Source organism: Pseudomonas sp. 18175, from assembly GCF_050432925.1.
Lineage (GTDB): Bacteria > Pseudomonadota > Gammaproteobacteria > Pseudomonadales > Pseudomonadaceae > Aquipseudomonas.
Genome location: NZ_JBKFTO010000021.1, coordinates 57,672 through 113,795 on the forward strand (window position 1 = coordinate 57,672; position 56,124 = coordinate 113,795).

Annotated in this window: 52 protein-coding genes and 1 pseudogene (1 of these 53 cut by a window edge); 26 read left to right on the forward strand and 27 right to left on the reverse strand. The window is 61.2% G+C overall.

Annotated elements, in window-relative coordinates:
* The first annotated feature begins 182 nt into the window (after positions 1–182).
* The 4 genes from ACLD1Y_RS24090 to ACLD1Y_RS24105 all read left to right on the forward strand — a co-directional run bounded on the left by ACLD1Y_RS24090 (position 183) and on the right by ACLD1Y_RS24105 (position 4,246).
* On the forward strand, positions 183–665 hold the full coding sequence (locus ACLD1Y_RS24090; protein ID WP_429480285.1) for a sigma-70 family RNA polymerase sigma factor: 483 nt from the start codon (positions 183–185) through the stop codon (positions 663–665).
* Positions 666–791: 126 nt separating this feature from the next.
* Entirely contained in the window at positions 792–2,129 is a 1,338-nt protein-coding gene (locus ACLD1Y_RS24095; RefSeq protein ID WP_429480286.1) for a lysine N(6)-hydroxylase/L-ornithine N(5)-oxygenase family protein, read from the forward strand.
* A 66-nt stretch (positions 2,130–2,195) separates the two neighbouring features.
* Entirely contained in the window at positions 2,196–3,416 is a 1,221-nt protein-coding gene (locus ACLD1Y_RS24100; RefSeq protein ID WP_429480287.1) for a putative DNA modification/repair radical SAM protein, read from the forward strand.
* Positions 3,413–4,246, forward strand: coding sequence for a TIGR03915 family putative DNA repair protein (locus tag ACLD1Y_RS24105; RefSeq protein ID WP_429480288.1), 834 nt, complete (start codon positions 3,413–3,415; stop codon positions 4,244–4,246). The genes ACLD1Y_RS24100 and ACLD1Y_RS24105 overlap by 4 nt, the downstream gene beginning before the upstream one ends.
* 138 nt (positions 4,247–4,384) lie before the next feature.
* Here the strand turns inward: ACLD1Y_RS24105 and ACLD1Y_RS24110 are convergent, their stop codons facing one another.
* The 8 genes and pseudogenes from ACLD1Y_RS24110 to ACLD1Y_RS24145 all read right to left on the reverse strand — a co-directional run.
* On the reverse strand, positions 4,385–4,882 hold the full coding sequence (locus tag ACLD1Y_RS24110; RefSeq protein ID WP_016974875.1) for an Lrp/AsnC family transcriptional regulator: 498 nt from the start codon (positions 4,880–4,882) through the stop codon (positions 4,385–4,387).
* Between the two features lie 4 nt (positions 4,883–4,886).
* On the reverse strand, positions 4,887–5,717 hold the full coding sequence (locus tag ACLD1Y_RS24115) for an ABC transporter ATP-binding protein (protein ID WP_429480289.1): 831 nt from the start codon (positions 5,715–5,717) through the stop codon (positions 4,887–4,889).
* A 3-nt stretch (positions 5,718–5,720) separates the two neighbouring features.
* The gene (locus ACLD1Y_RS24120) at positions 5,721–6,434 is read right to left on the reverse strand and encodes an ABC transporter permease (RefSeq protein WP_429480290.1); all 714 of its coding nucleotides are present in this window, start codon (positions 6,432–6,434) and stop codon (positions 5,721–5,723) included.
* Positions 6,431–7,132, reverse strand: a complete 702-nt coding sequence (locus ACLD1Y_RS24125; protein WP_429480291.1) for an ABC transporter permease — start codon at positions 7,130–7,132, stop codon at positions 6,431–6,433. The genes ACLD1Y_RS24120 and ACLD1Y_RS24125 overlap by 4 nt, the downstream gene beginning before the upstream one ends.
* A gap of 175 nt (positions 7,133–7,307) precedes the next feature.
* The gene (locus ACLD1Y_RS24130) at positions 7,308–8,087 is read right to left on the reverse strand and encodes an ABC transporter substrate-binding protein (RefSeq protein WP_026136619.1); all 780 of its coding nucleotides are present in this window, start codon (positions 8,085–8,087) and stop codon (positions 7,308–7,310) included.
* A gap of 246 nt (positions 8,088–8,333) precedes the next feature.
* Entirely contained in the window at positions 8,334–9,380 is a 1,047-nt protein-coding gene (locus tag ACLD1Y_RS24135) for an ornithine cyclodeaminase (RefSeq protein WP_429480292.1), read from the reverse strand.
* An 11-nt stretch (positions 9,381–9,391) separates the two neighbouring features.
* The gene (gene ctlX, locus ACLD1Y_RS24140; RefSeq protein WP_429480293.1) at positions 9,392–10,318 is read right to left on the reverse strand and encodes a citrulline utilization hydrolase CtlX; all 927 of its coding nucleotides are present in this window, start codon (positions 10,316–10,318) and stop codon (positions 9,392–9,394) included.
* Positions 10,319–10,578: 260 nt separating this feature from the next.
* A pseudogene (locus tag ACLD1Y_RS24145) lies at positions 10,579–10,740 on the reverse strand (DUF3299 domain-containing protein); the annotation flags it as partial.
* 2 nt (positions 10,741–10,742) lie between these two features.
* Here ACLD1Y_RS24145 and ACLD1Y_RS24150 point away from each other — a divergent pair.
* Positions 10,743–11,633 (forward strand): GNAT family acetyltransferase, encoded by an 891-nt coding sequence (locus ACLD1Y_RS24150; protein ID WP_429480337.1) that lies wholly within the window; start codon positions 10,743–10,745, stop codon positions 11,631–11,633.
* Positions 11,634–11,790: 157 nt separating this feature from the next.
* Here the strand turns inward: ACLD1Y_RS24150 and ACLD1Y_RS24155 are convergent, their stop codons facing one another.
* The 5 genes from ACLD1Y_RS24155 to ACLD1Y_RS24175 all read right to left on the reverse strand — a co-directional run bounded on the left by ACLD1Y_RS24155 (position 11,791) and on the right by ACLD1Y_RS24175 (position 17,899).
* Entirely contained in the window at positions 11,791–12,810 is a 1,020-nt protein-coding gene (locus ACLD1Y_RS24155) for a branched-chain amino acid aminotransferase (RefSeq protein WP_429480294.1), read from the reverse strand.
* Positions 12,811–12,981: 171 nt separating this feature from the next.
* Positions 12,982–14,361, reverse strand: coding sequence for a dihydrolipoyl dehydrogenase (lpdA, locus tag ACLD1Y_RS24160; RefSeq protein ID WP_429480295.1), 1,380 nt, complete (start codon positions 14,359–14,361; stop codon positions 12,982–12,984).
* A gap of 3 nt (positions 14,362–14,364) precedes the next feature.
* Complete coding sequence (locus tag ACLD1Y_RS24165) at positions 14,365–15,603, reverse strand: dihydrolipoamide acetyltransferase family protein (RefSeq protein WP_429480296.1); 1,239 nt, start codon at positions 15,601–15,603, stop codon at positions 14,365–14,367.
* The gene (locus ACLD1Y_RS24170; RefSeq protein ID WP_192296706.1) at positions 15,604–16,662 is read right to left on the reverse strand and encodes an alpha-ketoacid dehydrogenase subunit beta; all 1,059 of its coding nucleotides are present in this window, start codon (positions 16,660–16,662) and stop codon (positions 15,604–15,606) included. It lies immediately after the preceding gene.
* Between the two features lies 1 nt (position 16,663).
* The gene (locus ACLD1Y_RS24175; RefSeq protein WP_429480297.1) at positions 16,664–17,899 is read right to left on the reverse strand and encodes a 3-methyl-2-oxobutanoate dehydrogenase (2-methylpropanoyl-transferring) subunit alpha; all 1,236 of its coding nucleotides are present in this window, start codon (positions 17,897–17,899) and stop codon (positions 16,664–16,666) included.
* Between the two features lie 195 nt (positions 17,900–18,094).
* Here ACLD1Y_RS24175 and bkdR point away from each other — a divergent pair, with 195 nt between their 5' ends.
* Positions 18,095–18,583 carry a Bkd operon transcriptional regulator BkdR gene (gene bkdR / locus ACLD1Y_RS24180; protein ID WP_122489983.1) on the forward strand — a complete coding sequence of 163 codons (489 nt, stop codon included), beginning with the start codon at positions 18,095–18,097 and terminating at the stop codon, positions 18,581–18,583.
* 22 nt (positions 18,584–18,605) lie between these two features.
* Here the strand turns inward: bkdR and ACLD1Y_RS24185 are convergent, their stop codons facing one another.
* Positions 18,606–19,469 carry an MBL fold metallo-hydrolase gene (locus ACLD1Y_RS24185; RefSeq protein WP_429480298.1) on the reverse strand — a complete coding sequence of 288 codons (864 nt, stop codon included), beginning with the start codon at positions 19,467–19,469 and terminating at the stop codon, positions 18,606–18,608.
* Positions 19,470–19,601: 132 nt separating this feature from the next.
* Here ACLD1Y_RS24185 and ACLD1Y_RS24190 point away from each other — a divergent pair, with 132 nt between their 5' ends.
* The 4 genes from ACLD1Y_RS24190 to ACLD1Y_RS24205 all read left to right on the forward strand — a co-directional run bounded on the left by ACLD1Y_RS24190 (position 19,602) and on the right by ACLD1Y_RS24205 (position 25,002).
* Entirely contained in the window at positions 19,602–20,414 is an 813-nt protein-coding gene (locus ACLD1Y_RS24190) for a sulfite exporter TauE/SafE family protein (protein ID WP_429480299.1), read from the forward strand.
* A gap of 145 nt (positions 20,415–20,559) precedes the next feature.
* Positions 20,560–21,735, forward strand: coding sequence for a porin (locus tag ACLD1Y_RS24195; RefSeq protein WP_429480300.1), 1,176 nt, complete (start codon positions 20,560–20,562; stop codon positions 21,733–21,735).
* A gap of 236 nt (positions 21,736–21,971) precedes the next feature.
* Complete coding sequence (gene nosP, locus ACLD1Y_RS24200; protein ID WP_429480301.1) at positions 21,972–23,117, forward strand: nitric oxide-sensing protein NosP; 1,146 nt, start codon at positions 21,972–21,974, stop codon at positions 23,115–23,117.
* On the forward strand, positions 23,059–25,002 hold the full coding sequence (locus ACLD1Y_RS24205) for a PAS domain-containing hybrid sensor histidine kinase/response regulator (RefSeq protein ID WP_429480302.1): 1,944 nt from the start codon (positions 23,059–23,061) through the stop codon (positions 25,000–25,002). The genes nosP and ACLD1Y_RS24205 overlap by 59 nt, the downstream gene beginning before the upstream one ends.
* A gap of 131 nt (positions 25,003–25,133) precedes the next feature.
* Here ACLD1Y_RS24205 and ACLD1Y_RS24210 read toward each other — a convergent pair whose 3' ends face one another.
* The 6 genes from ACLD1Y_RS24210 to ACLD1Y_RS24235 form a co-directional block, all read right to left on the reverse strand.
* Complete coding sequence (locus ACLD1Y_RS24210; RefSeq protein WP_429480303.1) at positions 25,134–25,799, reverse strand: response regulator; 666 nt, start codon at positions 25,797–25,799, stop codon at positions 25,134–25,136.
* A gap of 27 nt (positions 25,800–25,826) precedes the next feature.
* The gene (locus ACLD1Y_RS24215) at positions 25,827–26,366 is read right to left on the reverse strand and encodes a PQQ-dependent catabolism-associated CXXCW motif protein (protein ID WP_429480304.1); all 540 of its coding nucleotides are present in this window, start codon (positions 26,364–26,366) and stop codon (positions 25,827–25,829) included.
* A 98-nt stretch (positions 26,367–26,464) separates the two neighbouring features.
* Positions 26,465–27,256, reverse strand: coding sequence for an ABC transporter permease (locus ACLD1Y_RS24220; protein WP_429480305.1), 792 nt, complete (start codon positions 27,254–27,256; stop codon positions 26,465–26,467).
* Positions 27,253–27,984 (reverse strand): ABC transporter ATP-binding protein, encoded by a 732-nt coding sequence (locus ACLD1Y_RS24225; RefSeq protein WP_429480306.1) that lies wholly within the window; start codon positions 27,982–27,984, stop codon positions 27,253–27,255. Before ACLD1Y_RS24225 ends, ACLD1Y_RS24220 begins: the two co-directional genes overlap by 4 nt.
* Positions 27,981–28,940 (reverse strand): YVTN family beta-propeller repeat protein, encoded by a 960-nt coding sequence (locus ACLD1Y_RS24230; protein WP_429480307.1) that lies wholly within the window; start codon positions 28,938–28,940, stop codon positions 27,981–27,983. The genes ACLD1Y_RS24225 and ACLD1Y_RS24230 overlap by 4 nt, the downstream gene beginning before the upstream one ends.
* Before the next feature lie 29 nt (positions 28,941–28,969).
* The gene (locus tag ACLD1Y_RS24235; protein ID WP_429480308.1) at positions 28,970–30,142 is read right to left on the reverse strand and encodes an ABC transporter substrate-binding protein; all 1,173 of its coding nucleotides are present in this window, start codon (positions 30,140–30,142) and stop codon (positions 28,970–28,972) included.
* Between the two features lie 152 nt (positions 30,143–30,294).
* Here ACLD1Y_RS24235 and ACLD1Y_RS24240 point away from each other — a divergent pair, with 152 nt between their 5' ends.
* On the forward strand, positions 30,295–31,557 hold the full coding sequence (locus tag ACLD1Y_RS24240) for a histidine kinase (protein WP_429480309.1): 1,263 nt from the start codon (positions 30,295–30,297) through the stop codon (positions 31,555–31,557).
* Positions 31,554–32,180: a response regulator gene (locus ACLD1Y_RS24245; protein WP_429480310.1), complete on the forward strand. Its 627-nt coding sequence runs from the start codon at positions 31,554–31,556 to the stop codon at positions 32,178–32,180. The genes ACLD1Y_RS24240 and ACLD1Y_RS24245 overlap by 4 nt, the downstream gene beginning before the upstream one ends.
* A gap of 441 nt (positions 32,181–32,621) precedes the next feature.
* On the opposite strand, the gene ACLD1Y_RS24250 is transcribed toward ACLD1Y_RS24245, so the two are convergent.
* Positions 32,622–33,269: a pentapeptide repeat-containing protein gene (locus tag ACLD1Y_RS24250; protein ID WP_429480311.1), complete on the reverse strand. Its 648-nt coding sequence runs from the start codon at positions 33,267–33,269 to the stop codon at positions 32,622–32,624.
* A 160-nt stretch (positions 33,270–33,429) separates the two neighbouring features.
* Positions 33,430–35,325, reverse strand: a complete 1,896-nt coding sequence (gene exaA / locus ACLD1Y_RS24255; protein ID WP_429480312.1) for a quinoprotein ethanol dehydrogenase — start codon at positions 35,323–35,325, stop codon at positions 33,430–33,432.
* 257 nt (positions 35,326–35,582) lie between these two features.
* Here exaA and pedF point away from each other — a divergent pair, with 257 nt between their 5' ends.
* The 14 genes from pedF (at position 35,583) to ACLD1Y_RS24325 (ending at position 51,974) form a co-directional block, all read left to right on the forward strand.
* Positions 35,583–36,044, forward strand: a complete 462-nt coding sequence (gene pedF / locus ACLD1Y_RS24260; RefSeq protein WP_159962197.1) for a cytochrome c-550 PedF — start codon at positions 35,583–35,585, stop codon at positions 36,042–36,044.
* A 3-nt stretch (positions 36,045–36,047) separates the two neighbouring features.
* On the forward strand, positions 36,048–36,923 hold the full coding sequence (locus ACLD1Y_RS24265; protein WP_429480313.1) for a substrate-binding periplasmic protein: 876 nt from the start codon (positions 36,048–36,050) through the stop codon (positions 36,921–36,923).
* Entirely contained in the window at positions 36,920–37,669 is a 750-nt protein-coding gene (locus ACLD1Y_RS24270; protein WP_429480314.1) for a quinoprotein dehydrogenase-associated SoxYZ-like carrier, read from the forward strand. The genes ACLD1Y_RS24265 and ACLD1Y_RS24270 overlap by 4 nt, the downstream gene beginning before the upstream one ends.
* A 16-nt stretch (positions 37,670–37,685) precedes the next feature.
* Entirely contained in the window at positions 37,686–38,615 is a 930-nt protein-coding gene (locus tag ACLD1Y_RS24275) for a quinoprotein relay system zinc metallohydrolase 1 (RefSeq protein ID WP_429480315.1), read from the forward strand.
* A 107-nt stretch (positions 38,616–38,722) separates the two neighbouring features.
* The gene (locus tag ACLD1Y_RS24280; protein ID WP_429480316.1) at positions 38,723–40,498 is read left to right on the forward strand and encodes a PQQ-dependent methanol/ethanol family dehydrogenase; all 1,776 of its coding nucleotides are present in this window, start codon (positions 38,723–38,725) and stop codon (positions 40,496–40,498) included.
* A 121-nt stretch (positions 40,499–40,619) separates the two neighbouring features.
* Positions 40,620–42,140: an acetaldehyde dehydrogenase ExaC gene (exaC, locus tag ACLD1Y_RS24285; RefSeq protein ID WP_429480317.1), complete on the forward strand. Its 1,521-nt coding sequence runs from the start codon at positions 40,620–40,622 to the stop codon at positions 42,138–42,140.
* A 241-nt stretch (positions 42,141–42,381) separates the two neighbouring features.
* Positions 42,382–42,453, forward strand: coding sequence for a pyrroloquinoline quinone precursor peptide PqqA (gene pqqA / locus ACLD1Y_RS24290; protein ID WP_010209364.1), 72 nt, complete (start codon positions 42,382–42,384; stop codon positions 42,451–42,453).
* Between the two features lie 128 nt (positions 42,454–42,581).
* On the forward strand, positions 42,582–43,745 hold the full coding sequence (gene ercA / locus ACLD1Y_RS24295; protein WP_429480318.1) for an alcohol dehydrogenase-like regulatory protein ErcA: 1,164 nt from the start codon (positions 42,582–42,584) through the stop codon (positions 43,743–43,745).
* On the forward strand, positions 43,729–45,057 hold the full coding sequence (locus ACLD1Y_RS24300) for an ATP-binding response regulator (RefSeq protein WP_429480319.1): 1,329 nt from the start codon (positions 43,729–43,731) through the stop codon (positions 45,055–45,057). Before ercA ends, ACLD1Y_RS24300 begins: the two co-directional genes overlap by 17 nt.
* A gap of 236 nt (positions 45,058–45,293) precedes the next feature.
* Entirely contained in the window at positions 45,294–46,760 is a 1,467-nt protein-coding gene (locus tag ACLD1Y_RS24305; protein ID WP_429480320.1) for a DASS family sodium-coupled anion symporter, read from the forward strand.
* Between the two features lie 206 nt (positions 46,761–46,966).
* Entirely contained in the window at positions 46,967–47,500 is a 534-nt protein-coding gene (locus ACLD1Y_RS24310; RefSeq protein WP_429480321.1) for a hypothetical protein, read from the forward strand.
* A gap of 15 nt (positions 47,501–47,515) precedes the next feature.
* Positions 47,516–49,024 carry a hypothetical protein gene (locus ACLD1Y_RS24315; RefSeq protein WP_429480322.1) on the forward strand — a complete coding sequence of 503 codons (1,509 nt, stop codon included), beginning with the start codon at positions 47,516–47,518 and terminating at the stop codon, positions 49,022–49,024.
* Between the two features lie 140 nt (positions 49,025–49,164).
* Positions 49,165–50,811, forward strand: coding sequence for an MFS transporter (locus ACLD1Y_RS24320; RefSeq protein ID WP_429480323.1), 1,647 nt, complete (start codon positions 49,165–49,167; stop codon positions 50,809–50,811).
* Positions 50,808–51,974, forward strand: coding sequence for an HlyD family secretion protein (locus tag ACLD1Y_RS24325; RefSeq protein ID WP_429480324.1), 1,167 nt, complete (start codon positions 50,808–50,810; stop codon positions 51,972–51,974). Before ACLD1Y_RS24320 ends, ACLD1Y_RS24325 begins: the two co-directional genes overlap by 4 nt.
* Positions 51,975–52,046: 72 nt before the next feature.
* Here the strand turns inward: ACLD1Y_RS24325 and ACLD1Y_RS24330 are convergent, their stop codons facing one another.
* The 5 genes from ACLD1Y_RS24330 to ACLD1Y_RS24350 form a co-directional block, all read right to left on the reverse strand.
* The gene (locus tag ACLD1Y_RS24330) at positions 52,047–52,943 is read right to left on the reverse strand and encodes an aldose 1-epimerase (RefSeq protein WP_429480325.1); all 897 of its coding nucleotides are present in this window, start codon (positions 52,941–52,943) and stop codon (positions 52,047–52,049) included.
* Positions 52,944–53,104: 161 nt separating this feature from the next.
* Entirely contained in the window at positions 53,105–54,385 is a 1,281-nt protein-coding gene (locus tag ACLD1Y_RS24335) for a TRAP transporter large permease (RefSeq protein WP_429480326.1), read from the reverse strand.
* A gap of 1 nt (position 54,386) precedes the next feature.
* Entirely contained in the window at positions 54,387–54,914 is a 528-nt protein-coding gene (locus ACLD1Y_RS24340; protein ID WP_429480327.1) for a TRAP transporter small permease, read from the reverse strand.
* 63 nt (positions 54,915–54,977) lie between these two features.
* On the reverse strand, positions 54,978–55,940 hold the full coding sequence (locus ACLD1Y_RS24345; RefSeq protein ID WP_429480328.1) for a TRAP transporter substrate-binding protein: 963 nt from the start codon (positions 55,938–55,940) through the stop codon (positions 54,978–54,980).
* Between the two features lie 51 nt (positions 55,941–55,991).
* Positions 55,992–56,124, reverse strand: the final stretch of a protein-coding gene (locus ACLD1Y_RS24350) for an SMP-30/gluconolactonase/LRE family protein (RefSeq protein WP_429480329.1). 743 nt of this gene lie beyond the right edge of the window; 133 of the gene's 876 nt are visible here — the last part of the coding sequence; its start codon lies beyond the right edge, outside the window; its stop codon occupies positions 55,992–55,994.

Consider the following 56,124-nt stretch of genomic DNA (forward strand, 5'->3'; position numbering starts at 1 on the left):
TACTATAAATTGCACGAGCTCAAACTGCCATCACGCAACGGAATGAAATGTAGGAGCGAGCTTGCTCACGAAAAAACGCCAACGAAGACCCGGGAAATCAGGGTTAACGCGGCGTTCTTGAGTTTTTCGTGAGCAAGCTCGCTCCTACAGCATCTAATGCCGCCCTCCGGCGGTCGGGAGTCATGTTGGAAAACTACTATCGCGAGCTGGTGTGTTTCCTCAACGCCAAGCTGGGCAACCGTCAGGTGGCCGAAGATGTGGTGCATGACGCTTACGTGCGGATATTGGAGCGTTCCAGCGACGTTCCCATCGACCAGCCACGTGCGTTTTTGTACCGCACCGCGCTGAACCTGGTGATCGACGGCCATCGGCGCAACGCCCTGCGCCAGTCCGAGCCGCTGGAGGTGCTGGACACCGAAGAGCGCTTCTCCCCCAGTTCGCCCCACGCCAGCCACGACCAGGTCCAGCGCATGGAGATGCTTGAACGTGCGCTCGCCGAGCTGCCGGCGGCCTGCCGCGACAGCTTCCTGCTGCGCAAACTGGAAGGCTTGACCCACCTGCAAATCGCCGAGCGCCTGAGCATTTCCCGGGCCCTGGTGGAGAAACACATCGTCAATGCGATGAAGCATTGCCGGGTGCGGATGCGCGAGTGGGACGCCTACTGATCAGCGATCGGTTAAATTTTATTTCACTGTCCTCGTTTCCTATCAACACATGACCTGTTGTTCTGCCTTCAGGTCTCGAAGGTTTTCCCGCCCCAACGCCACGGGGCTTATCCAGAGGACACTGGAATGACACAGGCAATTGCTTCGCCCGCGGTTCACGACCTTATCGGTATCGGTTTCGGCCCATCGAACCTGGCGCTGGCCATCGCCCTGCAGGAACGAGAGAAGACCCAGGGCAAACTGGACGCGCTGTTTCTCGACAAGCAGGCTGACTACCGCTGGCACGGCAATACCCTGGTGACTCAGAGTGAGTTGCAGATTTCCTTCCTCAAGGACCTGGTGACCCTGCGCAACCCCACCAGCCCGTATTCCTTCGTCAATTACCTCAAGGCCCACGATCGCCTGGTGGACTTCATCAACCTGGGCACCTTTTACCCCTGCCGTATGGAGTACAACGACTACCTGCGCTGGGTGGCCGCACAGTTCCAGGGCCAGGGCCGTTATGGCGAGGAAGTGCTGGCCATCGAACCGATCCTGCACCAGCTGCAGGTCGAGGCGTTGCGCGTGATTTCCCGGGATGCCCAGGGTGAGCAGCATGTGCGCACCACGCGCTCGGTGGTGGTCAGCGCCGGTGGTACGCCACGAGTGCCAGCAGCGTTCAAGGGGCTCAAGGACGACAGCCGTGTGTTCCACCACTCCCAATACCTGGCGCGCATGGCACAACAACCGTGCGTAGAAGGCAAGGCCATGCGCATCGCGATCATCGGCGGTGGGCAGAGCGCGGCTGAAGCCTTTATCGACCTGAACGACAGCTACCCGTCGGTGCAGGTGGACATGATCCTGCGCGGTTCGGCACTCAAGCCGGCCGATGACAGCCCGTTCGTCAACGAAGTGTTTTCGCCGGCGTTTACCGACCTGGTGTTCCAGCAGGTGGGTGCCGAGCGCGAGCGCCTTGTTGCCGAGTACCAGAACACCAACTATTCGGTGGTGGACCTGGACCTGATCGAACGCATCTACGGGATTTTCTATCGCCAAAAAGTTTCTGGCATCGCCCGTCACGCGTTCCGCACCATGACCGTGGTGGAGAAGGCCGTGGCCGGCCCGCTGGGGGTGGAACTGACCCTGCGCAACAACGCCAACGGTGACACCAGCGTTCATCATTACGATGCCGTGGTGCTGGCCACCGGCTACGAGCGCCAGATGCACCGCGAACTGCTGGCACCTCTGGAAACCTATATGGGTGACTTCGAAGTCGCGCGCGACTATCGCATCGTTACTGATGAGCGCTGCAAGGCTGGTATCTACATCCAGGGTTTCAGCCAGGCCAGCCATGGCTTGAGCGACACCTTGCTGTCGATTCTGCCGATCCGTGCCGATGAAATTGCTGCGTCGCTGTATGAAAACGACCGTCACCGTGGCAAAGGCCGTTCGGTGCAAGACCTGCTGCTGGCCACTGCGAGCTGACAAGCTGCGCTTGTGACCCGGAGGGCTGCCTGATACTGTACAAAAAACCAGTATCGGTAGCCCCTCATGCAGTTGATCGAAAAACTCAGCATCCTCGCCGACGCCGCCAAGTACGACGCCTCCTGCGCCAGCAGTGGCGCGCCCAAGCGCAGCTCCGAGGGCAAGGCGGGGCTGGGCTCTACCGACGGCATGGGCATCTGCCACAGCTACACCCCTGATGGGCGCTGCGTATCCTTGCTCAAGGTGTTGCTCACCAACTTCTGTCTCTACGATTGCCAATACTGCGTCAACCGCCGCTCCAGCGACGTGCCCCGCGCGCGTTTCAGCCCGGAGGAGGTGGTCACCCTGACCCTGGATTTCTACCGCCGCAACTGCGTCAGCGGGCTGTTTCTCAGTTCCGGCATCATCCGTTCGTCCGACTACACCATGGAGCAACTGGTGCGTGTGGCGAAGCTGCTGCGCGAGGAACACGACTTTCGCGGTTATATCCACCTCAAGACCATTCCCGACGCCGACCCGGCACTGATCGCCGAGGCCGGGCGTTATGCCGACCGATTAAGTGTGAACCTTGAATTGCCCACCGAAGCCAGCCTGCAAACCCTGGCGCCGGAAAAAACCGTCGTCTCGATCAAGCAGGCCATGCAGACCATCTACACCGGCGAGCAGACGGTGCTCAATGAGCCGCGCGCGCCGCGTTTCGCCCCGGCTGGGCAAAGCACCCAGCTGATCATTGGCGCCGACGACACCGACGACAGCACCATTCTCCACGGTGCCGAGGCGTTGTACGGCAACTTCAAGCTGCGCCGCGTCTACTACTCCGCATTCAGCCCCATCCCCAATAGCCCGAAAAGCGTGCCCCTGGCCGCACCGCCGCTGATGCGCGAGCACCGTCTGTACCAAGCGGACTTCCTGCTGCGCAGCTATGGGTTCAGCGCCAACGAATTGTTTGAAGGCCCCGGCCACCTGGCCCTGGATATCGACCCCAAGCTGGCCTGGGCGCTGGATAACCGTGAAGTCTTTCCCCTGGACCTGAACCGCGCCGAGCCCACCTTGATCGCACGCATTCCAGGGATCGGCCTGCGCACCACCCAACGGTTGGTGGACCTGCGCCGCGAACGCAAGATCCGCTTCGAAGACCTGGCGCGCATGCGCTGCGTGCTGGCCAAGGCCAAGCCGTTTTTCATCACCAGCGACTACCACCCGCAACAGGCCGACAGCACCAGCGTGCTGCTGCGCGAGCAATTGCGCGACCGCCCGCAACCGCAGCAAATGGGGTTGTGGGGATGATCAGCCTGGAGTGCGACAACCTGTTCAGTACCTGGCGTGAGCAGGCGCGATGGTTGCTCAGCCATCAGGTCGACCCCAGCCAGGTCAGTTGGGGCGAGGCACAAGCCGCCGACCTGTTTGCCACCGATGAGCCCATCCCCGAGGGGCTTGGGCCGTTTCAGACGCGGGTGCCCAAGGCGTTGCTGGAGTTGCTGGAATCGGCGGCCTGTTATCACGGCGACCAGCGTTGGAGCCTGCTGTACGAAGTGCTGTGGCGTGTCAGCCATGGCGACCGCACGGCGATGCTGGCGGGAGACAAGTTGGGCAGCGAATTGCAGCGGCGCATCAAGCAGGTGAGCCGGGAAGCCCATCACCTACATGCGTTTGTGCGCTTTATTGCGCTGCCGGCTGAGGCAGGCCCTGAACTGCCCGAGTACGTGGCCTGGCATGAACCGGCGCACGACATACTGAAATCCGCCAGCCAGCATTTTGTCGGGCGCATGGGGCGCCATCGCTGGATGATCGCTACGCCCTTGGACGGGGTGTATTACGACGGCGAGCAGCTGATTCACCAGCGCGCGTGCCCCGCGGCATGGCGGCAACTGGCACAGAATGTCGAAGACCCCCACAGCGAGATGTGGTTGACCTATTACAGCCATATCTTCAACCCTGCGCGGTTGAACCCCAAGGTCATGGAAGGGCACTTGCCCAGCCGGTTCTGGAAGAATTTGCCGGAGGGTAAGTTGATACCGGGGTTGATCAGTGAGGCGCGGATGGGTAAGCAGAAGGATGGGCAGGCCACGTTGATTGGCACCAAGCCCGGTAAGCGGATCTCAAGCGGGCACGGTTAAAAATGTGGGAGCGGGCTTGCTCGCGAATGCGGTGGATCAGTCGAAATATCTTTGGCTGACACACCGCCTTCGCGAGCAAGCCCGCTCCCACACAAGCCCGCTCCCACAGGGGTTATGCAGTGTTTGGTTAATTGCCTTTCAGGCCAGCTCTGTGGCGGTGTTCTTGACCACCGCCAACTCCGGATGCGCCACCAACTTATCAATATGCAGTTCATCATTGTTCAACCAGGTCTCCGTCAGCACCCGGTAATGCTCCATATCCCGGCAACGCATGCGCAGGCTGTAGTCGAACGGCCCGCTGATCAGCTGGCACTCGAACACTTGCGGGCAAGCCTTCACACACGCTTCGAAGGCCTTTTGCGCCGAACGCCCGCTTTGATTGGACAAGGCCACCAGCACCAACAGCGACAGCCCCGGCGAGACCATCTGCACATCGATGATCGCCCCATACCCACGGATCACGCCGCGTCGTTCCAGCTTGCGCACCCGTTCCAGGCAGGGCCTGGGCGTGAGGTGCACCAGCGAGGAGAGCTTTTCGTAGGTGATACGCCCCTGGTGGCGCAGCACTTCGATGATGGCTTCATCGATGCGATCCAGCGCAGGGGAAGAATGGGGTCCGTTGGCCTTGGTATCCATGGGTTCACTTCAAACGGTTGGAAAGAAATTGCTGCAAGCGCTCGCTGCTGGGGTGGTCGAGGATCTCGGCGCCGCCTTGTTCCTCGACCCGGCCCTGGTGCAAGAACAGCACTTGGCTGGACACCTGGCGGGCAAAGCCCATCTCGTGGGTGACCATCAGCATGGTACGACCTTCCTCGGCCAACGTCTGTATGACTTTGAGGACTTCTCCTACAAGTTCTGGGTCCAGCGCCGAGGTGGGTTCGTCGAACAGGATGATCTCCGGTTCCATGGCCAGTGCGCGGGCAATCGCGACACGTTGCTGTTGGCCGCCCGACAGGAAAGCCGGGTACTGATCGGCCACGCGGCCCGGCAGGCCAACCTTGTCCAGGTACATGCGCGCGCGTTTTTCCGCTTCGGCGGCGCTGACGCCCAACACCCGGCGTGGCGCCAGGGTGATGTTTTCCAGCACGGTCATGTGGCTCCACAGGTTGAAGTGCTGGAACACCATGGCCAGGCGTGTGCGCAGGTTTTGCAGTTGGGCCTGGTGCGGTGCGCGGGTGCCGGCGCGGCCTTGCTGCATTTCGATGCTGATGCCGTCCAGGGTGATGACCCCGGCGTCCGGTTGTTCGAGGAAATTGATGCAGCGCAGCATCGTGCTTTTGCCCGAGCCGCTGGCGCCGATCAGACTGATTACATCGCCATTGCGTGCATTGACGGATACGCCCTTGAGCACTTCGTGTTCGCCGTAGCGTTTGTGGATGCCTTCGACTTGTAGCTTGACGGTGGCGGTGGCGGGTTGGGCAACGGGTACATCAACAGGGTATGCGGCCAGGGCCTGCGCGGACTGATTCATGGGTTAGCCTCGGGTAGGAACAAGAAAACGCATCCAGCGACGTTCGGCCAGTCGAAACAGGCCCACCAGTGCAAAGGACAGCAGCATGTACAGCAGGGCGGCGATGCCGAAGGCCTGGAACGTGAGGAACGTCTCGGCGTTGGCATCGCGGGCCACCTTGAGGATGTCGGCGACGGTGGCGGTAAACGCCAGGGATGTCGCATGCAGCATCAGGATCATTTCATTGCTGTAGGCCGGCAATGCCCGCCGCAGCGCCGCCGGAATCACCACAAACAGGTTCAGCCGCCAGCCGTGCAGGCCGTAGGCACGGGCCGCTTCGATCTCGCCGTGGGGGATATTGCGGATTGCCCCGGCGAAAATTTCCACAGTGTAGGCGCAGGTATTGAGCACAAAGGCCAGCAGGGTGCAGTTGAGCGCATTGCGGAAAAACTGGTTGAGCAGGGCGTTGTCCTGCACCACCTCCAGGCTGTACAGCCCGGTGTAGCAAATCAGCAATTGGATATACAGCGGCGTGCCGCGAAACAGGTAGGTATAGACCTCCACCGGCCAGCGCAGCCAGAAGTGCTCCGACACCCGGGCCAGCGCCAGGGGAATCGACAGAACAAAACCGAATACCACCGAGACAATGAACAGCCACAGGGTCATGGCCACGCCAGACACCCCCGCACCGTCACTGAACAAATAGGCCAGGCCGTATTGCTGGAACAGTTCGATCATCGCGCCATCCCCTTGATGCCGAGGTTGTAGCGCCGTTCGAGGCGCTTGAAGATGCGGTTGGACAGCGTAGTGATCACCAGATAGACCAGGCCCGCGAGGATCAGGAAATACAGCGGCTCGTTGGTGGTCTTGCCAGCGTTTTGCGCGGCTTTTACCAGGTCCGACAGGCCGATGATCGACACCAGGGCCGTGGACTTGAGCAACACCAGCCAGTTATTGCCCAGGCCCGGCAGGGCAAAGCGCATCAGTTGCGGGAACAGCACCAGGTGAAAACGCTGCCAGCGGCTTAACCCGTAGGCGGTGGCCGCCTCCAGTTGGCCGGCCGGTACGCTGAGGATCGCGCCACGGAAGTTTTCGGTGAAATACGCGCCGTAGATGAAACCCAGGGTCACCACCCCGGCGGTGAACGGGTCGATTTCAAAGTAATCCCAGCCGGCGATTTCACTGAGGTCGTTGAGCCACAGTTGCAGGCTGTAGAAGATCAACAGGATCAGCACCAGGTCCGGCACGCTGCGGATCAGCGTGGTGTACAGCGTGGCCGGCAGCCGCAGCCATTTGGCGCTGGAGAGTTTGGCGCCAGCGGCGATCAGGCCCAGGGCCAGACTCAGGGCCAGAGCGAGGAACGACAGCTTGAGTGTCATCCACGCGCCCTGGGCCAGCATGGGGCCGTAGCCTTGCAGGTTGAGGAGTTCGTTCATGGGGAAAATCTCTAAAGGGCGTAACAACCCTTGCAGAAGCCGGCTTGCTGTGGCGAGGGAGCTTGCTCCCGCTGGGGCGCGAAGCGGCCCCAAAAGCTTGCGGGCGCTGCGCACCCGAGCGGGAGCAAGCTCCCTCGCCACAAAAGCGGGCGCCTACAAGTGTGAGGCGTTGGCATCACTCGTTGTAGATGTCCTGATCACCAAAGTATTTCTTCTGGATCTCGGCATAAGTCCCATCCGCCTGCACCGCCGCAATGCCCTTATTGATCAGCGCACGCAGTTCCTGGTCGTTCTTGCGCAGGCCCATGGCGATGTCCAGCGGCAAGGTCGGGTCTTTGAAGGCCGGGCCGGTCTTGAAGTCGGCGCCTTCGGGCTTGGACAGGAAGTTCAGTTGGGCTTCGAGCTTGTCGGTGAGGGTGGCGTCGAGGCGACCGTTTTGCAGGTCGGCGTAGTTCTGGTCCTGGGACTGGTACGCCTTGATCTGCGCGCCGAGCTTGGCCAGGTGTGCACGGGCATAAGCTTCCTGCAACGAGCCTTGCAGCACGCCGACTTGCTTGCCTTTCAACGACTCCGGGGTGTCGCCGAAGTCAGCGCTCTTGCGGGTGATCACCGAAGTGGGGCTGAGGAACAGACGGTCGGTAAAGTCGATGATTTTTTCGCGAGCCGGGGTCACGGCCATGGACGACATGATCGCGTCGAACTTGCGTGCGCGCAGGGCCGGGATCATGCCGTCGAATTCGTTGTGCACCCAAGTGCATTTGACTTCGAGCTTGGCGCAAATAGCGTTGCCCAGTTCGATATCAAACCCTTGCAGGCTGCCGTCGGCGGCGACGGACTCAAAGGGAGGGTATTCGGGGAATACGCCGAAGCGGATTTCCTTCCACTCCTGGGCGTGGGCGGCGGTGGCGCACAGTGGCAACAGCAACGCAGCGAACAGTGATCGCAATGGAGTCATGGTGTGGTCCCTATATTTTGTAATTGATGTCAGGGGCAGTAAAAGCGTTGAAACAAATCGTTTTTGTTGGGGGAGAGAATGCTTCAAGGGGGTGCGTTTTTTGTGTCGTTTACCCCTTGCCCAAAGCGCGAATTGCGCTGTTAAAACCAGCAATGCAGCGGGATCGGCTGTGACACCCGCGAAATCGGCTTTTCATTCGTGGGAAACTGGCCTGCCGCAAGCGCAAAGCGGCAGGCCAGAGGGGTCTCAGGCGCGCTTTTTCTGCTGTACGGGCGGCTGTTGGGCCAGGCGCGCAAACAGGTCTTTCGGGTCCGCCAGGTCTGGCACCAGTTCCAGCTCGCTGCCCACATCCAGGGCCTTGGCCACGTCCAGTACGTAGCGCAGGGCCGAGTAGTCTTCGATGGCAAACCCCACCGAATCGAACAGGGTGACTTGGCGCGCATTCTCGCGGCCGGGTTGTTGGCCGTTGATCACTTGCCACAGCTCGGTGACGGGCGAATCTTCAGGCATGTGCTGGATTTCACCTTCGATACGGCTTTGTGGCTCGTACTCGACGATCACCCGGGCACGCTCGACGATACGTCGGTCCAGCTCGGTCTTGCCGGGGCAGTCGCCGCCGACGGCATTGAGGTGCATGCCGGGCTCGATCATGTCGTCGGTGAGAATGGTGGCGTAGGCCTTGTCGGCGGTGACGGTGGTGACGATATCCGCACCTTTGACCGCTTCGGCCACGCTGGCGGCCAGAATCACCTTGATCGCCGGGAACGCCTTGAGGTTGGCCGCCAACTTGGCGGTGGCCTTGGGGTCGATGTCGAACAGGCGGATCTCATTGATGCCAAGCATGGCATGGAAGGCCAGGGCCTGGAATTCACTTTGCGAGCCGTTGCCGATCAGCGCCATGCTGCGGCTGTTGTCGCGGGCCAGGTAGCGCGCCACCAGGGCCGAGGTGGCGGCGGTGCGGATCGCGGTGGTCAGGGTCATTTCCGCCAGCAGCACGGGCTTGCCGGTGTCCACATCGCCCAGGGCACCGAAGGCCATCACGGTGAGCATGCCGGCCTGGGTGTTTTTCGGGTGGCCGTTCACGTACTTGAAGGCGTACAGCGAGGCATCCGACACCGGCATCAGCTCGATCACACCATCGGGTGAGTGGTTGGCCAGGCGCGCGCATTTTTCAAAGTCCTGCCAGCGCAGGTAGTCGGCGCGGATGTACTCGGCCATCTCGGTGATGCAGGTGTGCAGGCCTTTTTGCGAGACCAGGTAGCTGAGGTCGTTGACGTCGATATAGCGGGTCATGGCAAGACTCCTTATTGAAATGAGGGACGGGCCGGCAGGTGGACTTCTGCCAGCATGCAGCGGGCACTGCCGCCGCCGATGCGTTCGATGTTGTCGATATTCACTACCACCGGCCGCGTGTGGCGTTCCACATGCTGGCGTTGCGCCGGTTGCAGGGCGCCCCAGGCGCTGGCCGACATCACCAGCAGCGGCTGGCCGTCGCGGTCGTGCACTTCAAGCATGTTGCCGGCGAAAGCTTCGAGCTGGTCGAAGTCGAGGGCGAGGATGTCTTTGCCGGTGTCGCGCAGGGAGCGTTCCAGGGTGCGGCGCTCATCGCCATCGGGCAGGGCTTGCAGGCACACCACCGAGAGGTCGCGGCCGACGCTCATCATCACGTTGCTGTGGTAGATCGGCGCGTGGTGACGGTCGACGGCGTGGAACACGCAGAGCTGGTAGTCGAGGCGTTCGGCGAACTGGCGCAGGGCGTCGTGGTGGGTGCGCCCGGAGTGGCAGGCGTAGCTGATGCGGTGCTGGCGGTCGAGCACCATGCTGCCGGTGCCCTCAAGGAAAATGTTCTGTTGTTCCAGGTGGCTCAGGTCGATGGTGCTGTTGATCGCAAAACGTTGTTCCAGCACTTGCAGCACGCCTTTATTGCGTTCCAATCGACGGTTTTGGCCTTCCATCGGGTACAGCACCAGGCTGCCGTCGGCGTGGCTGCTCCACCAGTTGTTGGGGAAGATCGAGTCGGGGGTGTGGGGCGCCGGTGTGTCTTGCACCACCAGTACTTCGACGCCGTGTTGGCGTAGGGTGTCGACGTAGCCGTCGAATTCTTCCAGCGCTTTGTGCTGTGCCGCGAGGGGGTCCAGGGGCTGGCGCTGGAAACGGTTGTTGATTGCGGTGTCCGGGTTGAAGGCGAAGCGCGCCGGGCGAATCATCAAGACGGTGTTGGTGGTTTGCATGGGTGCACGGGTCCATGGGGTTGGGCTGTGGGGCTATTTTGTGCGGTATGGCCGATGAATCCCGGCTGAAACAGCGAGGTGGGTCAGCCGGGAAAGCTGAAAGGGGCGGTCGCGCAGCCGAATCGGCTGCTGGCTTTGGAATGCGGTCAAAAATGTGGGAGCGGGCTTGCTCGCGAATGCGGTGGATCAGCCAGCTCATCTGTTACTGACACACCGCATTCGCGAGCAAGCCCGCTCCCACATTGGTTCTGTGCCGGGTTTTAGAGATCGGACTCTTTCACCACCCTCACTTTCCCCGCATCCAGCGCATACGCAGCATCCGCCAAGTCATTGTTGACCGTCTCCACCTTGAGCGTGCCCGTCACCCACAAGGGCGTGTAGATATCATCCAGCTTCAGCCCCTTGGGATACCGCACCAGCACCANTGCCTACCGCCGTTCGTCTCGCCCAACCCGTCGATGCCGAGGGCATCAGCCAGGTCATCCTGGCGGCCTTGCACAGCAGCAACGCCCAGGATTACCCGGCAGATGTGATCGCCCGTGTGGCAAGCAACTTCACCCCCGACGCGGTGCTGGCCTTGCTAGCGCGACGGGTGGTGCTGGTGGCGGTGCAGGACGAGGTGATCGTGGCTACGGCGGCCTTGGACGCCAACGTGGTGCGTTCGGTGTTCGTTAACCCGGCATTGCAGGGGCGGGGGATTGGGCGGTTGTTGATGGCCGACATCGAGTCCCGTGCTCGCGAAGCGGGCGTCACGGTGTTGAGCGTGCCGTCTTCGCTGACCGCCGAGCCGTTCTATACCAAGCTGGGGTTTCACAGCGTGCGCGACGTTTACCATGGCAATGAACGTACGCTGGTGATGGAAAAGGCGTTGCTGTCGCGGCATCCCATTGGGCTGTATCGCGACCGTCAGCATCGCGCCCAAGTGGTGGTGCTGTGGCAGCAGGCCTTTGGCTATGACACGGCCCATAACCTGCCGAGCTTGGCGATCGACAAGAAGCTTGCCGTCAATGACGGTTTGTTCTTCGTGGCAACGGACAAAAAGACCGTGATCGGGACGATTCTTGCCGGCTACGACGGCCATCGCGGCTGGCTGTACTCAGTCGCGGTGCACGCCGATTATCGGCGCCATGGCTTGGGGTCTTCGCTGGTGCGGCATGCGGAGCAGGCGTTGACGGCATTGGGTTGTATGAAGATCAACCTGCAGATCACCAGTGGTAATGACGCGGTGACGGGGTTTTACGAGGCGTTGGGGTATGGGGTGGAGCCGAGGATCAGCATGGGCAAGAAGATTGCCGAAAACATTCCCCAACCCTGAAAACACAGGAGATCAAATGTGGGAGCGGGCTTGCTCGCGAAAGCGGAGTGTCAGTCAATACAGCTGATACTGACAGACCGCTTTCGCGAGCAAGTCGAATCGTCGCACCGCCGCTCCCACACAAGCCCACTCCACATTCAGTTATGGGGTGTTGCGGTTAGACCTTAACGATCCAATCCTCTGGCGCTTCAACATCACCGGTCTGCACACCCGTCAGCTCTTTGTAGAGCTGCTGGGTGATCGGGCCCACTTCGGTTTCGCTGTGGAACACGTGCAGCTTGCCGTTGTACTGGATGCCGCCAATCGGCGAGATCACCGCAGCGGTACCGCAGGCGCCGGCTTCCTTGAACTGGTCCAGCTTGTCGATGAACACTTCGCCCTCGGTCACTTTCAGGCCCAGGCGGGTCTGGGCCAGTTCGATCAGCGACAGGCGGGTGATGCCTGGCAGTACCGAAGGCGATTTCGGCGTGATGAACTGGTTGTCGTGGGTGATCCCGAAGAAGTTGGCCGAACCGACTTCTTCGATTTTCGAATGGGTCATCGGGTCCAGGTAGATCGCATCGGCAAAGCCGGCTTTCTTCGCTTCCGAACCTGGCATCAAGCTGGCGGCGTAGTTGCCACCGACCTTGGCGGCACCGGTGCCTTGTGGCGCGGCGCGGTCGAAGGTGGAAATCTGGAAGTTGTGGGGCACCAGGCCGCCCTTGAAGTAGGCACCGACCGGGATCGCGAACACCGAGAAGATGAACTCCGGTGCGGTACGCACGCCGATGTTGTCACCGGTGCCTATCACGAACGGGCGCAGGTACAGCGCGCCGCCACTGCCGTACGGCGGGATGAAGCGCTCGTTGGCCTTGACCACTTGTTTGCAGGCATCGATGAACGCGTCGGTTGGTACATGCGGCATCAGCAGGCGTGCGCAGCTGCGTTGCATGCGGGCGGCGTTCTGGTCCGGGCGGAACAGGTTGATTGAGCCGTCCTTGCAACGGTAGGCCTTCAGGCCCTCGAAGCACTGCTGGCCATAGTGCAGGGCAGTGGAGCCCTCGCTGATGTGCAGCACGTTGTCGTCGGTCAGGGTGCCGTCTTGCCACTCGCCGTTTTTCCAGACCTGGAGAAAGCGTTTGTCGGTCTTGATGTAGTCAAAGCCCAGCTTGTCCCAATTGATGCTTTCGTTACCCATGACACCCTCTATCGTTGGTCAAGTCGGTTTTTTTCTGAATGGGCGCAACAATACTTCATTCTTGCTTTGTGTGGGAGCGGGCTTGCTCGCGAAAGCGGGGTGTCAGCCACTGAATTCATGACTGACAGATTGCATTCGCGAGCAAGCCCGCTCCCACAGGGGACAGTGTTCTTACAGGTGCAACGCGTGGCCCAAGGCTCTTAACGCCGCTTCCTGCACGGCTTCGCCCAAGGTCGGATGGGCGTGAATGGTGCCTGCCACATCCTCCAGGCGCGCGCCCATTTCCAGGCTTAGGCCGAAGGCGGTGGACAGCTCCGACACGCCTGCCCCAACGGCTTGCCAGCCGATGATCAGGTGGTTGTCGCGCCGCGCCACCACGCGCACGAAGCCGGTTTTCGACTCCAGGGTCATGGCCCGGCCATTGGCCGCGAACGGGAAGCTCGACACGATGCAGTCCAGGCCCGCGGCCTTGGCCTCATCCGGCGTCTTGCCCACCACCACCAGTTCCGGGTCGGTAAAACACACCGCCGGGACCGCCGCCGGGGCAAACTCACGGGCCTTGCCGCTGATCAGTTCGGCGACCATTTCACCCTGGGCCATGGCCCGGTGCGCCAGCATTGGCTCGCCGCTCAGGTCGCCGATGGCCCACACGTTGCGCATGCTGGTCTGGCAGTGGTTGTCGATCTTGATCGCTGCGCCGTTCATCGTCAGGTTCAGCGCTTGGAGGTTCCAGCCCTGGGTATTGGGTTTGCGACCAACGGCCACCAGCACCTGATCGGTGGCCAATGACAAGGTGTCGCCATTCGGGTCACGCACTTGCAGGTGACCATCGGTGAATCCGGTGACGCTGTGCTTGAGGTACAGCTTCACGCCTAGTTGTTTGATGGACTCGTTTACCGGTGCGGTCAGTTCGGCATCGTAGGCGGGCAGGATGCGATCCTGCGCCTCGACCACACTGACCTCGGCCCCCAGCTTACGGTAGGCAATGCCCAACTCCAGACCGATATAGCCGCCACCCACCACGATCAGCCGTTTAGGCACGCGGGTTGGCGCCAAGGCTTCGGTGGACGAAATGATCGGCCCGCCAATCGGCAACATCGGCAGCTCGACGCTCTTCGAGCCGGTGGCCAGCAGCAAGTGTTCACACTGGATGCGTTGGTCGCCTACCTCGACGGTCTTGCCGTCTACTACCTTGGCCCAGCCGTGGATCACCTGCACCTTGTGCTTTTTCAACAACGCCGCAACGCCGGTGGTCAGGCGGTCAACAATGCCGTCCTTCCATTCCACGCTCTTGCGGATGTCCAGCGTGGGCACGTCCACTTCGATGCCCAGTTGGGAGCCTTGGCTATGGTGGATGGTTTGCTGGAACTGCTCAGCCACATGGATCAAGGCCTTGGACGGGATGCAGCCGATATTCAAACAAGTGCCGCCCAGTGCCTGGCCTTCCACCAGGATGGTCGGGATACCCAGCTGGCCGGCACGGATCGCCGCCACATAACCGCCAGGGCCGCCGCCGATGATCAGCAGCGTCGTATTCAAAGTCTGAGACATGCCTTACTCCAGAAACAGGCTGGCAGGTTGTTCGAGCAAGCCGCGAATGGCCTGGATGAATTGCGCCGCGTCCATGCCATCGACCACGCGGTGATCGAACGAACTGGACAGGTTCATCATCTTGCGCACCACGATCTGGCCCTTGATCACCATGGGCCGCTCGACAATGCGGTTGACGCCGACAATGGCCACCTCCGGCAAATTCAGTACCGGCGTGCTGACGATGCCGCCCAACGCGCCCAGGCTGGTCAAGGTAATGGTGGACCCCGACAACTCATCGCGGCTGGCCTTGCCATTGCGCGCGGCAGTCGCCAAACGCGCGATTTCCTCGGCATTGCCCCACAGGCTGCGGGCTTCGGCGTGACGTACCACCGGCACCATCAAACCCACGTCGCTCTGGGTGGCGACGCCCACATGCACCGCGCCCAGGCGCGTGATGACTTGGGCTTCGTCGTCGTAACGTGCGTTGATCTGCGGGAAGTCCTTAAGCGCCACGACCATGGCACGCACGATAAACGGCAGCAGGGTCAGCTTGCCGCGTGTGGCGCCGTGTTTTTCGTTGAGGTGCACCCGCAGCTCGTCGAGGGCGGTGACGTCGATTTCTTCTACATAGCTGAAATGCGCGGCGCGGCGGGTGGCGTCCTGCATGCGCTGGGCAATCTTGCGGCGCGTGCCGATCACCGGGATCTGCTCTTCGGTAGTGCGTTCAGCGTAAGGGTTGGCGGTTGCCGAGGCCTTCGAGGTGCCTTGCTGCAGGTAGGCGTCGAGGTCTTCGTGCAGGATTCGGCCGGCCGGGCCAGTCCCCTGGACCAGGCGTAATTGAATGCCGGCATCCAACGCATGCTTGCGCACGGCGGGGGAGGCCAGTGGGCGTTCATCGGTTTCGCGCGATACAGGGGCCGGCTTGCTTTCAACGATTACCGGCGCGGGCTTGGCTTCGACGACAGGCGCAGCCTTAACAGGCTCCGCCACCACCGGCGCATCCTTGGCGTTCCCTGCACCTTCCACTTCAATACTGATCAAAATACTGCCCACGGCCATGACCTCACCCGGCTCACCGCCGAGGGAAATCACCTTGCCGTGCACCGGCGAGGGAATGTCCACCATCGCCTTGTCGGTCATCACATCCGCCAGCACTTGGTCTTCGACGACCATGTCGCCGACCTTCACATGCCACACCGACAGTTCAACTTCCGCGATGCCTTCGCCAATGTCCGGCATCTTGATAACGTGCGTGCCCATTCAGACCTCCATAACCCGTTTCAACGCCGCGCCCACACGGGACGGCCCTGGGAAATACGCCCACTCTTGCGCGTGGGGGTAGGGGGTGTCCCAACCGGTCACGCGTTCGATCGGCGCTTCCAGGTGGTGGAAGCAATGCTCTTGCACCAGCGCCACCAACTCGGCGCCAAAGCCGCAGGTACGGGTGGCTTCATGCACCACTACGCAACGGCCGGTTTTTTTCACGGATTTAACGATGGTTTCCAGGTCCAGCGGCCACAGGCTGCGCAGGTCGATGACCTCCGCGTCGATACCGGTTTCTTCGGCGGCAACCTGGGACACATACACGGTGGTGCCGTAGGTCAGCACGGTCACGGCCGAACCCGGACGCACGATGGCGGCCACGTCCAGCGGCACCGTGTAGTAACCGTCCGGCACTTGGGCTTGGGGGTGTTTCGACCACGGCGTTACCGGGCGGTCGTGGTGGCCGTCGAACGGGCCGTTGTACAGGCGCTTGGGCTCCAGGAAAATCACCGGGTCATCGTTTTCGATGGAGGCGATCAGCAAACCCTTGGCGTCATACGGGTTGGACGGCATCACCGTGCGCAGGCCGCAGACCTGGGTGAACACCGCTTCGATACTTTGGCTGTGGGTCTGGCCGCCGTAGATGCCGCCGCCGCAGGGCATGCGCATGGTCAGCGGCGCGGTGAACTGGCCAGCCGAGCGATAACGCAGGCGGGCGGCTTCGGAGATGATCTGGTCGGTGGCGGGGTAGACGTAGTCGGCGAACTGGATCTCGGCCACCGGGCGCAGGCCATAGGCGCCCATGCCCACCGCCACGCCAATGATGCCGCTTTCGGAGATCGGCGCGTCGAACACCCGCGAACTGCCGTACTTGCCCTGCAAGCCTTCGGTGCAACGGAACACGCCGCCGAAGTAACCCACGTCCTGGCCGAATACCACCACGTTGTCGTCGCGTTCGAGCATCACATCCATGGCCGAGCGCAGGGCCTGGATCATGGTCATGGTGGTGGTGGTCATGGCGGTTTCCACTTCAATACTGTTGTTGTGATCGTTCATGTCAGATCCCCAACTCTTGACGCTGGCGCTTCAAGTGCTCCGGCATCTCTTTATAGACGTCTTCGAACATGGTCGCGGCGCTTGGAATCTGGCCGCCGGCGAGGGTACCGTACTGTTCGGCTTCTTTCTGTGCCGCGATCACTTGGGCTTCAAGCTCGGCACTGACCGCCGCGTGCTCCTCTTCGGACCACTGGCCAATCTTGATCAGGTGCTGCTTGAGGCGGGCAATCGGGTCGCCCAGGGGGAAGTGGCTCCAGTCATCGGCTGGGCGGTATTTTGAAGGGTCGTCGGAGGTGGAGTGCGGGCCGGCGCGGTAGGTGACCCATTCGATAAGCGTTGGGCCGAGGTTGCGACGTGCGCGCTCGGCGGCCCAGGCGGAGGCGGCGTACACCGCGATAAAGTCGTTGCCATCGACCCGCAGGGAGGCGATACCACAGCCGACGCCGCGTCCGGCGAAGGTGGTGGCTTCACCCCCGGCGATGGCCTGGAAGGTGGAGATGGCCCATTGGTTGTTGACCACGTTGAGGATCACTGGCGCGCGGTACACGTGGGCAAAGGTGAGGGCGGTGTGGAAGTCGGACTCGGCGGTGGCGCCGTCGCCGATCCAGGCCGAGGCAATCTTGGTGTCACCTTTAATCGCCGAGGCCATGCCCCAGCCCACGCCCTGCACGAATTGGGTGGCGAGGTTGCCGGAAATAGTGAAGAAACCGGACTCTTTCACCGAATACATGATCGGCAATTGGCGGCCCTTGAGCGGGTCGCGCTCGTTGGACAGCAGTTGGCAGATCAGGTCCACCAGCGGCACGTCGCGGGCCATCAGGATGCTTTGCTGGCGGTAGGTGGGGAAGCACATGTCGTCGATGTTCAAGGCTAGGGCCTGGGCGCTGCCGATGGCTTCTTCGCCAAGGCTTTGCATGTAGAACGACATTTTCTTCTGACGCTGTGCGACCACCATGCGGTTGTCGAAGATGCGCGTCTTGAGCATCGCGCGCATGCCTTTGCGCTTGATCTCATCGGGCACGCCTTCGGCCCATGGGCCAAGTGCTTGGCCCTGATCGTCGAGCACGCGGATCAGGCCTTTGGCCAGGTCGGCGGTGTCGGCGGGTTCTACGTCGATGGCGGGTTTGCGCACGGTGCCTGCGTCAGTCAGGCGCAGGTAGGTGAAGTCGGTCTTGCAGCCTGGGCGTCCCGAGGGTTCAGGGACGTGCAGACGCAGTGGCTCATACGGCTGGGTCATGGCTTTCTACGCTCTATCTTGTGAATTTCTTGTAGTGGGCGCGCTAGCTGACAGTCAGACCCCAGGTAGGGGAAATCTTGTCCTACAACAATCATAGGCGGGGCGTAGAAGAATATTTATCTGTGTTTCGTTGCGCTCAGGATCATTTGCGGATAAAAAAACTGCATAAACATAATAAACAGGTGATTTTGTCTCATGCGCAAACTGGACCGTACCGATATCGGCATTCTCAACGCACTGCAAGAGAACGCCCGCATCACCAACGCCGACCTGGCCCGCTCGGTCAACTTGTCGCCCACGCCGTGTTTCAACCGGGTCAAGGCGATGGAAGAGTTGGGCTTGATTCGCGAGCAAGTCACCCTGCTGGACGCGGATTTGCTGGGGCTGCATGTGAATGTGTTTATCCATGTGAGCCTGGAAAAACAGAACGAACTGGCGTTGCAGCAGTTTGAAGGCGCGATCTCGGATCGGCCGGAAGTGATGGAGTGCTACCTGATGGCCGGTGATCCGGATTATTTGATCCGGGTGCTGGTGCCTACGATTCAGGCGCTGGAGCGGTTCATGATGGATTTTTTGACCAAGGTGCCGGGGGTGGCGAACATTCGGTCGAGTTTTGCTTTGAAGCAAGTGCGCTATAAAACCGCGCTGCCGCTGCCGGCCAATGGCATAAGCCTGGGCACCTGACACAACACATTTGGCCTGTATTTCAAAGTTGGTTGAGGGGAATCTTCAGGTAAGTCACGCCATTGTCCTCCGCCGGCGGCATATTCCCCGCCCGCACATTCACCTGAATTGCCGGCAGCAACAGCGTCGGCATGCCCAACCCGGCATCACGCTGGGTGCGCATGGCAACAAACGCCGCCTCATCCACGCCGTCATGCACATGAATATTCCCCGACCGCTGTTCCGCCACGGTGGTGCGGCATTTAGCCTCACGGCCTTCTGGCGGATAGTCATGGCACACGTACAACTCAGTCTCCAAAGGAAAGCCCAACAATTTGCGCATCGAGGCATACAACTGCCGCGCATCGCCCCCCGGGAAATCACACCGCGCCGTACCCACATCCGGCATAAACAAGGTGTCACCCACTAGGATCATGCGGTCATCGATCAGGTAGGCCATGTCTGCCGGCGTATGCCCCGGTACATGCAGGGCCTGGGCTTTGATGGTGCCGATATGAAACACCTCGTCCGGCGCAAACAGATGATCGAACTGCGAGCCGTCCACGCGAAATTCCGGCTCCAGGTTGAACAGGTTCTTGAACACATCCTGAACCATGCTGATGGACTGGCCGATGGCAATCTTGCCGCCCAGGGTGCGGCGCAGGTAGGGCGCGGCAGACAGGTGGTCGGCGTGGGCATGGGTCTCCAGCAACCACTCAACCTGCAGGCGATGTTCGCGCACATAGGCGATCACCTTATCGGCCTGGCACGTGTCGGTACGCCCGGACGCCGGATCGTAGTTGAGCACCGAGTCGACGATGGCACAGAGGCTACTCTCGGTCTCATGTAGGACGTAGGTGTAGGTCGACGACGCCTCGTCCAGAAAGGCTTGAATCAACGCTGACATGACGGTGGTCCTTGGTATCGACGTGATTTGCACATAGGCTTGCCAGCTTAAGTGAAACAAACGGTCCTGGGCAAAGGATCGCTATCGCAGGATGTGACGCCACACGGCAGCATCCTGCCTAAGGTGGATTGAATGGTGCTGGCAAGTTTTCTGGGGTTGTTGATGGGCTTGGTGATGGGCCTGACCGGCGCGGGCGGTGGCATTCTTGGCGTGCCGGCGTTGGTGCTGGGGTTAGGGTTGAGCATGACCCAGGCCGCACCGGTGTCGCTGCTCGCCGTTGGCGCGGCAGCGGCGGTAGGGGCCATCGACGGTTTGCGCCACGGCTTGGTGCGTTATCGCGCCGCGCTATTGATCGCCTTGTTGGGTGCGCTGTTTTCGCCAGTTGGAGTGTTTCTCGCGCACCAATTGCCGGAAGCCGTGCTGATGGGCCTGTTCAGTGCCTTGATGGTGCTGGTGGCCTGGCGCATGTTGCAGCGCGAAAAAACCGAGCCAGGCCCCAGTGACCACGGCACCGCGTCTTGGGGCCAGAAGAACTGCATGCTCGACCAGCAGACCGGCCGCCTGGCCTGGACCGCCAAATGCAGCGCCACCCTGGCGGCGTTGGGCGCGGTGACCGGCGCCGTGTCCGGCCTGCTGGGCGTGGGCGGCGGCTTCCTGATCGTGCCGGCGTTCAAGCAACTCACCGATGTGCAGATGCGCGGCATCGTCGCCACTTCCCTGATGGTGATCAGCCTGATCTCCCTGATCGGCGTGGTCGGCGCGTTCCATGCCGGGGTGCGCATCGAACCGGTGGGTTGGGTGTTTATCGGCGCGAGCATCGTCGGCATGCTCGCCGGTCGGCGCCTGTGTTCGGTGATCCCGGCGCGCACCTTGCAGGTGGGCTTCGCCAGCCTGTGTGTACTGGTGGCTGTCGGCATGTTGGCCAAGGCAGGTAGTACGCACTAAGTGCCGGGCCTGTCTTACACCCAACTTGGCGGGCACCCACAGCCCGCCCAAAGCACCTTCAAACCACGGCCAAGGCAGCGTAGGCCGTGGCCTGTGGCCTTTCGATAATCGCCTCCGACATCAAGTCCCCGTTGCGGAGCGCGCCATGCATAACAATAAGAATGTACCCCTACGTCTGTTGCCTGCTTTTATCCTCGGCCTGGGCCTGAGCCCATTCGCCGATGCCGAAATCATGCTGTACGACAAAGATGAAACCACCTTTTCCACCGATGGCTACATCAACGCCTTCTACGTTAACAGCGACGTCGACCGCGCCGGTGACCAGTACGACCGCCGCCAGTCCCGGGTAAAGATGGGCTTTTTGCCCAACTACCTGGGCTTCAACATGGGCAAGCAGGTCGACGACCTCAAGCTCGGCGCCCGTGCGTCGTTCTGGGTCACCATCAACGACAGCGAAACCAACGGCACCGACACCGCCATCGACGTGCGCCAGTTCTACGGCACCGTGGCCAACCCGGAGTGGGGTGAAGTGCTGATCGGCAAGGACTTCGGCCTGTTCGCCCGCTCCAACATTCTGTTGGACGAGTTGCTCGCAGGCTACGGCCAGGTCAGCGACAGCCTCGGCCTGGTGGACGGCGGCGGCGTGTCGTTCGGCAATATCGGCAGCGGCTACCCGTACCCGTTCCCCACCTCGCAGATCACCTACCGCACCCCGGTGATGGAAGGCCTGCGCGTGGCCGTTGGCATCATGGACCCGGTGGACACCAACGACAGCAGCGCGCTGGGTAAGGCCTACCAGAAGAACCCGCGCACCGAGAGCGAGATCACCTACCAGTTCGACGTGGGCGGCGCGAAGATCTACAGCTGGCTCAACGGCAGCTACCAGACCTCCGACAACACCGACTCCACCGTGGCCAGCGTTACTTCCAAGGGCCTGGGCTACGGCGTGCAGGCGAAAATGGGCGGCCTGTCGCTGACCGGCTCAGGCTTCCAGGCCAAGGGCATCAACCCGTTCTTCACCAACAACGCCGGCGAAGCCACCTTGCGCAATGTGGACAGCAACGGCTACCTGGTGCAGGGCTCGTACAAACTGGGCAAGAACCGTTTGGCGCTGTCCTACGGCAAGACCAAGGACGACGGCAACGGCGTGGTCGGCAGCGGCGCGGATTATGAAACCCGTGGCATTGCGCTGTTCCATGACGTGAACGCCAATTTGAAGCTGGTGGCGGAGTACAACCAGTTCCAGATCAGAGGGCATGACACCAGTGCGCAGAATGAGGATACGGATACCTTTGCGGTGGGTGCTGTCTTGACTTGGTAATGCGTTCAACTGTGGGAGCGGGCTTGCTCGCGAAAGCGGAGTGTCAGTCAATACATGTATCGACTGATCCACCGCTTTCGCGAGCAAGCCCGCTCCCACAAAAAGCCCTTCCACATTTTGATCTCCAGTGATCTTGAGAACCTCATCCCATCGCATCCCCCCACCCAGTACCCAAGTAGCATAGGGGCCAACCCCTCGGCCTTCGTACACTGGCACCTCAGAGGGGGAAACCAACGATGCACAACAGTGAAGGCGTAGTCAGCGCCATGTCCCAGGCCACCGATCCAGGGCAGGCCGCTGAAGAGTTGGCCCGCCAACTGCTGCATCCGTACCTGGGCTTCGTGCTGTTTTTCTGCTCCGCCGCCTACGACCTCCAGGCCCTCGGCCAAGCGCTGCAACAGTGCTTTGGCAATGTGCGTGTGGTGGGTTGCACCAGCGCAGGTGAGATCACGCCCCAAGGCTATGGGCGCAATTGCATCACGGCGATGGGCTTTAACCATGCGCATTTTTCCATCGCCACCGAATTGATTGACCAGGTAGAACACTTCAGCCTGATCAACGCCCAGGACATGGTGGAACGCTTGGTTGGCGGCTGTCGCAGCAACACCCTCGCGCCGATCAAGGGCAACACCTTCGCCCTGACCCTGCTCGACGGTCTGTCCAGCCGCGAAGAGATGGTCCTCGCCGCCCTCAGCGCGGCCTTGGGGGACATTCCACACTTTGGCGGCTCGGCCGGTGACGACAACTTCCTCACCCACACCCATGTGTACTTCAACGGCGTGTTCCACAGCGGCGCGGCGGTGGTGGTGCTGGTCAATACCTGGCTGGATTTCGAAGTGTTCACCACCCACCACATTCTGCCGCGCACCGAAAAGCTGGTGGTCACCGGCGCCGACAGCCCGTCGCGGCGGGTCTTTGAGCTCAATGCCGAACCGGCCGCCGAAGAGTACGCACGGCATATCGGCGTGGCCGTGGCCGACCTCGACCACCGCACCTTCGCCGCCCACCCATTGGCGGTGCGCATCCACGACCAGTACTACGTGCGCGCGATTCAGCAGGTGCACGAAGACCTGAGCCTGAGTTTCTACTGCGCGGTCGAGAACGGCATCGTGCTCACCGTGATGAAACCCGGCCCGATCCTGCCGAACCTGGAAGCCTTGTTCGACGGCCTGCAAACCCGTCTTGGCGACCTGCTGCTGACCATCGGCTGCGACTGCTTCCTGCGTCGCCTGGAGCTGGAAGACAGCGGCAGCCTGGAACCGATCGGCAACTACCTACGCGACCAACGAGTGCTGGGCTTCAACACCTACGGAGAACAGTTCAATGGCATGCACATCAACCAGACCTTCACCGGGGTCGCCATTGCCCGTGGCCGACGCTGAACTGCTCGCCCAGGTTGCCCAGCTGCAACAGGCCAACCGTAAGCTTACGCGGATCAACGCGGCGCTGATCGAGCGCATCGAATCGGGCATGACCCAGGGCAACAACCCCTACACTACCTTCCAGCATTCGGTGGTGCTGGCCGAACAGGTGCGCGAACGCACCGACGCCCTCAACCAGGCCATGGCCGAACTCAAGGCCAGCAACCACTTGTTGATCAATGCGCGCCTGCGCGCCGAAACCCTGCGCGGCGAACAGGCCGCCGCGCAAAAAGCCCAAGAGAGCGAGCGCTGGATTCGCCTGATCACCGACAACGTACCGGCCCTGATCGGCTACCTGAATGCCGAGCTGGTCTACGAATTCACCAACAAGGTCTACGAAGAATGGTACTGCTGGCCGCGCGGCATGATGCTCGGCCAGAGCCTGCGGGAAGTGCACAGCGAACAGCACTGCCAGCGCCTGGACGCCTACGTCACCCGCGCCCTGGCCGGCGAGAGCGTGACCTTCGAATTTGCCGAAACCAACATCAACAACCAGGAACGCTACATGCTGCGTTCCTACGTGCCCAACATGCTGGCCAGTGGCGAAGTGGTGGGCATCTTCGTGCTGATCCGCGACATCACTGAGCGCCGTCGCACCGCCGAAGCCCTGCACCAGGCCTATCAACACCTGGAGCAGCGGGTGGCCCAGCGCACCTCGGAACTGACTTCCCTCAACGACCAGTTGCTCCAGGAAATCGACGAACGCCGCCGCATGGAAACCCGCCTGCGCGAAGCCAAGCAGGAAGCCGAAAAGGCCAACCTGTCGAAAACCAAATTCCTTGCCGCCGTCAGCCACGACCTGCTGCAACCGCTCAACGCCGCACGGCTGTTCACCAGCGCCTTGCTGGAACGCCCCAGCGAAACCCTGGTGCGCAACGTGAGCAATTCCCTGGAAGACGTCGAAAATCTGTTGGGCACGCTGGTGGATATTTCCAAGCTCGACGCCGGGGTGATCAAGGCCGATATCGCCCCGTTCGCCCTCAGCGAACTGCTGGAAAACCTCGCGGCTGAATACACCGAGCTGGCCCGCGCCGAAGGCCTGGAGCTGCACTTTGTCGGCTGTTCGGCGTTGGTGCGCAGCGATATCCAGTTGCTGGCGCGCATCCTGCGCAACCTGCTGAGCAATGCCCTGCGCTACACCTACAAGGGCCGCGTGGTGCTCGGTTGCCGCCGCCAGCATCAGCGCCTGTTGATCCAGGTGTGGGACAGCGGCATGGGCATTGCCGAAGAGCGGCTGGAAGAGATTTTTCAGGAGTTCAAACGCGGCGATGTGCAGCGCCCCGACCAGGATCGCGGGTTGGGGTTGGGCCTGGCCATTGTCGAGAAAATCGCCGGCATCCTCGGCCACCGTATCACCGTCAAATCCTGGCCGGGCAAGGGCTCGATGTTTGGCGTGGAAGTGCCCCTGAGCGCCACCGCGCCCAAATCACTGCCGATGCCGTGCATGAGCGAAGTGCTGCTCGAACGCCTGCAAGGCGCCCGCGTGTGGGTGCTGGATAACGACGCGGCGATCTGCGCGGGTATGCGCACGCTGCTGGAAGGCTGGGGTTGCCAGGTGATCACCGCGTTGTCGGAACAGGACCTGGCGCGCCAGGTGGACAACTACCATGCCGAGGCAGATTTATTGATTGCCGACTATCACCTGGATGACGACCAGAACGGCGTAGATGCCGTGGCGCGCATCAATGCCCGAAGGGGGAGTGCGGTGCCGGCGTTGATGATCACGGCCAACTACAGCAATGAGTTGAAGGTGCAGATTCGGGAGTTGGGGCATACGTTGATGCATAAGCCGGTAAGGCCGATGAAGTTGAAAACAGCGATGAGTCACCTGCTCAGCCGCAACTGACAAAACGCAGATCAAAATGTGGGAGCGGGCTTGCTCGCGAATGCGGTGTATCAGTCACCAGATTCATTGACTGATACACCGCATTCGCGAGCAAGCCCGCTCCCACATTTGATCTTCATATGCCTGGGAGATCAGCGCCGCAGGTACGAGCCGAAGTCGATATCCCCGGCACTCAAGATCGCCTGCACCCGATTATGCACATTCAACTTGCGCAAGATCGCCGACACATGGGCCTTCACCGTGGTCTCGGCAATCTCCAGCGTGTAGGCAATCTGCTTGTTCGACTCGCCCTTGGTCATGCGCTCCAGCACCAAGAGCTGCTTGCGGGTCAGCGCCTGCAACAGCTCCGGCGCAAATCCAGGGCTGTCGTTGAGGCGGCGTTGGCTGGTGCTCTTTTGGGTACGAATGATGTCCGGCGGCAGGTACACGTTGCCGTTGAGAATCTGCTGGATCGCCTCGGTCATTTGCAGGCGCGGTGAGGACTTGGTGATAAAACCCACGGCGCCGTAGGTGATGGCTTGCAGCACGATCTGCTTGTCCTGCTCGGCGGAGACGATCACCACCGGAATAGTCGGCGACTCGTTGCGCAGGTTGATCAGGCCATTGAGACCGTGCATGCCGGGCATGTTCAGGTCCAGCAGGATCAGGTCGAGGTCGTCGTGCTCCTGGGTCAAGGCCAGCGCGCTGTCCAGGTCGGCGGTTTCCATTACGTCGCTGCCGGGGAAGCCGTCGCTGATCACGTTGTGGATCGCTTCGCGAAACAGCGGGTGATCGTCGGCGATCAGGATTTTGTACATGGCCGTTCACCTTCTTGTTGTGGTTTTTTATTCAAAGGGTTCGGGTGTTGCAGCCATCACTGGCAGTTTGGCCGCTTCCCATGCATCCAGCCCGTCGCGATACCAATACACAGAGGTATAGCCCAATTGGGTGGCTCGTTTTACCGCGTTCCAACTCAGCCAGCAATCGGATCGGCAATAGAAGACCAGCGGGCGCGTGAGCTGACCGCCGGTGAACTTGTACAGGTGGCGCACAAAGTAGCCCTGCCATTCGGGCGTGAGGTCGCCGTCGCCGGTATTGGCCAGCCAGTGGCTGCCGGGGAGGTTGGCGTGGGGCTGGTCTTCGATAAAGCGCCCTTGCAGGTATTGGCGGCGATACACGTCGATCAGCACCGGTGCAGGTGTTTGGCTGAGCAAGGCTTGCAGGGCAGGGGTGTCGACGATGGTCGCACCGGGTACCTGGTCGGGCGTAGGGCTGCGGTACAGGCTGATGCGGTAGCCGTCAGCGGAAAACAGCGGCGTGTCAGCCTGGGCGTTGAAGCAAAGCAGGCACAGCAAGGCCAGCAGGGGCAGTCGGGCGGGCAGCATGGCGGGTCCAATCCTTATAGTTATGCACCCATTACACGCCAGTGCCGCTGCCTTGGGAATGCGACGATAGACAGCAAAAGCAGTACCAAAGTAGTAGGTCAGCCCTTTTTGCGCAGCGCGGCATGCTGCGGATTGAAGGTCAGCACCGCCAACAGCGTGAACACCAGCGTCAACCCCAGGCACACCAGCAAGGCCAGGCCAGCGAAGCGTTCGTACAGGGCAAAGCGCACCAGTTCCACCGCATGGGTAAACGGGTTGACCGCACACAGCCAATACAGCCACTCGCTCGAATCACGCATCTTCCACAGCGGGTACAGCGCGGACGACATGAAGAACAGCGGAAAGATCACAAAATTCATCACCCCGGCAAAGTTCTCCAACTGCCGGATCGCATTGGACAGCAACAACCCCAAGGCACTGAGCATCAACGCCACCAGCAGCAACGCCGGCAGCGCAGTCAACAGGCCCATGGCGGGTGGTTGCACGCCGTACACCCAGGCAACCGCCAGAAAACCGTAGACCTGCAACAGCGAGATAAGCGAGGTGGCCAATAACTTGCTGCACAGCAAAAACGTGCGCGGCAGCGGGCTGGTGAGCAGCACACGCATGCTGCCCATCTCGCGGTCGTAGACCATCGACAGCGAGCCCTGCATGCCGTTGAACAGCAGGATCATGCAGGCCAGCCCCGGGATGATGTAGACCTCGTAGGGAATGTAGGTGTCGTAGGGTTCGATTACCGAAATGCCCAGCGCCGCCCGAAAGCCTGCGGCAAACACCAACAGCCACAGCAATGGCCGCACCAGGGCGCTGAGAAAACGCGTGCGCTGCAACACAAAGCGCAGCCATTCGCGCAGCACGATGCCGTTGAAGCATTGCCAGTAAGCGTTCATGCCGTCGCTCCCGTTCGGGTCAGTCGCGCAAATAAGCCGCCCAGATCGCCGCCTTGCGCCAGCAGCAGGCTGTCGAGTTGCCCGCTGGCCACCAGGCGGCCCTGGTGAAGGATCATCAGGGCATCGTCGGGTTGTACTTCATCGAGCAGGTGAGTGGTCCACAGCACGCTGATGCCCTGTTCTTGGCACAGGGTGCGCACATGCTGGTTGAGGGCTAAACGGCTGGCCGGGTCGAGGCCGACGCTGGCTTCATCGAGCAACAGTAGGCGCGGTTCATGCAGCAAGGCGCGGGCGATTTCCACGCGGCGGCGGTGGCCACCGTTGAGGTCGCGGACTTTTTCCCGGCGCCGCTCGCCCAGGGCCTGACGCGTCAGTTCGGCGTCGACCCGCAACCCGGTTTCGCGGCGCGACAGGCCATGCAGCGCGGCGTGATAACGTAGATTTTGCTCGACGCTCAGGTCCAGGTCCAGGGTGCTTTGTTGGAACACCACGCCCAGTTGCCGCAGGGCTTCGCGGGGTTTTTCGCGCAGTGAATGGCCGCCCACGCGGATGTCGCCGCGCTGCAAGTCATACAAGCGCGTCAGCAGCGCAATCAAGGTGGACTTGCCCGCGCCATTGGGCCCCAGTAACGCCGCGAACCGGCCGGGCGCCAGGCTGAAACTCACATCAACCAAGGCCTGGCGCGCACCGTAGGCAAAGCTGATGGCGCTGGCGTCCAGGGCGTTCATGGCGTGACCACCACGCCCCACGGGTAGCGCCCGACCTTGACCGACTTGATCACCTTGAGGCTGTCCACGTCGATCACCGACACATCGCCGCTCACGCCGTTGGTGGCCAGCAACTGTTTTTCATCCGGGGTAAACGCCAGCTGCCACACCCGGCGGCCCACCAGCAGGTAGTCGAGGATCTCGTAGGTCTTGGCGTCGATCACCGCCACATGGTTGGCCGGGCCCAGGGCGACAAACCCGTATTTGCCATCGGCGCTGAGCTTGATGCCCACCGGCTGCACTTTGTCGGGGTGCACGCCCTTGATCTTGAAGGTCAGGGTCTTGAGGATCGCACGGCTGGCCACATCGAGGATGGTCACGGTGCCGCCGATTTCCGCCGAGGCCCACAGTTGCGAGCCGTCGTGGTTGAACTCGACGAAACGCGGGCGCTGGTCCACCAGGGTGCTGTCGGCCAGGGTCTGGGTGCTGGTGTCGATCCAGTGCAGCATGTTGGTGGTTTCGCTGGTGTTGACCGCCCACTTGCCATCCGGGCTTACCGCCATGCCTTCGGGCTCGACGCCTACGTTGATCTGGCCGAGCACCTTGGAGGTTTCGGTGTCGATCACGGTGACCAGCGCATCGTCCTCGTTGGAGACGTACAGCCAGCGGTTATTGGGGTGCAGGGCGAACTGCTCGGGGTCTTTGCCGGAGGGCAGTTCCTTGATGATCTTGCGCGTGGCCACGTCCATCACCTGCACCCGGTCCGAATCGCTGGCGCAGATGTACAGCAGCTTGTTGTCATGGGACAGCAGCAGGCCGCGCGGGCGCTGGCCGACCTTGAGGGTGTCGGTGACTTGCAGGGTCTGCATGTCGATCAGGCTCAGGCTGTTGTCTTTCTCGTTGGAGACCCAGGCCGTGGCAGCCACGGCGTGCCCGGCGGCAAGCAGCAGGGCGCAGGAAAGCAGGGTGCGGCGCATGGCGTATTCCTTATTGTTGTTGTGTGTGTTCAGGGAAATCGGCAAGTGACCTCGGGTTTGTCGTAGCCCAGGCTGTCCATTTCGTTGAAAGGGTGCAGGAAACCGTCCTGGGGTGATGTGCTCACCAGGGCGCGGGGTTGCACGATGGGAATCGGTTGGCGCAGCTCGCCATTCCACGGGCGATAGCTGAGCTTGCGGCCCTTGAAACCGTCCAGGGGCAATTGCTCGCTGATCTCCAATTGGCGGATGCTCATCGGGGCCACTTGGCGCAGCTTGCTCACCGCACTGGCGACGCTGCGCACGGCCATCCAGGCGGCGAAGTCGCGGTCGTTCATCCAGCGCCCGGCCAGGGCTTCAAAGCGTTTTTGCAATTGGGCGGCGCCGTAGGTTTCCACGGTCTTGTGCCAGCCGGTGGGGGTCAAGCCTTGGGTGCCGGCCACCGGGCGCGGGTACCAGGTTTGGTAGGGCACGTACTCGCCAAAGTCGCCGCGCTCGTCGGCCACCAGCACCACGTCGTATTCGGCGGTTTGGGTGAACAGCGGCATATCGGCCTGGGCGCTGCGGCGTTGGTCATTGTCGAAACGCCATTGCTTCTCGGCCACCAGTTGCACGCCAAAGCGCTTGGCGGCGCGGCGCAGGGCGGCGGCGTAGGCTTGGTCGTCCTCGGTGGGGCCGACAATCAGCAGCGCTTTTTGCCATTTGCGCAGCACCAGGAACTGCGCCAAAGCGTCGGCGAGCATGGCGCGGCTGGGCAGGCTGTGCAGCACGTTGCCCAGGCAGTCGGTGCTGCGCAGGCTGTCGTCGGGGCTGCCGGCGTTGAACAGCAGGCTGTCGGGCATCGCGGCGCTGAGTTGGCGCAGGCTGGCGGCGGGGGCATTGACTACGAACAGGCGCAGGCCCTGGTCGTATTGGGTTTTTGCGGCGGCGAGCAACGCTTCGGGTGTGTCCACCGTGGCGTCGAACAGGCTGTAGCGCTGGTTGAGAAAAGCCCCTGTGCTGTTGCTGTCGATAATTGCCAGCTCAGCGCCGCGCAACCCGGCATCGGCCGGTTCAGGGATGACGTTGGACAGCAGCGGCCCCGGATCAGGCCGATAGCCCAGGTAGCCGATCTGCACCTGCAATGGCGCCTCGGCCGCTTGGCCGGCGGTGGCCCAGGTGAGTGCCAGCAGGCAGATCACGGCGAAAGGGGCGAGCTGGCGCATAAGGCACTCCATGACAGGTAGCGCCAGCATATAAAGCCCCGCCACCCCTGCAAATATGCAGAAAGTAGCGCTGGGGCAGTACCAAGGTAGTAGCTCGCTGCGTGCGATGGGGTCTTAGCATGGGGCCTCAATAGGCTGTTCGGGAGTGGGACATGTCGGCGCTGTGGCGGATCAACCTGTGGGTCTGCGGCTTCTTCGCCCTGGTGACCTGCGCCTGCACGGCGCTGCTGATGCACCAGGCCCTGGCGGATGTGGAACGCGAGCTGCAATCGGCCGAAGCGGTGGTGCATTACCTCAGCGAAACCGCCGAGCGCGACCCCGCCAGCCTGCAACCACGGCTCACCGCCAGCCTGCGCCATGTGCGCGTGCATTGGCTGGCCCCTGGCGAAACCGCCCAGGCACCGGAACAGGATGGCCTGGACGCCTGGCTTGGGCGCCTGCTGTTTGCCCAAGCGCGTCACAGTGCCCAGGTGCTGGACTTGGCCGATGGCCGCCGCGTGTCCATCGCCGTCGACCCGCGTGACGAAATCGATGAAGTTTGGGACTCCTTGCAGCAACTGCTGGGCCTGTGCGCCCTGGCCCTAGTCTTGAGCCTGTTGACCATCCGCTGGGCCGTGCGCCGCGGCATACGGGTACTGGACGAATTGCTGCTGGCCCTGCAACAGGTGTGCAGCGGCCGCCTCAACGTGCGCCTGCGCAGTACCGGCGTGCCGGAAGCGCAGCAACTGGCGCTGCATTTCAACCGCATGACCGCCGCCCTCGAACAGGCGCGCACCGACAACACCCGGCTGACCCAAACCCTACTGGCCGTGCAGGAGCAAGAGCGCACCCACCTGGCCCAGACCCTGCACGACGACCTGGGCCAATACCTGGCGGGGATTCGCGCCCAGGTCTGCCTGTTGCCGCTGATCGCCCATCAACCGGAGACGCTGGCGCGCACCGTCGGCCTGCTGGAAGAACACTGCGAGCACTTGCAGCAGGGCTTTCGTGTGCTGGTCCACGACCTGTACCCGGTGGCCCTGCAACACCTGCCGATGTCCGAAGCCTTCGCCATGTTGGTGGCCCAATGGCGCAGCAGCCATGGCATCGACTGCCAACTGCGGGTCAGCGCAGCGCTGCCGCCATTGTCCCCAGCGAACAAGACCCACCTGTATCGATTGCTCCAGGAAGCCCTGACCAACATCGTGCGCCACGCCGATGCCAGCCAGGTGCGCGTACGCCTGCAACATCGCGGCTCGCGCCTGCGCCTGTGGGTGCGCGACAACGGCCACGGCGCGCAACAACCCCAGCGCCCCGGCGTGGGCCTGTACTCAATGTACGAACGCGCCCGTTGCCTGGGCGGCGAATTGAAGATCGTCAGCCACCCCGGCAGAGGTTGGGCGCTGGCGTTGAACATGCCTGTGGAGGCCTCATGAATATCTTGTTGGTGGATGACCATGCCGTGGTGCGCCAAGGCTACGCCAGCCTGCTGCGCGCGCTGTTGCCAGCGATTGAAGTACGCGAAGCCGCCAGCGGCGAAGAAGCCCTGGCCCGCGTGCAAGAAGCAGTACCCAACCTGGTAATCATGGACTTCGGCCTGCCCGGCATCAGCGGCCTGGAAACCACCCGCCGCCTGCGGCAGCGCCTGCCCCAATTGCGAGTGTTGTTCTTCAGCATGCACGACGAACTACCCCTGGTGCGCCAGGCCCTCGACGCCGGTGCCGCCGGCTACCTGACCAAAATCTCCGCGCCCCAGGTGCTGATCGAAGCCGTGCGGCGCATCCTCGACGGCCACGCCTACATCGAACAACCCCTGGCCACCCAACTCGCCTGCCAACCCACCGACCCCCGCCTGCACAGCATGACCCCGCGCGAAATGGAGATCTTCCTGATGCTCGCCAAAGGCACCCCGGCCAGGCAGATTGCTGAGCAGTTGAGTATCAGCAGCAAGACCGTGTCGAATCACCTGACGCTGCTCAAGAGTAAATTGCAGGTCAGTTCACATGCGGAGTTGGTGCATGTGGGGATTGATATGGGGGTGGTGCGGGTGGCTGGGTAGCAGGACAAACACCGCGTTCCACAGTTGCTCCCCATTTTCTGATAGATCTTAATCTGCTCTGGCTCTGGCTCTGGCTCTGGCTTTTGATTTGGCTTTTGATCTTAGGCGCCCCGTTAAACCACGCTGGCCGAACGCAGGCTTGAATCCGTGGGTAACCCGGCAGGACGCCGGGTTAGCCGCACTGGGCCATGGATGGCCCATTGCGGCGGCCCACGGATTCAAGCCGGAGTGAGGGCACACCGAGCCTAAGCGAGGTGCCGAGTGGTGGGGCAAGAGCCCTTTGGTTACTTTGGGGCTTTTCCAAAGTGACCCGCCGTAAGGGCGGAACCAATAGCCGCCGTTACCCAAATAACGGATATGCACACCGAAAAACCGCCATCGGGAGCAAGCTCCCTCGCCACAGGTCCTGCGCAATGCTCAAATGGCTATCTGTGCGGTGTTTCAGCGATCCCACGTCGTCGGGCAATCCTTACACCCCTCCATATTCGCATCCTGAAAATTCGCATAATGCTGCCGACTACCCGTCAGCGTGGCCTTTTCCAGATTGCTCTCCCCAAGCTTGGCCTCCTGCAAATTGGCATCACTCAAATCCGCCCCTTGCAGATCCGCCTTGCTCAACCAAGTCATTTCCAGGTCCGCGGCCCGCAGGTTGACCTTGTGCATCCTGGCCCCCGACAACCGCGCAAATTGCAGGTACGCAGCGCTCAGGTTGGCGTTCTCAAATTGCGCACCCTGGGCAAACAGGCCCCAGCCTTGTACGGCCATCAGGTTTGCATTAGTGAAGTCGGCCAGGCGCAGGTTGGCTTGTTGCAGGCTGGCGCGGGTGAGGTTGGCGCCTTGCAGTTGGGCTTTTTCCAGGTTGGCCAGATCCAGGTTGGCGTGGCGCAGGTCGGCATCGCGCAGGTCGGCGCCGGCCAGGTTCATGCCGGCCAGGTTTTGGTTGCGCAGGTTGGCGCCCTTGAGGTTGGCGCCGGGGCATTGGCTGTGTTCGGCGAGGGTGCAGCCGTTGATGATCAGGGGGGCGTCATCGCCGTCATCGGCGTGGGCGAGGGGGAGGGATAGCAGGAATAATAAAGGCAGGTAGTTCATCGCAAAACCTCTGTGGCGAGGGAGCTTGCTCCCGCTCGACGGCGCAGCCGTCGCAAAACCTGGCTGCACAGTGTTGTTGGAGGAAAAGCGGGGGCCGCTTCGCAGCCCAGCGGGAGCAAGCTCCCTCGCCACAAACGGCAGCCCCCGCATCATCTAAGGGTTATTTTTGGGCAGTTTTGTTATCCCAACTCGGGATCTTGAACACCCAGAACGACCCACCCTGTGCCACTGGCTTGGTCAGCTCGGCCATGTCGCCACCCCACAACGGCACCGCACCGCCGTAACCGACGGTCACGCCGATGTACTGCTCGCCGTCCTGTTCCCAGGTGATCGGCGGGGAGACGATGCCGCTGCCGGTCTGGAACTTCCACAGCTCCTTGCCGGTTTTGGCGTCGAAGGCTTTGAAGAATCCGTCGCCGGTGCCGGTGAATACCAGGTTGCCCTTGGTCGCCAGCACGCCGGCCCACAGTGGCAGGTGTTCCTTGTGCTCCCACACCACCTTGCCGGTGGTGGGGTTCATTGCCCGCAGGGTGCCGACGTGGTCGTCATACATGCGCTTGATGCGGAAACCCATGCCCAGGTACGCCGAGCCTTTTTTGTAGTTGACCTCCTCGGTCCAGTATTCCTCTTTCCACTGGTTGCCCGGGATGTAGAACAGGCCGGTGTCCTGGCTGTAGGCCATGGGGTTCCAGTTCTTGCCACCGAGGAACGGCGGCGAGACTTCCACCGGTTTGCCTTTGGTTTCACCCGGCAATGGCTTGGCCGGGCGCTGGCCTTCATTCTCGACGGGGCGGCCGGTTTTCAGGTCGATGTGGCTGGCCCAGGTGATGTTGTCGACGAACGGGAAGGCGTTCTGCAACTTGCCGTTGTTGCGGTCCACCACATAGAAGAAGCCGTTGCGGTCGGCGTGGCCGGTGGCCTTGACCACTTTGCCGTCCTTGTCCTTGTAGTCGAACAGCACCAGCTCGTTGTTGCCGGAGAAGTCCCAGGCATCGTTGGGCGTGTGCTGGTAGAACCACTTCACTTCGCCGGTGCTTGGGTCCACGCCGACCTGGCCCGAGGTGTAGAGGCTGTCGAAGTCGTGGGGGTTGCCGTCCTTGGAGGTGCGCGCCCAGGTGTTCCATGGGCCAGGGTTGCCGGCGCCGACGATGATGGTGTTGGTCTCGGCATCGAAACTCGCGCTCTGCCAAGGCGCGCCGCCGCCGTGGCTCCAGGCCTCGACCTTGCCGGTTTCGGTGGTCGGGTCATCCGGCCACGAAGGCGCTTTGACGTCGCCGGTCGGCGTGCTGTCCTTGCCGTTGAGGCGGCCCATATGGCCTTCCACGAACGGGCGCATCCACACTTCTTCGCCGGTGTCCGGGTCGCGGGCGTACAGCTGGCCGACCACGCCGAATTCATCGCCGGAGCTGCCGTGGATCAACAGCACTTTGCCGCTGACTTTATCTTTGATCAGCACCGGGGCGCCGGTCATGGTGTAGCCGGCCGCGTGGTCGCCGAATTTCTTGTTCCACACCACTTTGCCGGTGTTTTTGTCGAGGGCGATCAGGCGTGCGTCGAGGGTGCCGAAGTAGATCTTGTCGCCGAAGATCGCCGCGCCCCGGTTGACCACGTCACAGCACGGGCGAATGTTGTCGGGCAGGCGGTGGTTATAGGTCCACAGGCGTTTGCCGGTCTTCGCATCGAGGGCGAACACGCGGGAATAGGAGCCGGTGACGTAGACCACGCCGTCGCTGACGATGGCCTGGGATTCCTGGCCGCGTTGTTTCTCGTCGCCGAAGGAATAGGACCAGGCCGGGGTGAGCTTGAACACGTTCTTGTCATTGACCTGGGCCAACGGGCTCCAGCGCTGGGCGTTGGTGCCCATGCCGTATTGCAGCACGTCCTTGGTGGTCAGGTGGTCGTTGGCGATGTCTTCCCAGGTGACGTTGCGGGTTTGCTTGGCAGCGGGCTCGGCGGCGGCAAAGCCTGCCGCACTGAAGGACAGGCTGCCCACCAGCAAAAAGGCTTGCACGGCAAGGCTTAGGGGGGAGCGGGAGGGGAGCGATCTTATTGTCATGGTTTGCAGTTCCCAGTGGAGGTTTTGGCCTGCACAGGGTGGTGCGCCGGGGCAGTGGCTGGATACGGAAAACTTCCCGCTGTTGCCGGGAAGACTTCCCGAGCGGCCTCTGATTTGGACGTGCCCCACAAGCCCTACTACCAAGGGAGGAGGGCGCGGCCACCAAAGCAGCATACGGCCCGGCCACGGGGCTTCCTAAGATGGTTGCCATAACCTCGAACCATGGGGTTTGCGTGCAATCTGAGAGGACAAAAATAATGACAACAAAACGCAACGCCTTGCTGGTGGCCGGCCTGCTGATGGGTGCGATCGGTGTGAGTAACGTCTGGGCCCATGGCAACGTGGTGCCCCAAGCCGTGGAAACCAAGGGCCTGACCCCGATCAAGGATGCAGGCGTGCCGCTGGACGCCGATGGCTGGGCGGCCAACAACCCCTATCGCAAGTCCCCCGAGCACGACAAAGCCGTTGAAATCGGTTCCTCCGCGTACAACCAGAATTGCGCCGCGTGCCACGGGCTGGAAGCCAAGTCCGGCGGCATCGCCCCCGACCTGCGCATGCTTGACGAAGGCGATGCCGGCGATGAGTGGTTTGTCGAACGTGTGCGCCACGGTGCAGTGCGCGATGGCCGGGTGTACATGCCGAAAATGGCCGACTACCTCAGCCAGGAGGCGCTGTGGGCGGTGCGTACGTATCTGGATTCCGTGCGCGTCGAGGAGTAAGCCATGCGCCTGATCAGCCTGGTGTTAAGCCTGGCATTGCTGTGCTGCCAGGCGGCACAGGCGCAGGTGCGCAGCTATGACCAGATGATCGCCGCCGGCGAGTTGAAAGTGGCGGTGTACAAGGATTTCGCCCCCTACAGCTTCGATGACGGCGGCACCCCGCGCGGCGTCGACGTGGAGCTCGCCCAGGCCCTGGCCAAGGCCTTGGGCGTACAGCTGAGCCTGATCTGGGCGCCCGCCGGCGAGAAGCTCGACGACGACCTGCGCGACTACATCTGGCGCGGCAGCCAGTTGCACAACCAGCAACTGGCGGACCTGATGATGCGTGCCCCTTACGATCACGAATACACGCAAAAGCGCAACGACCAGGGCGAGCTGGAAAACGGCCATGTGGTGATGTTCGGGCCGTACCAGAACGAACAATGGCAGGTCGCCTATGACCGCCGTCGCCTGGATTCGGTGGCCAGTGTGGCGGTGTTCCAGGAGCACCCGATTGGCGTCGAAGTCGACAGCGTGCCCTCGTTCTACCTCACCTCGGTGTTCAACGGCATGCTCGCCGCCAAGACCCGCCACTACCCCAACGTGCCCCAGGCCTTCGCGGCGATGAAAGCCGGGCAGGTCGACGCAGTGATGGCGATGCGCGGCGAGATCGACTGGCAGGTGCATCAGGCCCACGACCCGCAACTGGCCCTGGCCGAGAACGCCTACCCGAATATGGGGCGCCAACGCTGGGAGATCGGCATGGCCGTGCATGAAAGCAATCGGCAACTGGCGTATGCGGTGGAAGAGGCGCTGGAAGGCCTGATCCGCGACGGCAGCCTGCAAGCCATCTACAGCCACTACGGCCTGCGCTACGAAGTGCCCGAGATGTACCAATGAACGGGCGCCTGATCTGCCTGTTGGCTTGCCTGTTGCCGTGGGCGGCGCAGGCCACCGAGGTGGACCCGGTGCCTTCTGTGATGTGGGCGTTCTATCACAAGCAGTTTCTCAACAACGCGCCGTTTGTGTTCGACGACCAGGTCAAGCTGCTGGCGCCACCGTTCGCCGAGGACGCGCGCCAGGTGCCGCTGGAGATCGACGCGCGAGCGTTCAAGGGCCGTGTGGTGCGCATCTTCGCCTGGGCCGAATTGAACCCGTTGCCGAAAATCGTCGACTTCCAGCCCAAGGCCGGGGTGTTGCCGTGGCTGTCGCTGCGCATCCGCATCGAGCAGGCCACGCCGTTGCGCGCTGCGGTGCTCACCGATGACGGCGTGTGGCATGTGGGTTCCACCCTGATCGACGCCGCGGGCGGTGGCTGCACTGCGCCGAGCGTGGTGCGCACCCAGCCGGGTTGGGAAGAGCATATCGGTGAAGTGCTCGGCGGGCGCTACCCCCGTGGCGAGTTCAGCCGCGTGCGGGTGCAGGTGGCGCACCCGATGGATAACGGCATGGTCAGCGGCATCCCCGAGTTTTACCTCAACCACGCGCAATTGCTCGGCGACAAAGGCCAGGTCATGGCCGAGCTGGAGTTGTTCCCGGCGGTCAGTGAAAACCCCAACCTGGCCTTTGATATCGAAGGTGTCGGGCAAACCCGCCTGGTATTGCGCGACAACAGCGGCAACGAGTTCGACGCAGCCATCCCCTGACCAGAAGGAGCGCGGCATGCGCTGGATACTGTTGTTCTGCCTGGCCCTGAGCCTGCCTGCCGTGGCCGACCTGGACTACGCCCTCAAACCCCGGCAGATCGCCGAGGACACCTGGCTGCTGGAAGGCAGCACCGAGAATTTTGCCAAGGCCAATGGCGGCAATATCGTCAACGTCGCCTTTATCGTCACCCAGGCGGGCGTGGTAGTGATCGACACCGGGCCGTCCAAACGCTACGGCGAAGCCCTGCGCCAGGCCATCGCCAGCGTCACCCCTAAACCGGTGATCCAGGTATTGCTCACCCATCATCACCCCGACCATGCCCTTGGCAACCAGGCGTTCAAGGACGTGCCTATCGGCGCCCTGGCCGACACCACCAAGCTGCTGCATGAGCAGGGCGAAAGCATGGCGGAAAACCTCTATCGCATGGTCGGCGACTGGATGCGCGGCACCGAAGTGGTACTGCCGACACAGACGCTGGAACCCGGCGTGCGCAGCTTCGGCAACCACGATTTGCGTCTGCTGGCGCTTACCGGGCATACCGGCGCGGACCTGGCGATTCTCGACCAGACCACCGGCGTACTCTTCGCTGGCGACCTGGTGTTTTACCAGCGCGCCCTCACCACCCCGAACAGCCCAGGGCTTGCAGCCTGGCTGGCCGACATCGCCACCTTGCAAAACCTGCCCTGGACCCTGGTGGTGCCCGGCCATGGTCCGATTGCCACCGATGCGCAACCCTTTGAACAAATGCGCGACTACCTGACCTGGCTCGATCAACTGTTGCGTGACGGCGCCGCCCACGGCAGTGACATGACCGAGATGATCCGCAGCCCCATCCCTGAGCGCTTTGCCGCGATCAGCCTGAACCGCTATGAACTGATCCGCAGCGTCAGCCACCTGTACCCGCGCTATGAGCGCGAGCAGATGCACCCGCTACTAAGGAACTAGCAAACTCGATACTGCGGTCAATTGTGACAAGCGGCCCTGCGGCCAAGAATCTGCACCAGACCGGGAAAATTTCCCGGGTATAACAAAAAACCGCAGAGGTAGCCGTCATGACCCAACCCGCACGTCGCCAACCCTTCGCCTTGAGTGTGTTGCTCGGTGCCATCCTGTTGTCCGGCCAGGCCCTGGCCGCTGTCACCGACCAGGACATTCTCCAGGACCCGAAAAACCCCGAGCAGATCGTCACCAACGGCCTCGGGGTGCAGGGCCAGCGCTACAGCCCGCTGGACACGCTGAACGTGGACAACGTCAAGGAACTGCGCCCGGTCTGGGCGTTTTCGTTTGGCGGCGAGAAACAGCGCGGCCAGCAGGCCCAGCCGATGGTCAAGGACGGGGTGATGTACCTCACCGGGTCCTATTCGCGGGTGTTTGCGGTGGATGCGCGCACCGGCAAGAAACTCTGGCAATACGACGCGCGCCTGCCCGATGACATCCGCCCCTGCTGTGACGTGATCAACCGTGGCGTGGCGCTGTATGGCGACCTGGTGTTTTTCGGCACCCTCGACGCCAAGCTGGTGGCCCTGAACAAAGACACCGGCAAAGTGGTGTGGAGCAAAAAGGTGGCCGACCACAAGGAAGGCTACTCCATCAGCGCCGCGCCTCTGGTGATCAACGGCAAGCTGATCACCGGTGTGGCCGGTGGCGAGTTCGGCGTGGTCGGCAAGATCGAAGCCTACGACCCGAAAAACGGTGAATTGCTGTGGAGCCGACCCACCGTCGAAGGCCATATGGGCTACGTGTACAAAGACGGCAAGGCGGTGGAGAACGGCATCTCGGGTGGCGAAGCCGGCAAGACCTGGCCGGGCGACCTGTGGAAAACCGGCGGCGCCGCGCCTTGGCTGGGCGGCTACTACGACCCGGAAACCAACCTGCTGCTGTTCGGCACCGGCAACCCGGCACCGTGGAACTCCCACTTGCGCCCTGGCGACAACCTCTATTCGTCCTCGCGCCTGGCGTTGAACCCGGACGACGGCACCATCAAATGGCACTTCCAGAGCACGCCCCACGATGGCTGGGACTTTGACGGCGTGAACGAGCTGATCTCGTTCAACTACACCGAGGGTGGCAAAGAGATCAAAGCCGCGGCCACTGCTGACCGCAACGGTTTCTTCTATGTGCTGGATCGCACCAACGGCAAGTTCATCCGCGGTTTCCCGTTCGTGGACAAAATCACCTGGGCCACCGGCCTGGATAAGAACGGTCGGCCGATCTACAACGAAGCCAGCCGCCCCGGCGCGCCGGGCAGTGAAACCAAGGGCACCTCGGTGTTTGTCGCCCCCGCGTTCCTTGGCGCGAAGAACTGGATGCCGATGGCCTACAACCGCGACACCGGGCTGTTCTACGTGCCGTCCAATGAATGGGGCATGGACATCTGGAACGAAGGCATCGCCTACAAAAAAGGCGCGGCATTCCTCGGTGCGGGCTTCACCATCAAGCCGTTGAACGAGGACTACATCGGCGTACTGCGCGCCATCGACCCGAAAACCGGCAAGGAAGTGTGGCGCCACAAAAACTTCGCGCCGCTGTGGGGCGGGGTGCTGACCACCAAGGGCAACCTGGTCTTCACCGGCACGCCGGAAGGTTTCCTGCAAGCGTTCAACGCCAAGACCGGTGAGAAAGTCTGGGAGTTCCAGACCGGCTCTGGCGTGCTCGGCTCGCCGGTGACCTGGGACATGGACGGCGAGCAGTATGTCTCGGTGGTGTCCGGCTGGGGCGGCGCGGTGCCGCTGTGGGGCGGTGAAGTGGCCAAGCGCGTGAAGGACTTCAACCAGGGCGGCATGCTCTGGACCTTCAAGTTGCCCAAGGAGCTGGTGGCCAAGCACTAGTTCTACGACCAAATGACAACAACCCCCCTGCCAACGGCGCATTCGCCCGGCAGCGGGGGCTCTTTACTATCGGGTCATCGCCTGTTGACCGACAGGCCCGGACCCCGACAGAGGCCTCACCATGATCTACGCACAACCCGGCACCCCTGGCGCCGTCGTCAGCTTCAAGGCGCGCTATGGCAATTACATCGGCGGTGAATTTGTCGCGCCCGTCGATGGCAACTACTTCACCAACACCTCGCCGGTCACCGGCGAAGTCATCGCCGAATTCCCGCGCTCCAGCGCCGCCGATATCGAAAAAGCCCTCGACGCCGCCCACGCTGCCGCCGATGCCTGGGGCAAAACCAGCGCCCAGGACCGTTCTCTGGTGCTGCTGAAAATCGCCGACCGCATCGAGCAGAACCTTGAAGTACTGGCCGTGGCCGAAACCTGGGACAACGGCAAGGCCGTGCGCGAAACCCTCAACGCCGACGTGCCTCTCGCCGCCGACCACTTCCGTTACTTCGCCGGTTGCATCCGCGCCCAGGAAGGCGGTGCGGCCGAGATCAACGAGCTGACTGCGGCCTATCACTTCCATGAGCCGCTGGGCGTGGTCGGGCAGATCATCCCGTGGAACTTCCCGCTGCTGATGGCTGCGTGGAAACTCGCCCCCGCGTTGGCCGCCGGTAACTGCATCGTGCTTAAACCCGCCGAGCAGACGCCGCTGTCGATCATGGTATTTGCCGAGCTGATCCATGATCTGCTGCCACCGGGCGTGCTCAACATCGTGCAAGGCTTTGGCCGCGAAGCGGGGGAGGCGTTGGCCACCAGCAAGCGCATCGCCAAGATCGCCTTTACCGGCTCCACCCCGGTGGGCGCGCACATCATGCATGCCGCTGCCGAAAACATCATTCCGTCCACCGTGGAACTGGGCGGCAAGTCGCCGAACATCTTCTTTGAAGACATCATGCAGGCCGAACCGCAGTTCATCGAAAAGGCCGCCGAAGGTTTGGTATTGGCGTTCTTCAACCAGGGCGAAGTCTGCACCTGCCCATCGCGAGCGCTGGTGCAGGAGTCGATCTACGACGACTTCATGAAGGTGGTGATGCAGAAGATCGTCAAGATCAAGCGCGGCAACCCGCTGGACACCGAAACCATGGTCGGCGCCCAGGCGTCTGAACAGCAGTTCGACAAGATCCTCTCGTACCTCAAAATCGCCCAGGAAGAGGGCGCGGTGCTGCTCACCGGCGGCGCGGCCGAGCGCTTGGAGGGCGACTTGTCCAGCGGCTATTACATCCAGCCGACCCTGCTCAAGGGCCACAACAAAATGCGCGTGTTCCAGGAAGAAATCTTCGGCCCGGTGGTGGGCGTGACCACCTTCAAGGACGAAGCCGAAGCCCTGGCGATTGCCAACGACAGCGAATTCGGCCTCGGCGCCGGCCTGTGGACCCGCGACATCAACCGTGCCTACCGCATGGGCCGGGCGATCAAGGCCGGGCGTGTGTGGACCAACTGTTATCACCTGTACCCGGCGCACGCGGCGTTTGGCGGGTACAAGAAGTCCGGTGTGGGGCGTGAGAACCACAAGATGATGCTGGATCACTATCAGCAGACCAAGAACTTGCTGGTGAGCTACGACATCAATCCACTCGGGTTCTTCTAACCCTCAAGTTGCAATGCAATCCCCTGTGGGAGCTGGCTTGCTCGCGAAAGCGGTGTGTCAGTGATGGATGTGTTGACTGACACGACGCATTCGCGAGCAAGCCCGCTCCCACATTTTTGATCTCTGTATATCCGCGACTAATGCATACAGCCAATTGCTTCGAAAGTACCATTCACCCCTTCAACCCCCCATGCATTAATGACCAAACCGGAATCTTCCGGCACAACAAGAGGAACGCCCCATGTGGACTAAACCCGCGTTTACCGACCTGCGTATCGGCTTTGAAGTGACCATGTACTTCGCCAGCCGTTGATGCACCCCCCGGCCAGCCACGCGCTGGCCGGGACCGTTTGGGAGATGCCCCTTTGGTCTGATTGCATTCGCCCCCGGATCAGTTAGTGTGGAGCGCATTCTTCCAAAATAATAAAAACAGGCTTTCCAATGAGCCCAAACTTGAGCCTCCTGCGTAAATTCGTTTCTCCTGAAATCATCTTTGGTGCCGGCTGCCGGCACAACGTCGGTAACTACGCCAAGACCTTTGGTGCGCGCAAGGTGCTGGTGGTCAGCGACCCCGGGGTGATCGCCGCCGGTTGGGTCGCCGATGTGGAAGCCAGTCTGCAGGCCATCGGTATCGACTATTGCCTGTACAGCGCGGTTTCGCCCAATCCCCGTGTGGAAGAGGTGATGACCGGCGCCGAGGTGTATCGCGAAAACCACTGTGACGTGATCGTCGCCATCGGCGGCGGCAGCCCCATGGACTGCGGCAAGGCCATCGGCATTGTGGTGGCCCATGGGCGCAGCATCCTTGAGTTCGAAGGGGTGGACACCATTCGCGTGCCCAGCCCGCCGCTGATCCTGATCCCTACCACCGCCGGGACGTCGGCGGATGTGTCGCAGTTCGTGATCATCTCCAACCAGCAAGAACGCATGAAGTTCTCCATCGTCAGCAAGGCGGTGGTGCCGGATGTATCGCTGATCGACCCGGAAACCACCGCCAGCATGGACCCGTTCCTGTCGGCCTGTACCGGCATCGACGCGTTGGTGCATGCCATTGAGGCGTTTGTCTCCACTGGCCACGGCCCGCTCACCGACCCCCATGCGCTGGAAGCCATGCGCTTGATCAACGGCAACCTGGTGCAGATGATCGCCAACCCCAGCGACATTGCCCTGCGCGAGAAGATCATGCTCGGCAGCATGCAGGCCGGGCTGGCGTTCTCCAATGCGATCCTCGGGGCGGTGCACGCTATGTCCCACAGCTTGGGCGGCTTCCTCGATTTGCCCCATGGCCTGTGCAACGCGGTGTTGGTGGAGCATGTGGTGGCGTTCAACTACAGCTCGGCGCCAGAGCGCTTCCAGGTGATTGCCGAGACCTTTGGCATCGACTGCCGAGGCCTGAATCATCGGCAGATCTGCGGGCGCTTGGTGGATCATCTGATCGCGCTCAAACATGCGATTGGCTTTCACGAGACCCTAGGCCTGCACGGCGTGCGCGTGGCGGATATTCCGTTTTTGTCCGAGCATGCGATGGATGACCCGTGCATCCTCACCAACCCTCGGGAGTCGAGCCAGCGTGACGTCGAGGTCGTCTATGGCGAAGCACTCTGACGACCAGCAACGGGCTCTCTCTGCGCTGTTGGGGCTGGGCGACCAGTCGGCGCGCAAGAGTCATTACCCGGAACTGACCGCACGGCTGGACGAGCTGGAGGCCGAGCGCAAGCGCTATATCCGCCTCAACGACGAACTGGAGCAACGCGTTGCCGCCCGCACCGATGAATTGCTGGAAGCCAACCTCAATCTGCGCGCCGCCCGCGATGCCGCCGAGGCTGCCAACCGCAGCAAGGATAAATACCTCGCTGCCGCCAGCCATGACCTGCTGCAACCGCTCAACGCCGCACGTTTGCTGATCGCCACCTTGCGTGAGCGGCAGTTGCCCGAGGTCGAACAGGTGTTGGTGGAGCGTACGCACCAAGCGCTGGAAGGCGCCGAGGATTTGCTCACCGACCTGCTGGATATCTCGCGGCTGGACCAGGCGGCGGTCAAGCCGGATGTGGCGCTGTATCGCCTGGATGAAGTGTTTGCGCCGCTGGTCTCGGAGTTTCAATCGGTGGCCCAGGCCGCCGGGCTGAACCTGCGGGTGCATATGGGGCGGTATGCCGTGCGTACCGACTTGCGGCTGTTGACGCGGATTCTGCGCAACTTCTTGAGCAATGCCTGCCGCTACACCGACGAAGGTTGCATCCTGCTCGGCGCGCGACGTCGAGGCGATTGCCTGCGCCTGGAAGTGTGGGACACCGGCCGCGGGATTGCGGCGGATCGGCTGGAGGCGATCTTTCTGGAGTTCAACCAGCTGGATGTGGGGCGCGCAGCGGACCGCAAAGGGGTGGGGCTGGGGTTGGCGATTGTGGAACGCATCGCCGAAATCCTTGGCTACCCGATTGCCGTGCGCTCCTGGCCGGGGCGGGGCTCGATGTTCAGTATCGAGGTGCCCCTGAGCGCCGAAATGCCCTTGCCGATCAGCCAACTGCCGGTGCAGCCGACTACTGGCAACCCGCTGCCGGGGCGGCGGTTGCTGGTGATCGACAACGAAACCAGCATCCTCGAAAGCATGAGTGCCCTGCTTGAACAGTGGGGCTGCGAAGTGCTCACCGCCACCGATGAAGCTGGCGCCATGGACGCATTGCAGGGCAGGGCGCCGGAGCTGATCCTGGCGGACTACCACCTGGACCATGGGGTGGTGGGGTGTGAGGTGGTCAAGCATCTGCGCGAGCATTTTTCCTGCAAGATTCCGGCGGTGATCATCACGGCCGACCGCACCGACCAGTGCCGCCGTGCGTTGCGCCGCCTGGAAGCGCCGTTGCTGAACAAACCGGTAAAACCCGGGAAGTTGCGGGCGGTGTTGAGCCAGTTGCTCAGCTGAACTTGCCCTGTTAACCCAATCAAAATGTGGGAGCGGGCTTGCTCGCGAATGCGGAGTGTCAGTCAACACATTCATTACTGAACCACCGCTTTCGCGAGCAAGCCCGCTCCCACATTTGGATCTGCGTCAGGCTGAGTATTTGAGTACAACACAAGTCAGTCGCTTGATACTGGTCAACACCTCCTGCGCCAATCTGCGCCATGCTCAAGGCTTGATTTAGAGCCTTGGAGCCCCCCATGAGCGCAGCATCCTTCAAACTACCCTTGGTGGGCCTGGTCATCGCCGTACTGGTGATGGCCGGCGTGCTGCTGTTGCCGCTGCCCGCCGATTTGCCGGTGGCTGGGCATCGCATGCTGGCGATCCTCGCGTTTGCGGTGGTGGTGTGGATCACCGAGGCGGTGTCCTATGAGGCCAGCGCGATCATGATCACGTCCTTGATGGCGTTTTTGCTGGGCACCGCACCGTCGCTGCAAGACCCCACGCATTTGATCGGCACCAGCCCGGCCATCAGCATGGCGCTCACCGGGTTTTCCAACCCGGCGCTGGCGCTGGTGGCGGGTGCGTTGTTTATCGCGGCGGCCATGACCCACACCGGGCTGGACCGGCGTATCGCGCTGGTGACCTTGAGCCGGGTTGGCACCAGCACCCGACGCATTCTGCTGGGGGCGATTGCGGTGACTATCCTGCTCAGCCTCGTAGTGCCCAGCGCCACGGCGCGCAGTGCCTGTGTGGTGCCGATCATGATGGGGGTGATTGCCGCGTTCGGCGTGGACAAGCGCTCCAACATCGCCGCAGGGATCATGATCGTGGTGGCTCAGGGCACCAGCATCTGGAACGTCGGCATCCAGACCGCCGCCGCGCAAAACCTGCTGACCGTGGGCTTTATGGACAAGATGCTCGGCCAGAGGGTGTCGTGGATCGATTGGTTGATCGCGGGGGCGCCGTGGGCGCTGATCATGTCGGCGGTGTTGCTGTTTTTGGTGCTCAAGCTGCTGCCACCAGAGACCGACAGCATTCCCGGCGGTAAGGAAGCAGTGGCCCAGTCGTTGGTGGACATCGGCCCAATGACCGGGCCACAGAAGCGCCTGCTGGCCGTCTCGGTGCTGTTGCTGCTGGCCTGGGCCACCGAAGGGCGCCTGCACAACTTCGACACCACCTCGACCACCTACGCAGGTTTGGTGTTCTTGCTGCTGCCGGGCATCGGCGTGATGACCTGGAAGGATGTGCAGTCACGCATTCCGTGGGGCACGGTGATTGTGTTTGGGGTGGGCATCAGCCTGGGCACGGCGTTGCTGACCACACAGGCCGGGCAGTGGCTGGGTTCTGCCGTCGTGGCGCATACCGGGCTGGATCAGGTTGGACCGTTGGGGGTGTTTGCGATCCTGGGGGCATTTTTGATTCTGATCCACCTGGGCTTTGCCAGTGCCACGGCGTTGACGTCAGCGCTGTTGCCGATCCTGATTGCGGTGTTGCAGACCTTGCCGGGGGATTTCAGCCGGTTGGGTATGACCATGCTGTTGGGCTTTGTGATGAGCTACGGGTTCATCCTGCCGATCAATGCGCCGCAAAATATGGTGTGTTTGGGGACTGGGACGTTTACGGCGCGGCAGTTTGCCAAAGTGGGGATTCTGGTAACGTTGATTGGCTATGGGCTGATGCTGGTGTTTGCCGCCACCTACTGGAGCTGGCTCGGCTGGATCTGACCGCGCTTAAGCAACGTTGCGCATGCCGCGGTCTTGACGGGGTGGCATGCCCGTGCGGGTTTACTGTGGTTTAGCTAATTCAACTGCAAGCTGTAACAGAAATATTTTGCGACAGGATTCAGACCGCCTCCTTTTAACTTTCATGCCCATGCCGCCGTTATATGACTGCGCGTGACGGTTGTGTGTTGTTGAATCGAGGAATGACGATGAAAAAATACATAATAAACGGGTTGCTGGTTTGTGCGGCGGTTGCTCCGTTCTCTCTGGCTAATGCAGCGTGTTCTTTTGAGAGCAAGAAAGGTGTTGATAATTTCACCTATGCGGTTTCTGACGAGGATTGCAAGCTTATTAAGTTTGATGGCGAGAGTGTGGTGACTATTCGGCTTAAATATCCATCTATGAAATTGGTTGGGTATAAAGATAGAGCTGCCGATGTGGTGACTTTGAAGGTATCTCCGATTAATGCGCCTCCGTTTGATATTGATCGGGCGTACTTGGAAGCTGTCGTCGTTAGCTCTTTAGATGGTGTTGATTTGTTGGAGGGTAAGAATTCGGTCTATAGGGTGTTAGGTCGCGACGGGACTAATGCATATATTTCAGATGGGCAGGCAATTTATATTGGCAGAAGGGCTTATGAGAATAAGCTACTGGCTCATTACACGTTTAGTCATGAGATTTCAGACATAAAAAAAATCGACGAGTTTGTGTCGGATTTTTTAGATCGCTTTCTGGTTGATTAAGGTGAGGTCATCAAGATGATCCAGGTTGCTTTGACGGACGCTGATATTTCCTATCTTAAAGGTCGGCTGTCTGTCTATGATTATGCTGGCGGTTATCATTACCTTTATGAGGTCGTTCAGAATGCCGTTGCTAATGAAAAGGATGAGGCAGTAAGAGATCAGTTATTAATGACTGCAAATTGGCTTATTTCTGCGAAATCAATTAATAATATTGATGGGTCATGGGTAAGTGATCTCGTATTGCACTCAATGAAGTACGCGGTTGAACAATCTGGGCGGACATTTACTGGCGCTATGTATCAAAATGCCTCGGACATATTGGCACGTCAGGTCATTTCAGAATTCATAGAGTCCAGAGGTGTTTTGCCAATTCAGGAGGTGATTGAAAGAGATGTTAAATCTGCAGTAGAACAGCTTGGTTTGCAACCATGGCAATGGGGCGGCACATTGGGTGATGTATTTCCCATGTGGATGGGCGGTTTAGGGCATGACTTTGTTGAAGTGCCGGGTGATACATTTTTGGAGGTGATGGATAATTGGACGACGGTCATTATTCAAAATGTCGCTGCGATTGGTATGGTTTTCGAAAAGAGAGCCACTATCTACTCTGCGATTGTTTCTGCGGCTGCCAATGTCGCATTGAATCACTTGTTGCCCTGGAGCGAAGAGTTGGATATTTCACTGCCTGTAGGGCCGGGTGGAGGTGTTACAGGTGACGGTGGAGGTGGTGGCCCCACGGGTGTGACTTCGGGCTCTAATGTTCATGGTGAAGGCGGCGGCGTCTCCGTGACATCTGGCGAGCCGCCTACTGCAACGGTGGATATTTTCTTGGAGAGCGTCGGCGGCCTTGAGTATATTAGCCCGGATCAACTGGCGAGAATGAAATGCGCTCTTGAGGGGAAAGTCGATCCTTTGATTTTGGATCTGGTCGGCGAGGGTGTAAAACTTACAAGCGTGTTCGAGTCTCCCGTCCAGTTTGATATGAAGCACGACGGTCAAAAGGTACAGACGGGCTGGAGCGGTAACGGCGAAGGTATTGTTGTTATGGATCTCAATAAAAATGGCACGATCGATGATATATCAGAACTTCTGTCTGAATACTTTGGCGCTGCGCAGGGCAGCCCTGAGTCTGCAAGTATAAAGACATTCGAAAACGCGTTTTATGCGTTACGCAGCTTGGACAGTAATAATGACTCTGTATTTGATCGTCAGGATGCGGCATGGGCTGAAGTGAAAGTCTGGATTGATGCCAATCATGATGGCAACCCCTGGACCAGCGCCGGCAGGGTAAGCGAGCTGTATTCACTCGATGAGCTGGGTATCTCCCAAATAGACTTGAACTTTGTCCGCCAGTCCGCAGACGTGAGAAACGATAACGACGTGGTTGCGGCAGGTCGTTTTACTCAGGGCGGAGTAGTCAAAGAGGCTGTGGCGGTTAATTTTTCTACGATGGCTTCTAACGAAGTGCCGGATTTTGCGCTTGCTGGGCTGGCATCTACGAGCACTGACCTGTGGGTGGCTTGAGACAAGTGGCATTGCATTCGCTCGCAGGTGCTTCATTGATCATTCAGTGGTTCGTGATGGCAAGATGAACTCCCCTCAGGTTTACTACTCTCTGAGTATGGTTTTACCGACACCCCCGGTCGGGTCATCTAGGTCAGTGAATGAACAAATACACTCCCCGCACTTGGGAGCCCCACGAACGCCCGAACCTGCCCGGTTCGCCGTCGACGCCGTTGCATCCCACGCACAAGCGCTGGCTGTTTGCGATGGTCGGCGTTCTTGTCGCCATCACCGGTGGCCTGGGCAACGCGTTGGTGATCGCCAACCTGCAATACCTGCAAGGCGCACTGGGTGCGACCACCTCCGAAATGGCCTGGCTGCCCGCCGCCTACGTAATGACCAACGTGTGCATGAACCTGCTGTTGGTGAAGTTTCGCCAGCAATTCGGCTTGCGGGCGTTTACCGAGGTGTTCCTGGTGCTGTATGCGCTGGTGACTTTTGGGCATTTGTTCGTCAACGACCTCAGCTCGGCGATTGCGGTACGGGCAGCCCACGGCATGGTGGGAGCTGCGCTCAGTTCATTGGGCTTGTACTACATGATCCAGGCATTCCCGGCCAAGTGGCGCTTAAAGGCGCTGGTTTTGGGCCTGGGCACGGCGCAGTTGGCGTTGCCGCTGGCGCGGTTGTTCTCCGAAGACCTGCTGCAAATCGCTGAATGGCGCGGCCTTTACCTGTTCGAACTGGGCATGGCGCTGATTTGCCTGGGCTGTGTGTTTCTGCTCAAACTGCCGCCGGGCGACCGCTTCAAGACCTTTGAAAAACTCGACTTTCTCACTTTTGCCGTGCTCGCCACCGGCGTGGCGTTGCTGTGCGCGGTGCTGTCCCTGGGGCGTATCGACTGGTGGCTGGAAGCGCCGTGGATCGGTGTGGCTTCAGCCTGTTCCCTGGTGTTGATCATGGCTGGTCTGGCCATCGAGCATAACCGCGCCAACCCGATGCTGATGACCCGCTGGCTGGGTAGCGGGGTGATGATTCGCCTGGCGCTGGCGGTGATCCTGATTCGCATGGTGTTGTCGGAGCAGTCAACCGGCGCCGTGGGGTTCATGCAGGTGCTGAACATGAGCTACCAGCAGATGCACACGCTGTATGTGGTGATGCTGGCCGGGGCGATTGCGGGGCTTGCCGTGAGCGCGCTGACCATCAACCCGGCGCACCTGTTGATGCCGCTGGTGATTTCCCTGGCGTTGATGGCCACAGGCTCGGTGATGGACAGTTTCTCCAGCAACCTGACCCGGCCGCAGAACCTGTATATCAGCCAGTTCCTGCTAGGCTTCGGCGGTACGTTCTTCCTCGGGCCGACCATGGTGTTGGGCACCAAGAACGTGCTGGCCAACCCACGCAACCTGGTGAGTTTTTCGGTGATGTTCGGCATCTGCCAGAACCTCGGCGGCCTGATTGGCGCCGCGTTGCTGGGCACGTTCCAGATTGTGCGGGAGAAGTTTCATTCCAGCATGATCGTCGAACACCTGACCTTGCTCGACCCGCGTGTGGCGGCGCGGGTGAGCAGCGGCGGCTCGGCCTACGGCGGGATCATTGCCGACCCTGAGTTGCGCAACCTGATGGGCATCCGCAGCCTGGCTACGGCGGCGACCCGTGAGGCGAATGTAATGGCCTACAACGATGTGTTCATGCTGATCGCGATTATCGCGATGCTGACCATGATCTGGATCTTTATCCGCAGTCTGTGGCTGATGAGCACCACTAAAGCAGCAGCCACTCCCGTTCAACCCAGCGGCGCACCTTCATGACCGAACCTTCCACCACGACCACTACCGCCATTGCTTCCACCCCCGAAGGCAGCACACCGCCCGGCGCCGTGCCTACTGAGCTGCGGCCGCTACGGGTGCGGATTATCTCGTCCCTGGGCTTTGCCGCGATTGCCATCGTCGGTGTGCTGATCGTGCTGTATGCCTGGCAACTGCCGCCGTTCAGCAGCGCGGTGGAAACCACCGAAAACGCCCTGGTGCGCGGGCAGGTCACCATCATCGGGCCGCAACTGGCTGGCTACGTGTTTGAAGTGCCGGTGCAGGACTTCCAATACGTGAAGGCTGGCGACCTGTTAGTGCGCCTCGATGACCGCATCTACAAGCAGCGCCTGGACCAGGCCCTGGCACAACTGGCGGTGCAAAAAGCCTCGTTGGCCAATGTGGTGCAACAACGCAACAGCGCCGAAGCCACCATCAAGCTGCGTCAGGCGGCATTGGCGGACAGCCAGGCCCAGGCGCGTAAAAGCCAGGCCCAGGCGCGTAAAAGCCAGGCCGACTTACGCCGTAATGAAGAGCTGATCAGTGACGGTTCCGTCTCCAAGCGCGAGCTGGATGTAACCCGTGCAGCCAATGCGCAGACCCTCGCGGCGGTAGCGCAAGCCCAGGCCAGCCTGGAAATTGCGCGGCAGGATTTGCAAACCGTGATCGTCAACCGTGGCTCCTTGGAAGCCGCGGTAGCCAGTGCCGATGCGGCGGTGGAACTGGCGCGGATCGACCTATCCAACACCCGTATCACCGCGCCCCGTGACGGCCAGTTGGGGCAGATTGGCGTGCGCCTTGGTGCCTACGTCAACTCCGGTGCGCAGTTGATGGCGTTGGTGCCGCCGCAACTGTGGGTGATCGCCAACATGAAGGAAACCCAGATGGATAACGTGCAGGTGGGGCAGCCGGTGACGTTCACGGTGGATGCGCTGAACCACCGCAAGTTTCACGGCACGGTGCAGCATATTTCGCCAGCCACGGGCTCGGAGTTCAGCTTGTTGCAGGCGGACAATGCCACCGGCAACTTTGTGAAGATTGCCCAGCGGGTGCCGGTAAGGATTACGGTGGACCCGGATCAGGCCGAGAGCGAGCGGTTGCGGCCGGGGTTGTCGGTGGTGGTGAGTATTGATACCGCAGGGCGCCTTAAGAACAGCCCGCCCTGATACTGATACACCGCAAATTAAAATGTGGGAGCGGGCTTGCTCGCGAAAGCGGTGTATCAGTAAAAGAACTTATTACTGACCCACCGCTTTCGCGAGCAAGCCCGCTCCCACATTTGGAATATATTTCAAAGTGAATTCGAGGCGGGTCGACTGACCCTGCTCTAGCAATTTCAACCCCGGTCTTGCTGGAAGATGGTGAGCATTCACCGGATGACTCACCGGCTCAACACAAAAGAACCCAAGCCCCGGCGGGCAAAACAACAGGAAGTAATCCGCGCCGCTGGCCTGGCATTCCAGGGTGTATCCCAACTCCGGCTGCTCGATCAGACAGTGCCCATCCCACTGGCAAAACCCATTGTCTACCAAGCTTTCTGGTAGGGATTTGAGCGGCTGGAAGTTCCACTCATCCGGCACAGGCACCAACCCGGTGGGCAGCTTGGACGCATCGCTCAGCCATACTTGGGATGCCTTGGCCTGCAAGCGAGTGCCGGCTGTGCGTGGGAAATAGGGGTGCAAACCCAACCCATGCCAGGCGGGCTTTTCCGCCAAGTGAGTGACCCGCAAGGTGATGCTCAGCTCACCGTTATCCAACCTGAACCGCTGCTCGGCGCGATAGGCAAACGGGGTATCACACACCACCTCAAGCAGCGCTTCATTCGCCGATTGGCTGACCACGTGCCATGCCTGTTGCCAGGCCGAGCCGTGGATCGGTAGCGGGTCGGTGGGGCTATTGGGTGTCAACGCCAGCCAAGCGTCGGGGTTGTCGAAACCGCCTTCGCCGATGCGGTTGGACCAAGGGGCCAGCGGGTAGCACCCCAGTTTTCCGGGGAGCTGGGCGTGTTCATCGTTATGGCGCAGCAGCGGTTGGCCGGTGGCGGTGACGTGCCAGTTGGCGATGCTGCCGCCGATGGCGGGGGCGAGGGTGAGGTGGGTGAGGTGATCGCGCAGTTCAATGAGGTCTGAAGGCATGATTTCCCGCCATACGAATTAGAACAAACACAGAAGATCAAAATGTGGGAGCAGGCTTGCTCGCGAATGCGGTGGGTCAGTCACACACCTGTCACCTGACACACCGCTTTCGCGAGCAAGCCCGCTCCCACACTCGATCTCCACTGTTTGATGAAGTGGGTTTACAGCACCAACCCCGGTAACCACAGCGACAGCGCCGGAATATAAGTCACCGCCATCAACACCAGAAACAGCACCCCGTAAAACGGCAGCAACGCCTTCACGGTCTTCTCGATGCTGGTCTTGCCCACCGCCGCGCCCACAAACAATACCGCGCCCACTGGCGGGGTAATCAGCCCGATGCCAAGGTTCACCAGCATGATCATGCCAAAGTGCACCGGGTCGACCCCAATGCCGAGGATCACTGGCATCAGGATCGGCGTGAGGATCAGGATCAGCGGCGCCATGTCCATCACCGTGCCCAGCAACAGCAGCATGGCGTTGATGCACATCAGGATCACGTAGCGGTTGTCCGACAGGGTCAGGAACAGCGTGGTGATCTTCGCCGGAATCTGCATCAGGGTCATGATGTAGCCGAAGCTGGCGGCGAAGGCGATCAGGATCATCACGATGGAAATGGTGCGCACCGTGCGGTGCATCAACTTGGGCAGCTCGCGCCATTTGTAGTCGCGGTAGATGAACATGGTCACGAAGAACGCCCACAGCACGGCAATGGCGGCGGATTCGGTGGCGGTGAAGATGCCCGAGAGGATACCGCCGAGGATGATCACCATGGCCATCAGGCCCCAGAGCGCGTCGGCGCAGATTTTGAGGGCTTGCTTGAGGGGGATGACTTCGCCCTTGGGGTAGTCGCGCTTTTTGGCGAAGATCAGGCACAGCACCATCAGGCATGCGCTCATCAGCAAACCCGGCACCACACCCGCCATGAACAGCGAGGCAATCGATACGGTGCCACCCGCTGCCAGGGAATAGAGCACCGAGTTATGGCTGGGCGGGGTCAGCAGGGCTTGAACCGAGCCGCTGATGGTCACCGCCGTGGCGAATTCCCGTGGATAGCCACGGCGTTCCATTTCCGGGATCAGCACCGAGCCTACCGAGGCCGTATCGGCCACCGATGAGCCGGAGATGGCGCCAAAAAACGTCGAGGCCATGATGTTCACCAACGACAGGCCGCCGCGCACAAAGCCCACCAGCACCCCGGCAAACGCCACCAGCCGGCGCGACATGCCGCCTTCGGCCATGATCGCTCCGGCCAGCACAAAGAACGGGATCGCCATCAGCGAAAACTTGTTCACCCCGCCCGCCACCTGGATCATCAAGGCCTGGAACGGAATGTCGATCCACCACGCGCCGATCAGCGCCGACAAGCCCAGGGCGTAGGCCACCGGCATGCCGATCAGGATCAAGGCGATAAAGCTGCCCAGCAGAATCAATGCGTCCATATCAGGCGGCCTCTTCGCTTTCTTCAACCAGGTCAAAGCGCACCACGCGGCGTTGGCTTTGGTCGCCCAGCAGGAGTTTTTCCAGCACGAACACCAGGGTCAGCAGCCCGCCAATCGGGATCGGCATATAGGTGATACCGACGCGCAGAGTGGGGATGGCACTCATGAACTGGTTCCAGGTGGCCATGCACAACTTGCTGCCCCAAATGGTCATGAACAGGCAGATGGTCGCCATCAACAGTTGAGACAGGATGCCGACCAGGCGGCGCTGTTGCGGTGGCAGGCGGTCGGTGATCATGGCCACCGACATATGTGCCCCGGCGCGGTAACTGGCGGCGGCGCCGATGAAGGTGAACACCAGCATCAGCAGGATGGCGGTGGGCTCCGGCCAACTGGAGCCGGTGCCGAGGATGTAGCGGGCGAAGATGCCCCAGGGGATGATCAGCGCGACCCCCAGGACCGAGAGGCCGGCGACCCAGATGCAGGTCATGTACAGGCGGTCGTTGATGCGCAGCAGTAAATTCTTCATGGCGTTCACCGTAACCGGGCGCGTCAGTACGGACCGCGCCGGGCCTTGCTAGGGAAGGGGGCGTTACTGAACGGCGTCGATGCGCTTGATGATGTCGGCGTACGCCGCACCGTATTTGGCGCGCACCGGCGCGGTGGCGTCATAGAAGGGTTTTTTGTCGACGGTGATGAATTCCACACCCGCCGCCTTGAGCTTGGCTTCGCTGCTGGCGGACTTGGCGTCCCACAGCACGCGCTCGTCGGCCTGGGCGGCTTTGGCGGCATTTTTCACCATGACTTGCTGCGCGGGGGTGAGTTTGTTCCAGGTGATTTTCGACATCACGATGGGCTCGGGCAGGATCAAATGCTCGGTCAAGGTGTAGAACTTGGCGTTCTGGAAGTGGTTGTGTTCCAGCAGGGTCGGCGGGTTGTTTTCCGCGCCGTCGATAACGCCGGTCTGTAGGGCGCTGAAAATCTCGCCGGTGTCCATGGCAATGCCATTGGCGCCCATTTCATTGAACGCCTCGATGAACAACGGGTTGCCCTGCACGCGGATCTTCATGCCCTTGAGGTCTTCGATCTTGCGCACGGGCTTTTTGCTGTAGACGTTACGCGTGCCACCGTCCATCCACGCCAGGGCCACCAGGCCGAACTCGGAGTCGGTGATCTTGGCGAGGATTTCATCGCCGATTTCACCGTCGATGACCTTGCGCATATGCGCCTGGTCGCGGAATACGAACGGCAGGTTGAACACGTTCACGTCCGGCACCACCGGCCCGACGATGCCAAGGCTGACCCGGGCCATTTGGATCGCGCCGACCTGGGCCTGTTCGACCACTTCTTTCTCGGAGCCCAGTACGCCGCCGGGGAAGAACTTGAAGGTCAGTTCGCCATTGCTTTCCTTGGTGAGGGCGGCGCCCATGTTTTTCTCGGCGACCACCGTGGGGTAGCCGTCGGGGTGGATGTCGGCGAATTTGATTTCCAGCGCCTGGGCGGCGCTGCTGAGGGTGATGAATGCAGCGGCGAGCAAGGTGCGTTTGAAGTCCATGGGGTGCGTCTCCTGTCTTGTTATTTTTGTATTCAAGGCACAGCGATGCAGCTAGGCGGTGAAGCGGGGCTCAGGCAGTCCTTGGACGCCGGGGTTGAGGGCGAATACGCCGCCGGACAGCGACTGCTCACTCTGGTCATCACGGATCGAGGTGACGAACAGGGTGTCCAGCCGACTGCCGCCA

What these genes read in the sequence shown, in the direction of transcription:
- ACLD1Y_RS24110 (WP_016974875.1), bottom strand. Translation starts at nt 4,882, where the DNA reads ATGGATACCAAGGCCAACGGACCCCATTCTTCCCCTGCGCTGGATCGC.
- ACLD1Y_RS24090 (WP_429480285.1), top strand. Translation starts at nt 183, where the DNA reads ATGTTGGAAAACTACTATCGCGAGCTGGTGTGTTTCCTCAACGCCAAG.
- ercA (WP_429480318.1), top strand. Translation starts at nt 42,582, where the DNA reads ATGAGCCCAAACTTGAGCCTCCTGCGTAAATTCGTTTCTCCTGAAATC.
- ACLD1Y_RS24195 (WP_429480300.1), top strand. Translation starts at nt 20,560, where the DNA reads ATGCATAACAATAAGAATGTACCCCTACGTCTGTTGCCTGCTTTTATC.
- ACLD1Y_RS24170 (WP_192296706.1), bottom strand. Translation starts at nt 16,662, where the DNA reads ATGAACGATCACAACAACAGTATTGAAGTGGAAACCGCCATGACCACC.
- ACLD1Y_RS24190 (WP_429480299.1), top strand. Translation starts at nt 19,602, where the DNA reads ATGGTGCTGGCAAGTTTTCTGGGGTTGTTGATGGGCTTGGTGATGGGC.
- ACLD1Y_RS24230 (WP_429480307.1), bottom strand. Translation starts at nt 28,940, where the DNA reads ATGCGCCGCACCCTGCTTTCCTGCGCCCTGCTGCTTGCCGCCGGGCAC.
- ACLD1Y_RS24120 (WP_429480290.1), bottom strand. Translation starts at nt 6,434, where the DNA reads ATGATCGAACTGTTCCAGCAATACGGCCTGGCCTATTTGTTCAGTGAC.
- nosP (WP_429480301.1), top strand. Translation starts at nt 21,972, where the DNA reads ATGCACAACAGTGAAGGCGTAGTCAGCGCCATGTCCCAGGCCACCGAT.
- ACLD1Y_RS24325 (WP_429480324.1), top strand. Translation starts at nt 50,808, where the DNA reads ATGACCGAACCTTCCACCACGACCACTACCGCCATTGCTTCCACCCCC.
- ACLD1Y_RS24175 (WP_429480297.1), bottom strand. Translation starts at nt 17,899, where the DNA reads ATGACCCAGCCGTATGAGCCACTGCGTCTGCACGTCCCTGAACCCTCG.
- pedF (WP_159962197.1), top strand. Translation starts at nt 35,583, where the DNA reads ATGACAACAAAACGCAACGCCTTGCTGGTGGCCGGCCTGCTGATGGGT.
- ctlX (WP_429480293.1), bottom strand. Translation starts at nt 10,318, where the DNA reads ATGCAAACCACCAACACCGTCTTGATGATTCGCCCGGCGCGCTTCGCC.
- ACLD1Y_RS24245 (WP_429480310.1), top strand. Translation starts at nt 31,554, where the DNA reads ATGAATATCTTGTTGGTGGATGACCATGCCGTGGTGCGCCAAGGCTAC.
- ACLD1Y_RS24265 (WP_429480313.1), top strand. Translation starts at nt 36,048, where the DNA reads ATGCGCCTGATCAGCCTGGTGTTAAGCCTGGCATTGCTGTGCTGCCAG.
- ACLD1Y_RS24165 (WP_429480296.1), bottom strand. Translation starts at nt 15,603, where the DNA reads ATGGGCACGCACGTTATCAAGATGCCGGACATTGGCGAAGGCATCGCG.
- ACLD1Y_RS24345 (WP_429480328.1), bottom strand. Translation starts at nt 55,940, where the DNA reads ATGGACTTCAAACGCACCTTGCTCGCCGCTGCATTCATCACCCTCAGC.
- ACLD1Y_RS24235 (WP_429480308.1), bottom strand. Translation starts at nt 30,142, where the DNA reads ATGCGCCAGCTCGCCCCTTTCGCCGTGATCTGCCTGCTGGCACTCACC.
- bkdR (WP_122489983.1), top strand. Translation starts at nt 18,095, where the DNA reads ATGCGCAAACTGGACCGTACCGATATCGGCATTCTCAACGCACTGCAA.
- ACLD1Y_RS24320 (WP_429480323.1), top strand. Translation starts at nt 49,165, where the DNA reads ATGAACAAATACACTCCCCGCACTTGGGAGCCCCACGAACGCCCGAAC.
- ACLD1Y_RS24105 (WP_429480288.1), top strand. Translation starts at nt 3,413, where the DNA reads ATGATCAGCCTGGAGTGCGACAACCTGTTCAGTACCTGGCGTGAGCAG.
- lpdA (WP_429480295.1), bottom strand. Translation starts at nt 14,361, where the DNA reads ATGTCTCAGACTTTGAATACGACGCTGCTGATCATCGGCGGCGGCCCT.
- ACLD1Y_RS24210 (WP_429480303.1), bottom strand. Translation starts at nt 25,799, where the DNA reads ATGTACAAAATCCTGATCGCCGACGATCACCCGCTGTTTCGCGAAGCG.
- ACLD1Y_RS24250 (WP_429480311.1), bottom strand. Translation starts at nt 33,269, where the DNA reads ATGAACTACCTGCCTTTATTATTCCTGCTATCCCTCCCCCTCGCCCAC.
- ACLD1Y_RS24305 (WP_429480320.1), top strand. Translation starts at nt 45,294, where the DNA reads ATGAGCGCAGCATCCTTCAAACTACCCTTGGTGGGCCTGGTCATCGCC.
- ACLD1Y_RS24185 (WP_429480298.1), bottom strand. Translation starts at nt 19,469, where the DNA reads ATGTCAGCGTTGATTCAAGCCTTTCTGGACGAGGCGTCGTCGACCTAC.
- exaC (WP_429480317.1), top strand. Translation starts at nt 40,620, where the DNA reads ATGATCTACGCACAACCCGGCACCCCTGGCGCCGTCGTCAGCTTCAAG.
- ACLD1Y_RS24220 (WP_429480305.1), bottom strand. Translation starts at nt 27,256, where the DNA reads ATGAACGCTTACTGGCAATGCTTCAACGGCATCGTGCTGCGCGAATGG.
- ACLD1Y_RS24310 (WP_429480321.1), top strand. Translation starts at nt 46,967, where the DNA reads ATGAAAAAATACATAATAAACGGGTTGCTGGTTTGTGCGGCGGTTGCT.
- ACLD1Y_RS24280 (WP_429480316.1), top strand. Translation starts at nt 38,723, where the DNA reads ATGACCCAACCCGCACGTCGCCAACCCTTCGCCTTGAGTGTGTTGCTC.
- ACLD1Y_RS24130 (WP_026136619.1), bottom strand. Translation starts at nt 8,087, where the DNA reads ATGACTCCATTGCGATCACTGTTCGCTGCGTTGCTGTTGCCACTGTGC.
- ACLD1Y_RS24225 (WP_429480306.1), bottom strand. Translation starts at nt 27,984, where the DNA reads ATGAACGCCCTGGACGCCAGCGCCATCAGCTTTGCCTACGGTGCGCGC.
- ACLD1Y_RS24340 (WP_429480327.1), bottom strand. Translation starts at nt 54,914, where the DNA reads ATGAAGAATTTACTGCTGCGCATCAACGACCGCCTGTACATGACCTGC.
- ACLD1Y_RS24270 (WP_429480314.1), top strand. Translation starts at nt 36,920, where the DNA reads ATGAACGGGCGCCTGATCTGCCTGTTGGCTTGCCTGTTGCCGTGGGCG.
- ACLD1Y_RS24155 (WP_429480294.1), bottom strand. Translation starts at nt 12,810, where the DNA reads ATGGGTAACGAAAGCATCAATTGGGACAAGCTGGGCTTTGACTACATC.
- exaA (WP_429480312.1), bottom strand. Translation starts at nt 35,325, where the DNA reads ATGACAATAAGATCGCTCCCCTCCCGCTCCCCCCTAAGCCTTGCCGTG.
- ACLD1Y_RS24330 (WP_429480325.1), bottom strand. Translation starts at nt 52,943, where the DNA reads ATGCCTTCAGACCTCATTGAACTGCGCGATCACCTCACCCACCTCACC.
- ACLD1Y_RS24315 (WP_429480322.1), top strand. Translation starts at nt 47,516, where the DNA reads ATGATCCAGGTTGCTTTGACGGACGCTGATATTTCCTATCTTAAAGGT.
- ACLD1Y_RS24100 (WP_429480287.1), top strand. Translation starts at nt 2,196, where the DNA reads ATGCAGTTGATCGAAAAACTCAGCATCCTCGCCGACGCCGCCAAGTAC.
- ACLD1Y_RS24115 (WP_429480289.1), bottom strand. Translation starts at nt 5,717, where the DNA reads ATGAATCAGTCCGCGCAGGCCCTGGCCGCATACCCTGTTGATGTACCC.
- ACLD1Y_RS24215 (WP_429480304.1), bottom strand. Translation starts at nt 26,366, where the DNA reads ATGCTGCCCGCCCGACTGCCCCTGCTGGCCTTGCTGTGCCTGCTTTGC.
- ACLD1Y_RS24095 (WP_429480286.1), top strand. Translation starts at nt 792, where the DNA reads ATGACACAGGCAATTGCTTCGCCCGCGGTTCACGACCTTATCGGTATC.
- ACLD1Y_RS24205 (WP_429480302.1), top strand. Translation starts at nt 23,059, where the DNA reads ATGGCATGCACATCAACCAGACCTTCACCGGGGTCGCCATTGCCCGTG.
- ACLD1Y_RS24300 (WP_429480319.1), top strand. Translation starts at nt 43,729, where the DNA reads ATGGCGAAGCACTCTGACGACCAGCAACGGGCTCTCTCTGCGCTGTTG.
- ACLD1Y_RS24275 (WP_429480315.1), top strand. Translation starts at nt 37,686, where the DNA reads ATGCGCTGGATACTGTTGTTCTGCCTGGCCCTGAGCCTGCCTGCCGTG.
- ACLD1Y_RS24335 (WP_429480326.1), bottom strand. Translation starts at nt 54,385, where the DNA reads ATGGACGCATTGATTCTGCTGGGCAGCTTTATCGCCTTGATCCTGATC.
- ACLD1Y_RS24240 (WP_429480309.1), top strand. Translation starts at nt 30,295, where the DNA reads ATGTCGGCGCTGTGGCGGATCAACCTGTGGGTCTGCGGCTTCTTCGCC.
- ACLD1Y_RS24125 (WP_429480291.1), bottom strand. Translation starts at nt 7,132, where the DNA reads ATGAACGAACTCCTCAACCTGCAAGGCTACGGCCCCATGCTGGCCCAG.
- ACLD1Y_RS24135 (WP_429480292.1), bottom strand. Translation starts at nt 9,380, where the DNA reads ATGACCCGCTATATCGACGTCAACGACCTCAGCTACCTGGTCTCGCAA.